Source organism: Micromonospora sonneratiae, assembly GCF_042679305.1.
Lineage (GTDB): Bacteria > Actinomycetota > Actinomycetes > Mycobacteriales > Micromonosporaceae > Micromonospora_H > Micromonospora_H sonneratiae.
This window is the reverse complement of the sequence record NZ_JBHTMP010000019.1, coordinates 57,672-115,342: the sequence shown is the minus strand read 5'-3', so window position 1 is coordinate 115,342 and position 57,671 is coordinate 57,672. Positions and strand designations below refer to the sequence as shown.

34 protein-coding genes (2 of these 34 cut by a window edge) are annotated in these 57,671 nt (G+C 69.2%); 19 read left to right on the top strand and 15 right to left on the bottom strand.

Going from position 1 to position 57,671, the window contains the following annotated elements; genetic code table 11:
* The 3 genes from ACFQ4H_RS14750 to ACFQ4H_RS14740 all read left to right on the top strand — a co-directional run.
* Positions 1-453: the 3' portion of a sensor histidine kinase gene (locus ACFQ4H_RS14750; RefSeq protein ID WP_377571233.1), read on the top strand. The gene continues 771 nt to the left of window position 1, outside the view; 453 of the gene's 1,224 nt are visible here — the last part of the coding sequence; its start codon lies off the left edge, out of view; the stop codon is at positions 451-453.
* Entirely contained in the window at positions 441-1,085 is a 645-nt protein-coding gene (locus tag ACFQ4H_RS14745; RefSeq protein WP_377571231.1) for a response regulator transcription factor, read from the top strand. Before ACFQ4H_RS14750 ends, ACFQ4H_RS14745 begins: the two co-directional genes overlap by 13 nt.
* Before the next feature lie 91 nt (positions 1,086-1,176).
* Positions 1,177-2,367, top strand: a complete 1,191-nt coding sequence (locus tag ACFQ4H_RS14740; protein WP_377571228.1) for an asparaginase — start codon at positions 1,177-1,179, stop codon at positions 2,365-2,367.
* 163 nt (positions 2,368-2,530) lie between these two features.
* Here the strand turns inward: ACFQ4H_RS14740 and ACFQ4H_RS14735 are convergent, their stop codons facing one another.
* From ACFQ4H_RS14735 to eccCa, 6 genes are all read right to left on the bottom strand, one after another.
* Positions 2,531-3,352, bottom strand: coding sequence for a peptidase (locus ACFQ4H_RS14735; protein ID WP_377571258.1), 822 nt, complete (start codon positions 3,350-3,352; stop codon positions 2,531-2,533).
* 8 nt (positions 3,353-3,360) lie between these two features.
* A complete protein-coding gene (locus tag ACFQ4H_RS14730; protein ID WP_377571226.1) occupies positions 3,361-4,668 on the bottom strand; it encodes a VWA domain-containing protein in 1,308 nt (435 codons plus the stop codon).
* A 60-nt stretch (positions 4,669-4,728) separates the two neighbouring features.
* On the bottom strand, positions 4,729-5,775 hold the full coding sequence (locus tag ACFQ4H_RS14725; RefSeq protein WP_377571223.1) for a hypothetical protein: 1,047 nt from the start codon (positions 5,773-5,775) through the stop codon (positions 4,729-4,731).
* 161 nt (positions 5,776-5,936) lie between these two features.
* Positions 5,937-7,697 carry a hypothetical protein gene (locus ACFQ4H_RS14720; protein ID WP_377571220.1) on the bottom strand — a complete coding sequence of 587 codons (1,761 nt, stop codon included), beginning with the start codon at positions 7,695-7,697 and terminating at the stop codon, positions 5,937-5,939.
* A gap of 87 nt (positions 7,698-7,784) precedes the next feature.
* On the bottom strand, positions 7,785-8,699 hold the full coding sequence (locus ACFQ4H_RS14715) for a hypothetical protein (RefSeq protein WP_377571218.1): 915 nt from the start codon (positions 8,697-8,699) through the stop codon (positions 7,785-7,787).
* Positions 8,700-8,809: 110 nt separating this feature from the next.
* Positions 8,810-12,775 carry a type VII secretion protein EccCa gene (eccCa, locus tag ACFQ4H_RS14710; protein WP_377571215.1) on the bottom strand — a complete coding sequence of 1,322 codons (3,966 nt, stop codon included), beginning with the start codon at positions 12,773-12,775 and terminating at the stop codon, positions 8,810-8,812.
* 249 nt (positions 12,776-13,024) lie between these two features.
* Between eccCa and eccD the strand changes: the two genes are divergently transcribed.
* The 4 genes from eccD to ACFQ4H_RS14690 all read left to right on the top strand — a co-directional run bounded on the left by eccD (position 13,025) and on the right by ACFQ4H_RS14690 (position 16,642).
* Positions 13,025-14,398, top strand: coding sequence for a type VII secretion integral membrane protein EccD (gene eccD, locus ACFQ4H_RS14705; RefSeq protein ID WP_377571212.1), 1,374 nt, complete (start codon positions 13,025-13,027; stop codon positions 14,396-14,398).
* A gap of 33 nt (positions 14,399-14,431) precedes the next feature.
* Positions 14,432-15,853, top strand: a complete 1,422-nt coding sequence (eccB, locus tag ACFQ4H_RS14700; protein WP_377571209.1) for a type VII secretion protein EccB — start codon at positions 14,432-14,434, stop codon at positions 15,851-15,853.
* Between the two features lie 137 nt (positions 15,854-15,990).
* Positions 15,991-16,326 carry a WXG100 family type VII secretion target gene (locus tag ACFQ4H_RS14695; RefSeq protein WP_377571206.1) on the top strand — a complete coding sequence of 112 codons (336 nt, stop codon included), beginning with the start codon at positions 15,991-15,993 and terminating at the stop codon, positions 16,324-16,326.
* A gap of 28 nt (positions 16,327-16,354) precedes the next feature.
* On the top strand, positions 16,355-16,642 hold the full coding sequence (locus tag ACFQ4H_RS14690) for a WXG100 family type VII secretion target (RefSeq protein ID WP_377571203.1): 288 nt from the start codon (positions 16,355-16,357) through the stop codon (positions 16,640-16,642).
* Between the two features lie 12 nt (positions 16,643-16,654).
* Here the strand turns inward: ACFQ4H_RS14690 and mycP are convergent, their stop codons facing one another.
* Positions 16,655-17,902, bottom strand: coding sequence for a type VII secretion-associated serine protease mycosin (gene mycP, locus ACFQ4H_RS14685; RefSeq protein WP_377571200.1), 1,248 nt, complete (start codon positions 17,900-17,902; stop codon positions 16,655-16,657).
* A 220-nt stretch (positions 17,903-18,122) separates the two neighbouring features.
* Here mycP and ACFQ4H_RS14680 point away from each other — a divergent pair, with 220 nt between their 5' ends.
* From ACFQ4H_RS14680 to ACFQ4H_RS14670, 3 genes are read left to right on the top strand one after another with little or no spacing between them, the layout of a single operon-like run.
* Positions 18,123-18,524 (top strand): YbaB/EbfC family nucleoid-associated protein, encoded by a 402-nt coding sequence (locus ACFQ4H_RS14680; protein ID WP_377571197.1) that lies wholly within the window; start codon positions 18,123-18,125, stop codon positions 18,522-18,524.
* Positions 18,521-18,877, top strand: coding sequence for a hypothetical protein (locus tag ACFQ4H_RS14675; RefSeq protein WP_377571194.1), 357 nt, complete (start codon positions 18,521-18,523; stop codon positions 18,875-18,877). The genes ACFQ4H_RS14680 and ACFQ4H_RS14675 overlap by 4 nt, the downstream gene beginning before the upstream one ends.
* 33 nt (positions 18,878-18,910) lie before the next feature.
* Positions 18,911-37,798, top strand: a complete 18,888-nt coding sequence (locus ACFQ4H_RS14670) for a C2 family cysteine protease (protein ID WP_377571191.1) — start codon at positions 18,911-18,913, stop codon at positions 37,796-37,798.
* Positions 37,799-37,885: 87 nt separating this feature from the next.
* On the opposite strand, the gene ACFQ4H_RS14665 is transcribed toward ACFQ4H_RS14670, so the two are convergent.
* Positions 37,886-39,547: a right-handed parallel beta-helix repeat-containing protein gene (locus ACFQ4H_RS14665; RefSeq protein WP_377571188.1), complete on the bottom strand. Its 1,662-nt coding sequence runs from the start codon at positions 39,545-39,547 to the stop codon at positions 37,886-37,888.
* Positions 39,548-39,808: 261 nt separating this feature from the next.
* Between ACFQ4H_RS14665 and ACFQ4H_RS14660 the strand changes: the two genes are divergently transcribed.
* Genes ACFQ4H_RS14660 through ACFQ4H_RS14650 form a run of 3 tightly spaced genes read left to right on the top strand, consistent with a single transcriptional unit; the run spans position 39,809 to position 42,957 of the window.
* Positions 39,809-41,665 carry a type VII secretion protein EccE gene (locus ACFQ4H_RS14660; RefSeq protein WP_377571185.1) on the top strand — a complete coding sequence of 619 codons (1,857 nt, stop codon included), beginning with the start codon at positions 39,809-39,811 and terminating at the stop codon, positions 41,663-41,665.
* Complete coding sequence (locus ACFQ4H_RS14655; RefSeq protein ID WP_377571182.1) at positions 41,662-42,576, top strand: hypothetical protein; 915 nt, start codon at positions 41,662-41,664, stop codon at positions 42,574-42,576. Before ACFQ4H_RS14660 ends, ACFQ4H_RS14655 begins: the two co-directional genes overlap by 4 nt.
* Positions 42,577-42,957 carry a hypothetical protein gene (locus ACFQ4H_RS14650; RefSeq protein WP_377571179.1) on the top strand — a complete coding sequence of 127 codons (381 nt, stop codon included), beginning with the start codon at positions 42,577-42,579 and terminating at the stop codon, positions 42,955-42,957.
* A 103-nt stretch (positions 42,958-43,060) separates the two neighbouring features.
* On the opposite strand, the gene ACFQ4H_RS14645 is transcribed toward ACFQ4H_RS14650, so the two are convergent.
* Complete coding sequence (locus tag ACFQ4H_RS14645; protein WP_377571176.1) at positions 43,061-44,269, bottom strand: helix-turn-helix domain-containing protein; 1,209 nt, start codon at positions 44,267-44,269, stop codon at positions 43,061-43,063.
* Between the two features lie 41 nt (positions 44,270-44,310).
* Between ACFQ4H_RS14645 and ACFQ4H_RS14640 the strand changes: the two genes are divergently transcribed.
* The gene (locus ACFQ4H_RS14640) at positions 44,311-44,679 is read left to right on the top strand and encodes a hypothetical protein (RefSeq protein WP_377571173.1); all 369 of its coding nucleotides are present in this window, start codon (positions 44,311-44,313) and stop codon (positions 44,677-44,679) included.
* A gap of 83 nt (positions 44,680-44,762) precedes the next feature.
* On the opposite strand, the gene abc-f is transcribed toward ACFQ4H_RS14640, so the two are convergent.
* Positions 44,763-46,364: a ribosomal protection-like ABC-F family protein gene (gene abc-f, locus ACFQ4H_RS14635; RefSeq protein ID WP_377571255.1), complete on the bottom strand. Its 1,602-nt coding sequence runs from the start codon at positions 46,362-46,364 to the stop codon at positions 44,763-44,765.
* 165 nt (positions 46,365-46,529) lie between these two features.
* Here abc-f and ACFQ4H_RS14630 point away from each other — a divergent pair, with 165 nt between their 5' ends.
* Both ACFQ4H_RS14630 and ACFQ4H_RS14625 read left to right on the top strand, forming a co-directional pair.
* Complete coding sequence (locus ACFQ4H_RS14630) at positions 46,530-47,156, top strand: TetR/AcrR family transcriptional regulator (RefSeq protein ID WP_377571170.1); 627 nt, start codon at positions 46,530-46,532, stop codon at positions 47,154-47,156.
* 132 nt (positions 47,157-47,288) lie between these two features.
* Complete coding sequence (locus ACFQ4H_RS14625) at positions 47,289-48,929, top strand: ABC-F family ATP-binding cassette domain-containing protein (RefSeq protein ID WP_377571167.1); 1,641 nt, start codon at positions 47,289-47,291, stop codon at positions 48,927-48,929.
* A gap of 45 nt (positions 48,930-48,974) precedes the next feature.
* Here ACFQ4H_RS14625 and ACFQ4H_RS14620 read toward each other — a convergent pair whose 3' ends face one another.
* Positions 48,975-50,231: an erythromycin esterase family protein gene (locus tag ACFQ4H_RS14620; RefSeq protein ID WP_377571164.1), complete on the bottom strand. Its 1,257-nt coding sequence runs from the start codon at positions 50,229-50,231 to the stop codon at positions 48,975-48,977.
* Positions 50,232-50,469: 238 nt separating this feature from the next.
* Between ACFQ4H_RS14620 and ACFQ4H_RS14615 the strand changes: the two genes are divergently transcribed.
* Entirely contained in the window at positions 50,470-50,661 is a 192-nt protein-coding gene (locus ACFQ4H_RS14615; RefSeq protein WP_377571161.1) for a DUF2795 domain-containing protein, read from the top strand.
* Between the two features lie 159 nt (positions 50,662-50,820).
* On the top strand, positions 50,821-51,627 hold the full coding sequence (locus tag ACFQ4H_RS14610) for an isocitrate lyase/PEP mutase family protein (RefSeq protein WP_377571159.1): 807 nt from the start codon (positions 50,821-50,823) through the stop codon (positions 51,625-51,627).
* 25 nt (positions 51,628-51,652) lie between these two features.
* Here ACFQ4H_RS14610 and ACFQ4H_RS14605 read toward each other — a convergent pair whose 3' ends face one another.
* The 4 genes from ACFQ4H_RS14605 to erm all read right to left on the bottom strand — a co-directional run bounded on the left by ACFQ4H_RS14605 (position 51,653) and on the right by erm (position 55,702).
* Positions 51,653-52,099 carry a MarR family winged helix-turn-helix transcriptional regulator gene (locus ACFQ4H_RS14605; RefSeq protein ID WP_377571158.1) on the bottom strand — a complete coding sequence of 149 codons (447 nt, stop codon included), beginning with the start codon at positions 52,097-52,099 and terminating at the stop codon, positions 51,653-51,655.
* A 69-nt stretch (positions 52,100-52,168) separates the two neighbouring features.
* Positions 52,169-52,825 carry a LuxR C-terminal-related transcriptional regulator gene (locus ACFQ4H_RS14600; protein WP_377571155.1) on the bottom strand — a complete coding sequence of 219 codons (657 nt, stop codon included), beginning with the start codon at positions 52,823-52,825 and terminating at the stop codon, positions 52,169-52,171.
* Positions 52,789-54,765, bottom strand: coding sequence for a sensor histidine kinase (locus ACFQ4H_RS14595; protein ID WP_377571153.1), 1,977 nt, complete (start codon positions 54,763-54,765; stop codon positions 52,789-52,791). Before ACFQ4H_RS14595 ends, ACFQ4H_RS14600 begins: the two co-directional genes overlap by 37 nt.
* A gap of 139 nt (positions 54,766-54,904) precedes the next feature.
* On the bottom strand, positions 54,905-55,702 hold the full coding sequence (gene erm, locus ACFQ4H_RS14590) for an ErmE/ErmH/ErmO/ErmR family 23S rRNA (adenine(2058)-N(6))-methyltransferase (RefSeq protein WP_377571151.1): 798 nt from the start codon (positions 55,700-55,702) through the stop codon (positions 54,905-54,907).
* A 534-nt stretch (positions 55,703-56,236) separates the two neighbouring features.
* On the opposite strand from erm, the gene ACFQ4H_RS14585 reads away from it, so the two are divergent.
* Positions 56,237-57,671: the 5' portion of an acylase gene (locus ACFQ4H_RS14585; RefSeq protein WP_377571149.1), read on the top strand. Its footprint extends 1,130 nt past the window's final position; 1,435 of the gene's 2,565 nt are visible here — the first part of the coding sequence; the start codon lies at positions 56,237-56,239; its stop codon lies off the right edge, out of view.

Below are 57,671 nucleotides of genomic sequence, written 5' to 3'. Positions count from 1 at the left end.
GACGTCGACCTCGCCCGCCGGCAGCTCGACGACGCGCTGGCCGAGCTGCGTCGGCTGGTCCGGGGAATCCATCCCCCGATCCTCACCGACCGGGGGCTGCACGCCGCCCTGGCCGCCCTGGCCGCCGACAGCCCGCTCGGCGTGGAACTGCGCGGTGATCCGGCCGAACGATATCCGGCCGCGGTCGAGTCGGCGGCGTACTTCGTGGTGGCCGAAGGGCTCGCCAATGCCGGCAAGCACGCCGAGGCGGCCAGCTGCACGATCGAACTGGTCCGTACCGCCACCACCCTTTCGGTGACGCTCACCGACGACGGCCGGGGCGGTGCCGACCCGGCCGGTTCCGGGCTCGCCGGGCTACGCCGGCGGGTCGAAGCGCTCGACGGCACCCTCACCCTGACCAGTCCGGTCGGTGGCCCGACCATCCTCTACGCGGAGATCCCATGCGAATCGTGATCGCCGAAGACCTGCTCCTGCTGCGCGAGGGCATGGTGCGACTACTCACCGACACCGGTTACACCGTGGTGGCGGCGGTGGACAACGCTGACGCGTTGGCCGATGCGGTCACCGACCACCACCCCGATCTGTGCATTGTCGACGTACGGTTGCCGCCCGGGTTCCGTGACGAAGGCTTGCGGGCGGCCCTGCGGCTGCGCGCCGCCGACCCGGACACCCGGGTGCTGATCGTCTCCCAGTACGTCGAACGGGCGTACGCCGCCGACCTGCTCGCCGACGGCCGAGGCGGTGTCGGCTACCTGCTGAAGGACCGCGTCACCGACCTCGACGACTTCCTCGACGCGATCGAGCGGGTCGCCGCCGGGGGCACCGCGATGGACCCTGAGGTGGTACGCCAACTCTTCGCCCGCAACAGCCGCAACCACGGCATCAACGCCCTCACCCCACGGGAACGGGAGGTGCTGGGTCTGATGGCACAGGGGCTGTCCAACTCCGCCATCTGCGCCACCCTCGTCCTGGCACCGGTATCAGTGGAGAAGCACATCACCAACATCTTCACCAAGCTCGACCTGCCACCGGCCGACGACTCACACCGTCGGGTCCGGGCCGTATTGGCCTACCTCAACCACTGACGTCGTCTCGACCAAGGTAGGGCTGGCCATAGGGGTAAAGAGCCGGGCTGACCTGGTCGAGCCGGAGTCGAAGAATCGGCAGGCTAAGGACATGACAAAGCCACGCCTCAGCAGCATAGGAACCGCGCTACTACTCGCCGCCGGGCTCCTGACGGTCGCCTCCGTACCCGGGTCTGCCAACGTGGCCACCAGTGTGGCCGCCGCGCCCCTGACCGGTATGACCGCCGCGCCCGGCTTCGTCAGTGTGGCGGCCAGCGCGCCGAAACGGGATGCACTCGCGAAGGTCGCCGTGATCGGTACGGGCGGCACGATCGCCGGCAAGTCCGAGAGCCGGGTCGGATTCCAGAGCTATCAGCCCGGTCGGACGCCAACGGCTGAGCTGGTCCAGTACCTGCAACCCGAGGTCGGGCAGATCGCGGACGTGTCCGCTGTGGACTTCGGCGGCAAGGGGTCGGGCGAGTACACCATCGCCGAATACCACGACCTGACCCGCCTGGTCGACGAGCAGCTGGCCCGGGCCGACGCTGTCGTCGTCGCCACCGGCACCCAGACGATGGAGGAACTGGCGTACTGGCTCGACCTCACCGTACGCAGCCCGAAACCGGTCGTCGTCACCGGCTCGATGCGCCCCTGGACGGTCATCGGCAGCGACGGGGCGCCCAACCTCTACAACGCCATCGTGCTGGCCGCCAGCCGGCGTACCCACTGCTTCGGCGCTGTGATCATGATGAACGACGAGATCCTCGCCGCCCGGGACGCCACGAAGACCAGCACCACCCGACTGGACACCATCCAGTCCCCCGAACTCGGCATCCTCGGCACGGTCGACGAGAAGCGCGTACGGCTGCTGCGCGCCCCCGCCCGTACCCGTGACTGCGCCCAGCCGCAGCAGTGGCGTACACCGTTCGACCTGGCCACGATGCCGCGCGACCGGCTGGTGCGTACGGAGGTCGTCTACACGTACGCCGATGCCGGTGGTGAACCGATCACCGCGCTGGCGACCGCGGGGGTCAAGGGTCTGGTGGCCGCCGGCACCCCGTCCCCGCAGCAGACCACGGCCCTGATGGCGGCCATGCAGTCGGGCGTGGTGGTCGTCGCGGCGAACCGCAACAACTCCGGTGCCGTGTACGACACCCCCGGTCCGGTCATCCCGGCAGAGGATCTGCTGCCGCAGAAGGCCCGGCTGCTGCTCCTGCTGGCGTTGAGCCGTAGCAGCGACCCGGCTCAGGTCCGCAGCCTGTTCCAGCGGTACGGCGTCACGGAGTTCGACCCGATCCGCTGAAGCCCCACCCCACCCCACCCAACCCACTCACCCGCTCACCCGCTCACCCGGTCGATCATGAAGTTATCGCCACCGAAAGCAGGCTTTCGGGGCGATAACTTCATGATCAACGCGGAAGGCGGAAGGCGGAAAGGTGGAAAGCGGGAGGGCGGGAGGGGTGGGGTCAGTTGACGCGCGGGCGGGGGCGGGTCAGGGCGAACCCGACGACACCCGCGACGGCGGCGAGGATGCCACCGCCGATGGTCCAGTACCAGCGGGACGACAGGTCGGGCCAGCGCAGCCAGTCGAACCAGCCGTCGTCGCCCTCCTCCGTTCCGGCGGCGGTCGGGTCGGGAACACCCGGTTCGCCGGCCAGCACCTTGCCCGGGTCGACCGGCGGCACCAGCGGTGCCTTCAGGTCGCCGCCCTCGGGCTTGGTGTCTCCGTCGGTCTCGACCCCGACCAGCAGGCTCACCTCGATCGGCAGGCCCAGGTCCTGCTCCGGCAGGTCGGTCACGGAGAGCCGGATGTAGTAGGTGCCCGGCAACGGGTCACCCGACCACGGCTCGGCCCACGAACGCACCTGCCGCAGCTCGCAGTCGAGTTCCACGGTGGTGGCGTTCGCCGCCGCGACGGGGGTCTGTGCCCCGGCGACGCAGGCCTGGCGACGCCGCAACCCGTCGAAGACCTCCACCGCCCAGGTGGAGCCACCACTACGGCCCGCCGAGGGCAGCGACACGGTGGCCGCCACGTGGTGGGTGTCCCCCGCCGAGGCGTTGAACGACCAGTACAGGTACTCACCGGTGGAGGCACCGACCCGTACCGGCTGCCCGGCGGCGATCCCGGCCGCCGTGATGAACGAGGTGCCGGCCTTGTTGATGGTCGCCGCGCCCGGTGACGGGGTGGGCGTGTCCGCACTGGCCGAAGCGGCCAGCAGGGCGGCGGAGACGCCGGTGGCGATACCGGCGGCGGCCAGCAGCACAGCGGCCCGGCGGACCGGAGTCATCGTGGACATCAGCGGGTCCTCCAGACGGCCACCCACCAGCGGGTCAGCCAACCGACGATCAGCCCGCTGAGCAGGCCCGCGAGGGTCAGTACGAGCAGCAGCACCCAGCCCCGACCCAGCCCCGGGCTGTTCGGCGCGGGGGACGCGTCGACCAGGTCGATGGTCAACTCCAGCGGCATACCGGGCGACTGCGCGGAAGCCGTCTTCGACGAGAACGAGTTGCTGATCACCAGGCAGACCGTCGTGGGTTCGACGCCCGCCTCGGTCGAGCCCGGTTTCGGGGTCTCGTACGCCTCCTCGTCCGCGTCGTCGTCATCCGCCGCCGCCGACCAGCGCAGACCCGTCGACAACACATCCGTACGACCACTGCCCGCGTCCGTGCCGCGGACGAGCTCCCGCCCGTCGGTGGCGGTGGCCCGCATCAGTACGCCGTAGTCCCGGTTCAACTGTCGGTCCAGGGAGATGCTGACCGAGGCCCGAAGCTCCTGCCCCGGCTTCACCGCGATCCGGTACCACCGGTGCTCCTCGAACCGCTCACGGTCGGTGTACACACCGGCGGTGAGCACCGGCGCCTTGGCGCAGACGTCGGTGCCGACCACCTTCGCCGGAGCCTTGGCGTGGGTGTCCTTGGCACGTTCGACGATCTGTTTGATCCGCCGGGTCAGGTCCTCCTTGCTCTGCGCGGAGGTGTACGTACCACCGGTCGCCGAGGCGATGCAGACCAGCTGCTTGCGTACCTTCTCGTCGGGGATCAGGCCGAGGGTGTCGACCACCAGGTGGGTGCCCTGGGCGGCCAGTTCACGCGCGACGTCGCACGGGTCCGGCGGGGCGCAGGTGTCCTCGCCGTCGGTGATGAGGATGATGCGACGGGTCGTCTCGCCGGTACCGAGGTCCTTCGCCGCCTCCCGCAGCGCCAGCCCGACCGGGGTGAAGCCGGTGGGGCGCAGGCTGGCGATGGCGTTCTTGGCCTTCACCCGGTCGACCGGTCCGACCGGTACGACCTGCTGGGTGTCCTGGCAGCCGACCTTCTTGTCGTCGCCGCCGTAGGTGGCACCGAGGACGCGGATGCCGAGATCTGTCCCCTCGGGCAGGGCGTCCACGACATCGTTGAACGCTTCCTGGGCGACCGCGATCCGGGTACGGCCGCCGACGTCCTTGGCCCGCATCGAGCCGCTGACGTCGAGCACCAACTCCACTTTGGTCGCTTCGACAGGTTCGGTTTCTGGTTCTGCGGCGTACGCGGGGGGCACGCCCAGTGCCGGGAGAACTGCCAGTAGTCCTAAGAGGACTACCGGGAGCCGTCGTTTGGTGATCACGGCGCAGATCCTAGTGATGCGTGCATCGATCGCCGCTCGTGCCCCGTTTGTGCTGTTCGTTCAGCCGAACACCCAGGCGGCTTCCTCGTCGACCGGGCGCCGCAACACCTCCATGGCCCGGTGGATGGTCGCGCCGTCCAGCGCGTCGACGTCGAAGACGTGGTTCCGGCGACGGATGTGCCCCAGGAGCGACGGATCCGGTGCCAGGCCGTACCGCTCCAGGTAGTAGGTGGTGGCTTCGTTCCAGATCCAGAACCCATCCGTACGGAAGCCGAGCGGCACCGCCCGACCGAGCGCCGGATTCCTGACGTCCTCCACAAGAGACGTCGACTGCATCAACAGCTCGCCCCGGTACAGGTAGGCCAGCAGGCGCTGCCGTTCCTCGTCGTCGACGGTCGGATGGTCCGGCAGGAACATCGGCCCGGTCTGCGGGTGGACGCCGTCGAAGACGGTCGCCATCCGAATCTCCCGATCCGCCGCGCGCAGCCAGAGCAGACCGGCGGCTGCCCGCGCGGCCTGTTGGTAGATCGGCAGCTCAGCGTGCACCGGGTACACCTCGACCTGGGGATCAGGTTCTCCGGCTATGTCGAGCGCCCGCTGGAGACGGGCGGTAACCCGTACGACGTCCGCGGACGCGTCGGTCTCGGCCAGGAACACCCGGCGCGGCGGGGGCCAGTGTGCACCACCGGCCGGGGTGCGCCACGCCAGCCACAATCCGCGTACGGTGGGCTCGGCCTCGGCCATGTCGATCGCGGTCTGCGTCACCCGGTCGCCGTCGCTGCCGCTGCCGACCGTGGCCGACCCGTCCGCTGGCGGTACGGCCGAGAACTGGTACATCGGGATCGGCTCGAGCGTCTGCACCTCGACCTCACGCAGGGACGTGACCTCCGCGCCCGCCTCCTGGCACAGTTCGGTGAGGAGTTCCAGGTCCAGGTCGACGAGACGGACCCGTCCGGTGCGGACGGCATGCGACGCAGCCAGCCCGACGTCGGCCAGTCGTCCCTGCATCAGCCAGTCCCGGCAGGTCGTCAGCAGGCCATCAGCGACCCAGCCGGCCAGGCGTAGCAGCATCCAGTGGCAAGCCTGCGTCCGATCGTCCACCTGCACCTGTCGTTCCTTTCTGGATTACTCCGACAAGAGTCGGCAATCGCACAGGTCTGGCGGTCGCACCCCAGTGTCGGCGACTACACGTAACCACGCGCGGCATTACCCGGACAACTGTCCAGACGGCACCGGGTACCCGAGCATCCGGCAACCAATCCGCCTAGCTATGCCGGACGGACCGGTGCCCCTGGCAGGGTAGCCGCGCGGGGCGGGGTTTGGGCCGGAGCGGGAGCGTCGAGGATCCCGTCGCCGGCCACGGGCACCTGCCATGGCTGGTCGACAGTCGGCTCCAGTTCGGACCGTTGTCCCGACCGGTCGGCTTGGCCGGCGGTCGAAGCACTGCTCCGGGTTCCGGGTGCCTGCCGTCGGGGTTCCGGAGGACGGGGCCCGACAGCGGGTTCCTTCCGGGCCCCAGGCAGGGCCGGCATGGGCGAGGACTCAGCGCCACGGTTAGTCGTCCGTTGTGTCCGACCGGTGAGGTCCGGCCGGAACGGGATGCCGGGAGACCACGGATCGTCGGCGGACGCGGCAGTGGGGATGTCCCGGGGTGGCGTGCCACTGGCCGATTGCCTACGGTCCTGCCGGGCATTGATCGTCGGTGCCGGACCCCGGGGTGACATCGGCGGCGGCATCGGACCGCGCTGCCCGCTGAGTTCCGGTGCGACCGGTCGTGGCGGTAGGGTGCCGAGTTCTTCCGACATGCTCCCTGGTGGGTGTCCGCCGAGCCCGGGCGCCGTGCGCCGATCCCGTTGGCGGGACGAGCCGTTCGGAGGTACGCCCGGCGGCCGTCCCGTCGATGGAGGTGCTCCGGTACCGGGGCGGCGGCCCATCGGCGGGGGCGCTCCGGAGCTGGGCCGCATTGGTGGGGAATCAGCATCCGCTCCCGGTGTCATCGGGAGACGGCCCGGCCGCTGCTCCACATCCGGTGCCCCGGCGAGCTTGGGGGTGGTCGACTGCCCGGGCAGCCGCAGACCCGGTTGTCCCAGGGCGGGAAGCGCCGGACGGACAGCTGGCATGCGTGGTAGCCCGAGTGCGGGAACTCGCGGCGGTTGCACCGACTGGCCAGGCTGCCCGGGACTCGTTCGGTTCGGAACGTTCGGCACGTTCGGCACGTTCGGGCGGCCTGGTACCGCCACCTGAGGCGGCACCACCAGGGGCGGGGACACCGTGGGCACGACGGGCGGATTGATTCCTGACAGGGCGCTGACACCGGGGACCGTCGGGATGACCGGTGGCGTCGGCATCGCACCGCCGGCTCCGGGGACGGCCGGTGCCCCCGGCGCCCCGGGCACTCCCGGAGCACCGGGAACACCCGGCATCTGGTTCAACATGTCCTGGAAGATGTCCTCGAACAGGTCGAACAGGACCGCCGCGTTGATGCCCTTGGGGCCACGGAATTCGGGCGGACTCGTCATTGTCGTTTCCTGGGCAAGTCTCAGCAGTGGCGCGACAATCTCCCGAGCCTTGATGGTGTACTGGTCCTTGATCTTCTTGATCTCAAGCGCATTCGAAGTAGTTGCAGATGTATTTTGCTGCGGAAACGCGTTCGTAGTCGTGTCGACGAATCCGCCCGAGTAGAACGCGGTCTTGAGCGCATATTCCTCGACCAGCGCCTGCATCTGCCGCTGCACTTCGCCGATCTTGGAAGCGACCAGAGTCAGTTTACCGGCGTTGTCGTGCGCAGTCGCAGCGCTGTCGTACATGGAGTTCACAGTCTCGCTGGAATGACGCAGATAGGCGTCGGCCGCCGCACCCTGCCACGATTTGGCGAGCTCGGTGCCGCGTAGCGACAGGATTTCTCCCGCGTGTAGCAGTTGGTCACCCAGTTTCCGCCACAACAGCGAGGAGTGGTGGAGGTTCTCATCGTTGAGCTGTTTGACGAGCATCCAGAGGATATCTATTTCGGCCTGGCCCGCGTCAGTCATCCCGGCTCTCCCAGTAGAAGCTCATTACAGCCGACGAGATGACGGCCGGAGACGGCTGCGCTGTCCACCCACCGAACCACCTGCTGGTCAGGGACGCTCTCCGGTGGCGACCGGCGTCGGTCGGCCCCCTGAGGCAGCCGGCGTCGGCTGCTCCGTCGACTTTGGTGACGGGTTGGGTTCTGGGCTCGCGCGATCCGCAGCCGGCTTTGGCGGATTCCGGAGGGCCTCCGCCTCACGCCGACGGGCCTCCTCGTCGAACGAACAGATCAACGGGCCGCCCTCGACCGGTATCCGATAGGTGACGGCCGGGGATTGACCAGTGACCCGGATACCGATCTGCTGCGTCTTCCCACCGTTAGGGTCGGGCCGGCACACGTCAGGCCGAATGTCGTCCTCGGGCGCGGAGGTGTAGGTGGTTGGCAAAGACAACGCCAGGTTCGGGTCGACCTGCGGGACAGTGATCGTCGTTGAACCGTTTGGATTCAGCACCGGCTTTGGCAGCGACCCCCCATTTCCTGGCCCCTCCGACCCCGGTTCCGGTTCCGATTTCTCAAACTGAGCCTGGATCTTCAGAAACTCCTCATTGAGCCCTGGGGTCTCGTACTTCGGCTGTTCGGCATTGGGCGGCGGAGGGGAAAACAGGTTGTCGATCAGGTTTCCGTCGATACGCTCGAACAGATCCCCGGTAATACTGTCCGACTTCTGGTAGTCACCGATCATCAGTTTGGCAACGAATGACAGCCGGATCAGACCCTGGTTGATATCCCCGACCCGCTGCTGGAAGTTCATCAACTTTTCCTGGCATTGGCTCGAAAGAGTGGAAAGCTCATTCAGCACCGGCAGCAGGCCTAGACTCAGGAACTGTTGCGTGCCTGCCAGCGAATTTCGCGTCTCGGCCTGGAATACGCTCGTCTGCTTGTCGAGCTGTTGCACGTAGGAGTCGAATTCGGTGAGAGTGACCCGGATGTCCGGACCCGATGCCGCCGCACTGTCACTGGACATCCACGCACTTCCCCTCACCAGGGCGGATGAGCCGACCACGTCGCAGCCGGGGAACGGCCACGGATAAGAAGATGGTAGTCGCTGTTGGCGTACCGACAAGACTCAATCGGTCAGTATTGCGGCGGTGACCAGGCCAACTGCACCAACCTGGTGCCGTACCTGCGGTCCACCAGCCAACCCCGGCCGGGCGGCTGCTGCGACGGCCGCACATTGCCCAGCAACACGCCCTCGTCCCGCTCCCCCGACATGACGATCCCGGGAGAGCCCAGCTCGCGCAGGCGCAGCAACACGGCTTCGAAGGCGCTGCGTCCCGCACCACCGCTTCGGCGCGCCACCACCAGGTGGAGACCGATGTCGTTGGCCTGGGGAAGGAACTCGACCAGGGGTGTCAACGGGTTGTCCTGTGCACCGGAGACGAGATCGTAGTCGTCGACCAGGACGTAGAGCTGTGGGCCGCGCCACCAGCTTCGGTCACGGAGCTGTTCGGCGGTCACATCCGGGCCGGGCAGCCGGTCGCGCATCACCCCGGCGACCTCGTCGAGCATCGTACGGGTCACGGCCGCCGAGGTGCCGTAGCCGATCAGGTGCTCCTCGCTCACCGTACCGAGCAGGCCACGGCGGTAGTCGACGATGATCAGCCGCGCCTGACGTGGAGTGTTGTTATCCACGATGGATCGCGCGAGGGTGCGCAGGAAGTTGGTCTTACCGGAGCCGGAGTCGCCGTAGACGATGAAGTGCGGGTCGGCGGTGAAGTCGACGGTGACCGTACCCAGGTCGACCTCGGCGATGCCGATCGGCACCCCGGGGCGGTCGGCACTGGGCGGCAGATCCTCGACGGGCAGCAACGCCGGCAGGAGACGTACGGGTGGGGCGGCCGGGCCGGACCAGCCGTCCCGGATGGCCCCGACCAGCGCTGCCAGGCCGTCGCTGACGGTGTCGGCGTCCGGCTGGCCGTCGACCCGGGGCAGCGCGGTGAGGAAGTGCAGCTTCTCCGGGGTGATGCCCCGACCGGGAATGTTCTCCGGCACGTTCATCGCGGTACGCCGGTCCAACGCCGAGTCACCCGGCTCCCCCAGTCGCAGCTCCAGCCGGGTGCCAAAGATGTCCCGAACCGCCGGGCGCAGGTCCATCCACCGGTTGGCGGCGGCCACCACGTGGATGCCGTACGACAGGCCCCGGTTGCCGAGGTCGGTGAGGGCCGCCTCGAGGTCGTCGAACTCGGTACGCAGCGTGCCCCAGCCGTCTATGACGACGAAGACGTCGCCGAACCGGTCCTCGGCGAACCGTCCAGCGGCCCTGGCCCGGCGGTAGCTGGCCATCGAGTCCACGCCGTGTGCTGCGAAGGCCCGTTCCCGCTGGCTGAGCAGCGCCGCCATCTCCGCCACCGTACGCCGGACCTGACTGGTTTCCAGCCGGGTCGCCACCCCGCCCACATGTGGGAGGTCGCGCAGGCTCAACAGGCCGCCACCGCCGAAGTCCAGGCAGTAGAACTGCACCTCGCGGGGTGTGTGGCACAGGGCCATGCTCACGACGAACGTCCGCAGCGCCAGGCTCTTGCCGCTGTGCGGCCCACCCACGATCACCGCATGGCCGGCTGCCCCGGCCAACTCCAGTCTGAGGGGATCACGGCGCTGGTGCAGGGGTCGGTCCACCAGCCCCAACTGCGCCCGCAGCGAACCATGCAAGCGGTCGTCGTCGACGGACAGCCCCCGCCCCGGGATCACGCGCAGCGGGGGGAGCAGTGCGTCCAGCGTCGGCGGTTCGGTCAGCGGTGGTAGCCACACCTGGTGCGCCGGGGTGCCGCGTCCCCGCATCCGGTCGACGAGCACGTCCAGCAGGCTGTCCCCGTCAACGACGTCCGGAGGGCCCGCCGGATCGGCCTCGGGCGTCGCCAGGTTCGGCGCGAGATAGTCGGTGCTGTAGACGCGCACCTGCTCAGGGGTGGCGGCCGTCGACACCGTGCTGTCCAGGCTGGGCAGGGCACCGGACACGTAGGCTGCCCGGAACCGGGCCAGTGGCTCGGTGGCGAAGCGCAGGAAGCCGTGCCCCGGAGAGCGGGGCAACTCGTACGCCGCCACGTCGCCGAGCACGATCCGGCTCTCCGCCGCCGAGAACGTACGCAACCCGATCCGGTACGACAGATGGGTGTCCAGCCCACGCAGCCGGCCCTCCTCCAGGCGCTGCGAGGCCAGCAGCAGGTGGATGCCGAGCGACCGACCGACCCGACCGATCTGGACGAACATGTCGACGAAGTCGGGCTTGGCGCTGAGCAGCTCGGAGAACTCGTCACAGATGATCAGCAGGCTCGGCAGCGGTGCGAGTGCGGCACCGCTGGCGCGGGCCCGCTCGTAGTCCCGTTGGGAGACGAAGTTGCCGGCCGCCCGCAGCAGTTCCTGACGTCGGGTCAGCTCGCCGTTGATGGCCTCGGCCATCCGGTCGACCAGGGGCAGTTCGTCGGCCAGGTTGGTGATCACCGCACTGGTGTGTGGCAGCGCCTCCAGCCGGGTGAAGGTCGCCCCGCCCTTGAAGTCGATGAGCACGAAGTTGAGCAGTTCCGGGTCGTGGGAGGCGGCCAGGGCCAGCACCAACGTCCGCAACAACTCGGACTTGCCGGAGCCGGTGGCCCCGATCAGCAGCCCGTGCGGACCCATGCCGTCCTGCGCCGACTCCTTGAGGTCCAGCTCCACCCGGTTCCCGTCCGGGCCGACCCCGATCGGCACCCGCAGCCGCTCCCGTTGGGAACGGGCCAGCCAGGTGGTGTCCGGGTCGAACTCGCGGGGGTCGCCGAGGTCGAGCAGGTCGGCCAGGCCAACGTCACTGCTCATCCGCCGCTCGCTGCGCGCCCCGCTGGGCAGCCGGACCGGCGACAGTTGCAACGCCAGTGCCAACGCTACCGCCGGGCGCATAGCGTCGGCCTGCCCCGCCTCCGCCTCGCCTTCGAAGGTGGTGGTCCGTAGTTTGCCCTGATCGTCGATGTCGAGCACCAGGGTGTGCCGGTCCACGATCCGGGGCGGTGCCGTGTCGAGGTCGAGTACGGTCACCCCGGCCAGGCCGCCCTCCGTCAGCAGGTGGTCCGATCCGTTGGTGCTGCCACCGTCGAGCACGACCAGGATGTGCGGGCCGACCGTACCGGCCGGGCCCCGGGGGTCCGACGATCGGCTGTCGAACCGCGTCCGTCCGGTCACCACGTCGTCGAGCATCGCCTCCAGCCCGGGGATGGTGGCCGAGGACAGGCGCAGCGCGCCGAGCGCGTCACTGCGCCTGGGATGCAGGGCGTGTGGCAGCCACTTGGTCCAGGACCACTGCGACCGGTGCTCGTCCGCGGTGCAGACCGCGACCAGCAGGTCGTCCGGGGCGTGGAAGGTCGCGGACTGGGCAATCAGCGCGCGGGTCAGCGCCCGGGTCAGCTCGGCCGGGCCGCGTAGGTGGACCCGGCTGAATCCGTCCAGCGCCATGACGATGGGCAGCTCCGGCACGATCGCGTAGGTGTGCAGGAAGCGTCGGAGCCCGGCGGCACAGATGGGGTCGAGGTCCTCGACCGACCGGGTCTCCGGCGGTACGAGTGGAGTGGCCAACTCGGCGGGCCCCAGGCCGATCCGTACGGTCGCGAAGTCCGGTTCACCGGAACGACGTTCCCACAGCCGGGGGCTTGCCGCGACCGACCACAGGCTGTCCGGATCCGGGTGGTGGTGCAGTTGCGCGGCCCGTTGCCGGATCACGGTCTGCCGCACCGTACGACGACGCTGGGCGAGGTGCCGGATGAACTGCCGACGGGCGGTGACCATCTGCTGTCGGGTCTGCCCACCGCCGGACATGCTCAACTGCGAAAAGATCATGCCGAGGGCGGAGACGCCGAAGAGACCGCCGGTGACGTACGCGAGGGAACTGCCACCCTGCCCGGCGAACATCAACGCCATTGCGCACGAGCCGGCCAGCATCGGCAGCATCATCATCATCTGCGCCCAGCGCTGGCCGGTTGGTGCCGGGATCTCCGGTGGCGGGTCCAGGACCACCTCACCGGTGGGATACTCCGGCCCCGTCGTCCGGGGCGGTCTACGGTGGACGGTGAAACCCATTCGGCAGCTCACCCTCCTGGCACCCGCATCGGGGTATGCCCGAGCCCGGCGACGCCCGCTTCGGCGCCGGTAGCGGGCACATGATAGACCGCCGATGACCACTGGCGAGCCACCATCCATCATGGTTTCCTTGATCGGCCGCGCGGCGTACGGCGGTCACCCCTGCCCGGACAGCCCGAGGCAAGGCTGGATAGTACGGTCGGCCCGACTTCGGCCAGCGGGACGCATCCGGGAGGCGGTGGGACCGGCATGGTGACGGACTCTGAGATCGGCCTGGCACGGGTGGTGGTCGTCGCTCCACAGCGCCGTCTCGAACTCGCCCTACCCGAGCAGATGACACTGGCGATGTTGCTGCCGGCGGTGCTGTCGCACGCGGGTGAGGACGCCGTGCACCGGGCCGGCGAGCGGGGCGGTTGGGTACTGCGGCGCAGCGACGGCACCCCGCTGGACGTCGGGCGCGGGCTGGCCGTCCAGGGGGTACGCGACGGTGAGGTGCTGCACCTGGTCCAGGCACACGTCGACTGGCCGGAGCCGGCGTACGACGACGTGGTGGAGGTGATCGCCGCCAGCGCCCGGCTGGGTGGTGCGCTGTGGGACGCCCGGTTCAGCCGCTGGGCCGGTACGGCGTCCGCCGGCCTCCTCGTGGCGGCCACGCTGACCATCTGTCTGCTGGCCGGCCCGGACTGGCAGCCGGGCATCTGGTGCGCCTTCGGCCTCGCGATCGGCTGCCTTGGGGGCGGCATCCTGCTGGCCAGGCTGTACGGCGAACCGGAGATCGGCCGGGCGGTCGGCGGCTACGGCCTGCCGGCCGCGTTCGTCGGCGGCTTGCTGGCGCTGGGCGACACCGCTGCGGACCAGCGTTTCGGCACCCCGCACCTGCTGGTCGGCTGTGCCTCGCTACTGGTGGCCGGGGTCGTCGGCTACCTGGGGACGGTCGGCAGACGTTGGCTCTTCGTCGCCGCGATCGTCGCCGCACTCGCCGGCGGTGGTACCGCGCTGGTCGCGCTGACCTCGCTGGGGCCAGCCGAAACCACCGCCATCATGATCTCGGCGCTGCTGCTGCTCTCCCCGGCCTGGCCGGGGATCGCCGCGCGGCTGGGACGGCTGCCGTTGCCCACCTTTCCCCGCTCCGCCGCGGACCTGCTCCGGGACGAACAGACCGGCCCTGCTGCGGTCACCTTCGGCACCATCGCCCGAGCCGACGACCTGTTGACCGGACTGATGGTCGGCTTCAGCGTCGCCATCGCACCCGGGCTGGTCGTACTCAGCCGGGCCGACGGGTCGGCCGGTCTGGTGCTGACCGGCGTCGTCACGGCCGTACTCCTGTTGCGGGCCCGTCTGTTCCCCACCGTGCGGCATCGACTCCCGCTGCTACTGAGCGCACTGGCCGGGCTCGTCGCCCTGTTCGTCCGGGCCAGCGGCGATCACACTCCGACGTGGTCGCCCCTGGCCCTCGCCACCGCCGCACTGGCCGCCCTGCTCCTGGGTCTACGTCGGGGTCGGCCATCGGTCTACCTGGGGCGGACGGCCGAACTGCTGGACATCCTGCTGTTGCTGGCGGTCGTACCGCTGGCGTGTGGTGTCCTCGGGCTCTACTCGGCGATGCGCGGGCTCGCGGGTTGACCGGCAGGCTGGCCCGGAGGATTCGGAGGAGTCATGCCCACACGCCGTGACCAGGTGCAGTCGTACCAGTTCATGATGCAGCGGGTGGTGTCCGCCTTCGCGCACCATGACACCGATCCGGTGCAACCGGCCGGCCGCCGGCTCTTCGGTGCCGGCCTCGCCGGCATCATGATCGCGGTGCTGGGCCTCGCCGGAATGGGCGTCTACGGAATGCTCCGGCCGGGTGGGAACACGACCTGGCGGGATGGCAGCTCCATCATCATGGAGAAGGAGACCGGCACCCGGTACATCTACCGGGAAGGCCAGCTCCATCCCATGGCGAACTTCACCTCCGCCGTGCTGGCTCTGGACGGCCAGTTGAAGACGATCAACGTGGCGGCCTCGTCCCTGCTCGGCGTGCCTCGCGGCCCGCTGCTGGGCATCGCGAACGCCCCGGAGGCGCTCCCGCCTGCCGCCCGGCTGGCCGGCGGTCCGTGGACGATGTGCGGCCGGCCGCGCCAGAACGGCGACGTAGCCACGACGGCATCGACCGTACTGCGGGTCGGTCAGCGGTCGGCGGGCCGGGATCTGGGAGACGACGCGTTGCTGGTCGAGGAGACCAACGGTCGGCGGCTCTTCCTGATCTGGCACGGACATCGGCACGAACTCGTGGACCGGCCCGTGGCGATGACCGCCCTGGGCCTGGACCGTCAGCCCATCCTCGTGGTGCCCACCGCCTGGGTCGACGCGTTGCCCGCCGGGCAGCGCCTGGTGACCCGGCCCGTGGTCGGGCGGGGCACCCCCTCCTCCGCCGTGCCGGGTGCCCTGGTCGGCCAGGTCTACGTCGTCGAAGGCGCGGGCACCGGACAGCAGCAGCACTATCTGGTGGTGGACACCCGCCGGGTGGCACCGGTGACCCCGGTCGAGGCTGGCCTACTGCTGGCCGATCCGGCCAGCCGGCCGGCCTACCCTGACGGCGTCGCTGAGGCCCTCCCCCTCAGCACGATGCAGGCCGCCGCGGCGGAGAAGCAGCCGCCGTCGACGCATGGACCGGGCGCGGCACCCGCTACACCGCCACTCATCGTCGTACCCGAATCGCCAGATTTCGCAATCTGCGCCGAGTTCAACGACGCGGTGAATCCACCGCGACTGGCGGTCGACACCACGACACAGCAGCCGTTGGGCACCACCACGAGACGGCGTTCGCCGGAGGGCGTGGCGTTGGCCGACCGGGTGGAGGTCACGCCCGGCTGGGCCGCCCTGGTGGAAGCCGTACCGACACCGGACGCGCCCGTGGGCACCCGTTACCTGGTCACGGACCTGGGTGTACGGCACGCGCTGGCCAACCAGGACGTGCAGCGGCTGCTTGGCTACGCGGGTGTCGAGCCGTTGCGGCTGCCGGCCAGCATGATCGCCCGGCTGCCGGAGGGACCAGCGCTCGACCCGGTCGCCGCCCGACGCCCGATGGTGCCCTGACCACGACTGTCTTCGGTACGCCGTTGTTCGTTTCGTTCGATCTTCCGGCTGACCAGTGGGTTAGGTACCGTCACCCCCAACGCCGTACGGGCGTGCGTCCGTCCGGAATGGTCTGAGCACAAGGGAGATGGTCGACCATGGGAGCCGGGATAGAAACCGATGTCCAGGTCATGGCGAAGGCCGCGCAGGATGCGATACGCATCAGTGCGGAACTCCGAGCCACGGCCAGCAGCATGGGCACCCAGTTGAGCGTGCTGCACACGGCCTGGGTCGGTGCCGGCGGCACCGCATTCACTGGGGCGCAGGAACGGGTGCAGGCCGACATGGGCAGCATCAACGCGGCGCTGGCCCGGCTTGGCGGGCTGCTCAGCGATGCCGGCCAGCAGTACGTGTCCGGCGACGACGAGAGCAGCCAGCAGGTCACCCGAGCCGGTGCCGAAGCCGGATCCATCACGACCGCGCTGAAGTTCTGACGGACACAAGGCCAGGGGGATCACGACAATGAGCCAGATCACCGTCCAGTTCGGCGCACTCCAGCAGGGTGCCGACACCTTGAAGCTCACCCACGCCAAGCTGGAAAGCCAGTTCCGGGACCTGGAGGCGGCGATGGCACCGCTGCTGGGAACCTGGAGCGGCGACGCCAAAGAGCAGTACTACGGATGCCAGAAGCAGTGGACCGAAGCCGCCACCAGAATCGGCGAGGTGGTGAACCAGCTCAGGGGCGCGGTCGAGCGTTCCGGCGAGATGATGCGGGCAACCGAGCAGAGCAACGTCAACCTCTTCGGCTGACGGCACGGGTTTTCAGCGGCCTGTCAGTTTGGGCACCGCGAAGTAGGACTCCTCAAGTGGAGGCAGGTCCGGCGACTGCGTCGGGCCTGCCGACGACGTCGCCGCAGCCGGTCGGACCGCCCCGGTCGCCCGCCGGCGGTTCACCACGACCGTCAGGGCCAGGATGACGACCACGATCACGGCACCGATGCCGATGGTGGTAGCGGTACGCACCATCGAACGGTGCCGCACCTCGGCCCGTACCAGAGCCGGATCCGTCGTACGAGGTGGCATCTCGGGCAGAACCTGCACGCCACCGGCAACGACCTTCTCAGTCACCGCTCGATAGGGGTCCACCATTCCGTGGGTGTAGCCTGCCGTCCCCGGTCCACCGGCAACCCGGTTGGCGGTCGCCAGCAGCCGACGTTCGACCTCGGCGGCGGTCAGCTTCGGTTCGGCGGCCCGTACGAGCGCAGCGACCCCGCTGACCAGTCCTGTTGCGAAGCTCGTGCCGGACCAGGCCCCGTGGCCGCGTACCCGGGTGGCGGCCAGCACCGGTCCGCCGGGTGCCGCTATGTCTACATAGGATGCGACCGGTGAACTGGCCAGTCGGGCCCCGGCGCCGTCCACCGCGCCCACCCCCAGTACGCCCGGATAGGCGGCCGGATAGTAGGGCGGATCCGTTCCGTCGGCCGGATCGGGCAGCTCGGTGTTGCTCGGCCTCGTGCCAGCCGCCGCGACCAGGAGCACATCATGCTCGTTCGCGTACCGGACCGCGGCCCGCAGGTCAGCGGTGTCCTCCGCAGTGACAAGGGAGATGTTGACCACCCGAGCACCGTGGTCGACGGCCCATCGGATCGCCCGGGCCAAAACCGCAGGCTCCCCGAGACCGCTGTCAGTCCGCTCCACGACCCGGACCGGCAGAATCGAGGCCTCGGGAGCCACCCCGACGAACCCGATGCCGGGCACCGGTCGCGCAGCGATGAGGCTGGCCACCGCCGTACCGTGTGAGACACAGTCGGTGCCGCCGCTGGGCGCGGAATCCACGAAGTCCCAGCCCTGGCCGACCGCGCCGCGCAACTGTGGGTGGCTGCCATCGACGCCGGTGTCGATCACCGCAACGGTGACCCCCCGTCCCATGGTCGTGGGCCAGACCCGTTTGAATCCGAGAGTCGCCTGTTCCGGTGGCGCCTCGGCCACGACACTGCCCGGCTCGGCCGGGCCGGAACAGTCGGCGGCAGCGACGGCCGGCGCGGAGCCGGATCCGGCCACGGTGGTCATCACTCCCAACGCCGACATTACGATCAGTGATCCCAGCACTCGGCCTGGTCGCCCGGGGCACCGCATCCAGAGCCTCCAAAGTGTTGGGTGGTCCTCGCCGGCCTGCTGATCCATTGTGGTGGCGCTCACCGTTCAGTATCGTGATTTCACCGTATCGCTGAACAACGCCCTGGCTGACCACCGCGACTCGGTGTCCGTCGTAAGAGTTCAGGAGCGCCCCATGGACCTCGCCGCGATGCGTGCGTACGCCGACGAGCTGACCGCTCGCTTCGAGAAGCTACGTGCCGGTGCCACGGAGATGCGCGCTCGGATCACCGCTGTGGAGGCCACCGCAACCTCCGACGACGGGTTCGTCACGGTGGTCGTGGACTACCGGGGTCACGTGAAGCGGGTGGACATCGATCCTCGGATCTACCGCCGCCCCGACTCGAAACGGCTGGCCGAGACCCTCACCAGCACCATCCGGCGGGCGATCGCCGAGTCGAACCGGCTGATGACAGAGGTCGCCAGCGAGCATGTTCCGGCCGAAGAATTCCAGACCTACCACAACCTCGAACTCGACACGATCTTCGGAAAGCTTGACGAGCAGTTCGATGCGGTATCGAAGGGTGAGTTGAGATGAGCGACGTCACGAGCACGGTACTCAACAGCGACGCAGCAGGGTCCGGTGTCAAGAAGCTGGTCGACGCCACCGACTCCAAGACCGTCTCGAACATCACTCAGCTGGTTGATCGGATCCGGACGATCGGAGAGGGCAGGCCATGGGGTGGCGACCGGGCCGGGGACGCGTTCGACGGGAAGTACCGCCCGGCCAACACTGCCCTGGACGCGACCATGCCCCTCATGCAGCACCTTGAGTCGATGGCGACGAACCTTGAGGCCGCCTTCAACCGGACCATCACCGAAGACCAGGTCACCCAAGCTCTGATAGACCGGGCCGCTCCGATCCACGACCTGCCCGATCTGAAGTTCTGATCGTCCGGTCGACAGAGCGAATGCGTACGTCCCGTGCCCACGCCACCACTACCCGACTTCGGCAGTTCCTTCTACAACGGGATCCGTGACGCGATCCTCGGTACCGGAGAGTTCGGCGGGAACGCTCTTCTCTATGCCTTCGGCGGGTCCTGTTGGCCCGAGGGTGACGAGGGACAGCTCTCGGAACTGGCTGAAGCCTGGAACGAGTTGGTCGAGCTACTCGGCACGCTACAGCAGGATTTCGGTGCCGGTGTCAGCGAAGTGTTGGCCGCTTGGGGCGGCGATGTCGGCCCGGCAGTCCTCAAGCGCTGGCAGGAACTCAGCAGCAAGGAGGGCGGGCTAGCCGATCTGACCTCCATAGCTGCACAGGCCGGTGGGGCGGCAAGTTCCGCTGCTCTCAACATCGCATTCGCCAGGGTGAGCCTGGTACTGATGGTCATCGTCAGCGTCCTGACCATCTTCTTCCTGATGTTCGGCTTTCCGCCGGGTATCTCGGAGGCTGCGAAGGTCGGGGTGATAGCCGGGGCCCGGGCCGCCGCCGTCCGGACGATGGAAACTCTGGTCACGAAGCTGGGTGGTAAGGCGATCGCCCAGACCACAGCCAAGGCCGCCGTGCCGGCAGCCACCCGCGCCGCCGCACCGACAGCAGGCCGGGCCGCCGTACCGGCAGCCACCCGCGCCGCCGCACCAACAGCAGGCCGGGCTGGTGCGCCAGTGGCGACGGCACCAACTCTCGGCGCGGGGACCGGCAGCAGCACGCCTACTTTGCGACAGATCGCAGCCCAGTACATCACCGTGCCAACTCTCATCAAATCGGTCGCCATGCAGGCCGGCTTGATGGGCGGCGTCAACCTGACCGCTCAACTCATCACCGGACAGCAGTTCGATCTCATGGGCTTCGCGACCGCCACAGCTACTGGCATAGCGGCCGGCACCCTGATGGTGCCGCTGCGTGCGCCAGCGGTCTGGGCAACCAGTCGCGTACCGGCGCTTCCCGCCAGACTGCAGGCGTTCGCACCCGCTGTCCGGTACGCCTCGGCAGGCGTGGAGGAGGCCGCGATAATGGTCGCCTCCATGCCCACCGCCGCGATGCTCACCAACGGCTTCATGCTCCACCAGTGGCACCTACCCACAGGCGAGGAATTCAAGGCCGCAGCCATCCAGGGCGCAGCCATGCGGGTGGCCAGCGAAAAGGCCATCTCGTTCCGGAAGGGCCGAATGGGTTCGGTCATGGAGCCGGACGCCATAGGCATCACTTCCACCATGGTCACCCCCTACGCACACACCGGTCCGATCGGAACGACAAAGCTCACCCCCATCGATCAACCGACTCCGATCAGTCAGCTCCGGGCCGGCCTGGATGGGACGATCAAGTCTGGCTACGTCGACAAGCCCGAATTCAAGAGCCCGAAGTTGATCTCTCCGCCGGCGCAGTCGCATGGCACGGCTGAGCGCTTCACCGTCACCACAAAGGTGGTACAGCCCGCAGTCGAGAGCACTCCGCCCACTGCTGGTACCCCTGTGCGTTCGGCGGTCGAGCCGGCAGGAGCTGGTGGCCGGGTCGCTCCCGTGCCCGCTGAGCCGGGTGCCGCTCCGCCAGCCAAGGGTGGCCAACAGCCAACACCAGCCTCGCCGCAGCCGGGTGGCAGGACCGGTGGGGTAGCCGCCCATCCCGGTGAGGGCCTGCCCGAAGCGACCAGTAGGTCGACCACCCCCGTTCCCACCGAGCCCCGCACCAACGGCACACCGGCACCGGTCAGAGGCGAGCCGGCACCGCCGTCAGAAGGTCGCCCCAGCAGCCCGCCGTCGTCCGCCCGTGGCCTCGACAATCCGGCAGGTCATTCCCGCGACACGCTACCGACCGCTCCTGGTCACGGACGGTCTGCCGACCAGGCACCGCCGAGCGTCCCGGACGCACCGGTGACCGAACCGGTTGCCCCCCGAACCGGCGACCCGGCAGACGGCGTAACCGGACACGACGTGCCCCCGGCAACGGATGGCCCAGCGCCCACCGACGGTCACTCGACCCGGGACCTCTCCCAGGCTTCCGAGGTTGCAGCCGACCGTACGCCGCCACCCGCCGGCGTGTACCTGAGCGGCCCTGAACTCGCCGACCCGCAGGCGTCCCGGATGACCTCGGTCCGCCCGCCGGCCGGGGGCGAGGTGCTACTGCTGCACGCTCCCGGCAGACCTGACCCGTTCCTGTTGGCTGCGGCCAAGCAGATGCAGGTGCCCGCCGGACAACTGTTGGTGGTCACCCACGGTGTCAAGGGGCAGGTCCACATCAGCGACGGCTGGATCCAGCCGGAAGTCCTGTTGGCGGCGATGGCCGAACGCGGGATCGCCGTTCCCCGGGACGGCTTCGTGCTGGCGATCTGCGAGGCGATGGCGGACCCACCGGGAGCAAGACCGGGCAGCTCGTTCGCCGGTCGGCTGGCCGAGTTGTCCGGCCGTCCGGTGCTGGCCAGCCGCGACCGTGTGCAGATCTGGGGTGATGGTCACATCACTGCCAGCCTGGCCCGGGTGTCCGACTCTGGCGGCGTCATCCCTCCGGACAGCCGGGTCGCCACCTTGGCCTTCGTCGGAAAGGCCAGCCCGGAAAGTCCCAGCGGGGATACGGTGATCTGGCGCTCGGCAGTAGCCGAGGAGGCGCCCGCCTCACCTACGAGCACCGCTCGGGAGATGGGCGGGCAGGGCGCTGCCCGTACCCCCGAGCAGCTCACCGAGTTGGGCAGGGGGCGGCTGGCCGAACTGGACCCGTTGCTGAAGAAGCTCAAGCTGTCAGTCGATGAACTCGTCCCGCCGGACCGGCAGCACCCCCTTGATCCTGGCTGGGTACGGCTGGCCGAGGTGCTGACCGACACGCCGGGCGGACGTACCCATACGCCCGAGGAGAGCGCCGCGATGCTGGCGGCAGCCGCCGACTTCCTCAAGAGCACAGGTCACGAGAAGGACGGCGTCCTCGAACTCGAACGGCTGGCGCAGGCCTACGAGATCATCCGCAACCGTCTCGACGAATCGGGCCCGATCCCGCTCCAACCAACGGAGGTCCAACGCGAGGGAATGGTGGGCCCGCCTCGTCCACCGACGTACGTCGACCAGCTACCAGATCCCCTGCAACGCACTCTGGCGGTGGAACTGGCCCGGGAGTTCGGCCTGCTGCCGGCGCACCTCGATTCGGCACCTGCCGGCCTCAGTCCATCATGGGGGGTCAGCCTTCCCGACAACACGGGGCATACCCAAAAACTGTTGGAACTACACCGAAAGGCCACCGACCCGCCGGCCTCGGTGGATTCGTTCTCTGTGGAGGCCATCGGCGAGGTCCGGATCGCCGAGGGCAACACCGGCAAACTCGTCGACCTGGTCGTCAGCCACCTCCAGCCGAAGAATCTTGGCCGCGACCACGTCAGCGCCGCCGAGTGGGCACACATCGAACGACAGCTCCGAGACAACGCGACCGAGTTGGTCGAGGAGATCGGCACCCGGGAGGCGGTTCGCCGGCTGCGTAGCGAGCGGGGCATACAGCTCGACTTCACCGATGCGGGTGGGGTCGCATACCGCACCACCGTCCAACTGCACCTCGATACGGCCAACGCCCAGCAGTTGCCGGCGATGACGAATGGTCGGCCGCGGCCCGACAGCAGCCACGAGGCCCTGCACCAGGACCGGCTCGACAACGATCAGCAGGCGGTTACCCGGCAGGTCGAAGACCTGCACTCCGCGATGCATCGCGGCGATCCGGTCGACGGAAGTACGGCAACCCGACTACGGGACCCGATGGACCGGCTGGGCAAGGCACTCGACGAAAGCCGGGCGGCACTGGATCAACGGGTCGAGGCCCGAGTGAAGAAGGCCTACCATTCCTGGGCCGAGAGCCTCCTGAAGGAAGAGCAGGCCCGGGAGGCGCTGGACCCGCTGCAGAACACCGACCGTGGGGCCGAGCAACGCTCCCGGGGCCAGGCGGACGCAGCCGCCAGGCTCCGAGACCGGGCCGAACGCGACCTGCGCGTCGCCGACACCTACCAGAGGGCTGCCGAGCAGGCCAAGGCGGCTCAGGATGCGTACCAGAATCTTCGCCGCGCGGTGGACGATTTGCTGGCCCCCGACCTACCCGCGGCGGACCGGGCGGCCCGCCTGAACGAACTGACGGACCTCATAAGGGAAGCTGATACCAGTTACCAGGCCTACCACGCCGCGTTGAAGGCCACGACCCCACACGAGAGCGCCCTGCACACCGCCATCCTGGAGGGTCCGCTGCCCTTCGAGGCCGCCCTGGTCGAGCGGGTGAATGCCAAACTCAGCGACCAGGGAACCACGGTCTCACCGAAAACACTGTCCGAGATGCTGACGGCAGGCTGGGACAGGGTGATGAGCCAGGACGGCTTGGTACTGACGTTCGGCGACACCGAGATCCTCATCCGGTTCCACCCCAAGGACGTCGTCGAGATCCTCAATCCGCCGATCGAGACATCGACTACAGGCAGCACCAAGACCCCGCAACGAAACGCGACAGCCATCGCGACCGGAAATCAGCGTGGCATTGGCTCCAGCAGCGTGCCCTTCTCGGGTCGCTCACTGGCGGGGCTCATTCCGGAGTTCGGGCGAGAGACGATGACTGCGATCAAGGAGTTCGTGTCGCACGTAAACTTCCGGGGCAGTTTCGGGAAGAACCGCAGCGTACTATTGCAGAGCAGCGGCTTCGGTCATACCACCAGGGGTACGACGCTCACCAACGTTGGCGGCGACACACTCGTCGACGCGACGGGCGTCTGGGAGGTCGGGGTTCGGGCCGCGCCCGCCAAGGGACGCAGCGACCACTCCTGGCACGATGTCGAGTTGGTCGACAGCGTGCAACCCGGTGACCGGGACAGTATGCGGTTGTGGGTGGCCCACCCATACACCGAGCGGGCCCCGGACAACCTGGTACGCATCGACTTCGGAAAGCGGACGGAACAGATCCCGGACCACGACGCGTCCGGTCTTACCGGTCTCAACGAACTGACCGACCAGACGATTGCCCTACTGAAGCCACGGTTCGGAAATCTGGACAGCGTAACCCGTAAGCAGCTGCGCGCATTCATCACCGCGGAGCTGCCGGCGAATCTTCGGACGGCCATCAACGAGCCCAACGGCTTCCAGGCCCTGGTCACCCATAATGGCGAAACGCACGCTTTGGTACAGATCCGTACCCGGGTGAAGCAGACGGAAGGGCATTCGGCGTGGGACGCCGAGCCGGTTGGCACCGCGAGCCGCTGGCACCGGTTGGGGAAGGTCGAAACGTCGACTGTGAACGCGGCGGGATCGGTCAAGGAGGTCCACACCACCAGCCACGGTCTGGATGCGACGCGGAAGAAGTTCGGCATCCCGTCGATACGCAACGTGTTCGATTTTGTGTTCGGAGAAGGAACAGGGAATCGAGCTGAGTCGATAGAGAACAACGGTGACGCCGGTCTGGGATACTCCAGGAACCCGGGCAGGGACAACAAGCTGTCCGCAGGCCACTCCGCGATCAGGAGCGCAGAGGATCAACCCGGCCACACACAGGGCTACCGCATCGAACTGGTGCACGAGGTGTCCGTGCAAATGATCGGCCCGCACCTGACCAGCGTCGTCAGACCACGTGTCGGATCTCCGGTGGAGGGCTCCGCTCTGTTGCGTATGTCGGAGGTGGACGCATACCAGTTCGGGTTACCGGTGGACGCGGCTGCGGTACGGCTGGACAGGGACGGCCAGGTCAGGCTTCGTGATGATCTGACCCCGGGTCCACCGCCCGGCCGGCTCGACAAACCGCCGAGCTGGCTCGGCCCTGACGGGATCCCCGGCATCGGCCCTGGCAAGGTCGACAAACTGACCTGGGCACCGGAGAAGAACCTTCGCGCCGAACTGGAAGCCCTGCTCCGCAACGAGGGCCTACTGCCACGGGTGCACAACGGCACTTCCGTGTTCGCCCGGAACCCCATCACCGCCAGTCACCAGATCGCCAACCTGCGAGCGGTCGAGGCGCTCTTCGGCGCGGACCTGGCCGGGCGCTACAACCAGGCGACACAGGACGGTATTCCGCTGGTGCTGCACAAGCACCGACCCGGGCAGGTGCCGGAGCAGGTCACGTTCCGGGTCCGGCTGGAGCCTGACCACGGCCGAGCACAACTGGAGGGGTACCGGACGACAACGACGATGTCCAACGCGGAGATCAGCGTCAACCCCCTGAAACAAACTGCTGGCGAGTCGGTCGGGCATTCGCTCCGGGGAAAGCGGAACTACAAGACCGCAGATGCGACCGACCTTTTCAAGGGCAGCGGCGCAAAGGACGGTGGCAAGCACGCTCGAACCCACGGCAGCAGCTCGTCGATCGGTAAGACGGTCATCGAGAATGCCAACGCCGAATCCGTCGGCCCTACGGCGGTCTTCGAGGTACCGCATCGTGTGGTGGTGGAGCGGGTGACCGTCGAGCACGTCACCGAGGTGCTCGACGCCCCGGGTAGTGCCCGACTGTTGTTGCCGGCCGAACTGCTGCCCAGGACCGGAGCTGCCGAGTTCCCGTCGTCCCCCTGGCAGGGTTTCGTGGTAACCCATGCCGATGGATCCACGGCACCGGGCACAACCTGGCGAGCACTGCAGGAGGCTCGTCCCTTCCATCTGGACGCACGCCTCTGGGAAGTAGTCGAGAATGTGTTGCCCGTCGCCTCGAAACCTGGGTCGGCCGGATACGTGCACCTACGCAGCCTGCTGGACATCCAGAACCTCATCTCCCATCGGGAGTGGCTCTTCGCCAAGTACGGAACGGAATTCGTGGTGGAGCCGAGGGGGATCACGCCGCTGTACTCCGAACTGTCGATCTCCGCAAGGGCCGGCGTTTCCCACTTCGAAGGCGCGATTCCCTGGTCGACGGGAAGCACTGCCGCCGCCACGCACAGCTATGACACCACCACGACACGGGGTCGTAGCACCGTCGTCGACGGTGGCTCCGGGGTCAAGGGCGTCACTGAGGACGGAACCAACTGGAGTGCCGGCGGAAACATCGCCAAGACCCGGGGTTACAACGAAACTCACAGCTCCAGCCAGACCGGCTCCCGAAGTCGGAACGTCCTCGACGAAGGAGGCTATTCCTACATATACCGCGTGCCGGTTGAGTTCCGCCTCGACGGCATCGAATACCACCTACCCAGTCCGGAGGCCCGCACCCGTTTGGCAACCCGCGACCTGGTGTACACCCTTCCCGAACGTGTCGCGCTCGAGCTGTACGCGGCCGGCGAGCATCCGGTGCCCCTGGATCAGGTCGCCGACGCCCTGACCCGCTATGCAAACGGGCACTTGAACCTCAGCCGGAACCTCGTCGTCGACCTGCTGGTCCGCTACCGCCATGACATCGCCGGCCACGCCGACCTCGCCCGCCAGTACGGCCTACCGGATGGATCGTTCCACCGGTCGGACGGGTTGGCCGACAAACTGGGCGAGCGACTGGCCGGACAGTTCCCCGACGCGGAGGTGCCGCCGGAGTACGCCACCGGTTCACGACGGATCGACTACCTCCTCAGGGTCAGCGCACGGCGGCCACCGGTAGCCGACTTCATGATGCTGCCGGACTATCTCCAGCAGGGATTCGGCAACACCGGTCTCGAATTCCTGAACCTGGCCGACAGCACGGGCCGTCCCATCGACCTCGTCAAGCAGACGATGCAGTTGATCGAAGCGGTGTCACCCGAACTGGTGGCCAAGACCCCCGGCCTGGAGCAGGGCCTGTTCGGTCTCCTGGCTGGCCAGCGCTGGCGAGGTCTGATCGACACGATGACGCTCCCCGACGGCCTCCAGTTGAGCTTCAAAGTCGGGCCGAGTGAACGGGTCACCGTCCAGCTATCGGTAACCCGTGACACCGCGACACCGATCGGGCGGCTGGATGACACCAATATCATCGTCAATGACATGTCCGCGACGAGCAACGAAGTCTCCAGGTCGCCCTCAGGCAGCTCCGGCGCGAACTCGAACAATTCAAACAGGGGTGGTGCGGACTGGGCGCACCAGCCGACCAGCGGCACAGGTGCCGACCGTGGTCGTGGAAGCAGCGACAGCTATCTGGAAAAGGACACACAGCAATCCCGCTATGCCGCCTTCAACGGCGTCGACGCGTTCGATGTCGGATTCAGGATGCGCGTGGAGGTGGTGCGGGAACAGCTACCGGGAACCGGCCTCGTCGGCAAGGCAGCGGACGCCGGGACCCGGGCCCTGCGAGAGCACGTCAGCCCACGCCCCGCCGACGCCCCGTCCCGCGCGTCGGCGGAGTTCAACGGATCCGTCCGGATGCTGGTGCCGGACGGAACCGCCGCGACCAGGGCCTTCCGGGCCAGCGACCAGATGGCCAAGGCAGTGGCGACGGCTGTGGACCGGGAAGCAGTCACGGCAGCGGTCACCGCAGCGGCCAGAGCGAGGGCCGAAGGAGCAGCTCCTGAGGCCGTGGCCACGGCGGCGGTCATGGCGGATGCCAACGCCAGGGCAGCCAGGGCAGCTGCCAGGGCCGTAGTCAGGGCGGGCGTGGAGTTCGCCCCTGAAGTGGTCAACGGGCACGGGGCCGAGTCACAACCCCCTGTACCTTTCGATGCACTGCCCGAGCGGTTCCAGGTCGAGCTTGCCGACCGCGCTGCTCTACAGCAGACGATCCGGGAGCTGCTGGCCCGCAAGGGCATGCTGGACCAGGCCAAGATGACGATCCGGGACCCCGAGCTGAGAGCGATCCTGGACCTGCCTCCGGCAACGATAAGCAAGTTGTTCGGCCCGGACGGACACCAGATAGCAAGCCTGACCGAGCCGGGCAGCCCCAACGGAAGGTTCAACATCACAATCAAGGCTGTTCCGAAGACCGTTCAGGTCATCAGCGAGGGCCAGCCGGGTGTGCAGTTGGGCAAGACCATCCGGAGCGACCGTCTTCACGGCGAGAGTGCCCGCAACGACCTGTTCCAGCCGTTCAACCCGAGCTACTCCGGCGAGGCTGCTGCCCTGGCCGGGATGGACGGCAGGGTCGCGGCGGAGTTCGACAGCACCTACGGGCGGTCCTCCAAAGCTGGCATTCGCAGTGCTACGAGCAGTACCGCAAGGGGGTCGGCCACCAAGCTCCGGGTCGAGATCGAATACCAGGTCACCGTCGAGAAATTCGCAAAGGATGGTGGCAAGCTCAAGGACAGCCAGTCACTGAGTAGCACCGGCGAAGCAATCCTGATCGTGCATGATCAGGCGGTTGCCGAAATGCGGGCACGTGCTGCCGCACCGAAATCGCCGGAACCACCGAAACCACCCGATCCGCCACGGCCATCCGACCCGCCATATCCGCCGAAGCCGGCATATCCGCCGAGACCGACAGAACCGCCGGCGAACAGTGCTGGATCGTCGCCGCCGCATGGCACAAGGACCTTCCACCACGTCACGGACCCGACGGTCACGGTCACCATGCAGCGCGCCGACGGGACGGGGCCACAGGTGGTGACCACCCGGCCGCACGACTTCTCGGCGGTCGTCTCGCTGGCCGAGGGCGGGCCCTACGCCGACCCGGCCCCGCACCTCGGCATGGACGGGCTGCGCCCCGAGGGAACACCGCTGTCCCCCATCGCCGACCCGCTTCCGTACCGCCAGGTGAAGACCGGGGGAATCTACTTCCCGGCAGCGACCGACCACGTCGGTTCGCTTCAGAGCGCCCAGGCGATGCCCCGGTTCCCGAACACCTTCACCGTGGTGGGCCACTACGACGCGGCCGCCGACGCGATGCTGGTCGACGGCAGGCATCTGTCACCGAAGCAGTTCGCCGAGGAACTGGCCGCGAACCCCGACTTCATGGAGGTGGTGAAGGGCACCCCGGCCAGGGACGGCGCGGTGGTGGCGTTGGTCGCGGGTGGGGCCGGTGACGCGACCGTGTCGCCGACCGGTCGGGCATACACCAGCCGCCTCGCCGAGGAGTTGCAGAGCCACCTCGACGGTCGCAGTATCCGGGTGCTGGGCGCGGCGGACAGCATCGTCCACGCCGATGCGGGGGCGAACACCAGACCCGACCATGTCTACGCCGCCCGGGTCCATCCCAAGGAAGCCGGCCCACCGCAGGAAGCCAGCATGCAGGCCGGCCGGTGGAGCGTACACACCGCGGACGGGGTCAGCGGCGTGCGGGAACAACACATGCCCAACCCCGATCTGGTCGGGACGCTACAACGGCTGTTCGACTACCACTACGAGCCGGCCCCGCTGCCGTCCGGCGTCCGCACCCCAGTGGACGGGCACATCTGGGCCCCGACCAATCCACCTTCCAGCGGGCACCCCACCGCGGCCGGCGGGCCGACCTGGAGCGCCGCCGAGTTGGGCTCGTACGCCGAAGTGGTGGTCAACGGCAGCGGTCGGCAGGTCGTGTGGGTCCGGTCGCACGGTGATGCCGCAGACCCGGCGCTACGGAATGCGGTGTTCCAGGCGATGGTGCCACCGGGACAGGTGGCCATCGTCGCCCGTGGTTCGGGCGGCCGGGCGTTCGTCGACGGTGGCTGGATCGAGCCTGCACCGCTGGCCGAACTCCTGGCCAACCGGGGGTACGCCCCGGACGCGGGCCACACCCTGCTGATCAGCGAGGCGCTCAGTGGTGGAGACTCCTCGCTGGCCCGGCAGTTCCAGCGGGTCGTCGGCGGTCCGGTACGCGCCACCGAGCATCCGATCTGGATCAGTAGCGACGGCCCGATCATCACGGCGGTACGGGTCACCGGCCAGGGTCATCCGCAGCCGCTGATCAGCCGGGTAGGCCCGGACCACGCCTTCGTCGAGATCACCTCGTCCGGGGACTCCCCCGTACCAGCACCGCCCGCGCAGGACCTCGGCACCGATCCCGGCAAGCAGCAGTACATGAGCATGGGTGGCGAGGAGCCGGCAGCGGGCACGCCGGCGGCCGGGCCGGACGCAACCCCGGGTCGGGAGACGCTACGCGAGGTCAGCCACCCGGAGGAGATCCGCCGCGGTCGGACTCCGTTCGGTGGTCCGCTGGGAATCAAGGGAAGCACGCTCTCCGGTGGATTCATGCCCCGTCCCGACCCGGTCCGGGTACTGGAGCAGAGCATGGCCGCCGCCCGTGGTGAACTGCTCCAGCGTGTGCTGCCCGGTGCAGACGTCATTTCCGCGTCGGAAAAGATGCTGGTCATCGAGCATGCCGGGCGGACCGCCGAGATCGAGGTGGCCGTTGCCGACCTGGGTAGGGAGGCGGACACTCCACCAGCGATCAGCAATGTCCGGCTCCGGACCGAGGCCCGGGATCCCCTGGAGATCTACGACGACGGCGTCGGGCCACAGGCCGTGGAGGCCAACGTGGTGATCGCCTCTCGGCTACCGCTCGGACACGTTCCGGAGGTCGTCGTCGAGCGGATCGCGGACGTCTTCCAGCGTGCTACCGAACGGTCTGATCTGGCCGACCAGCAGGGCCCCGCCTGGGCAAGACGGAACGACCTGGCCGACAGATACGGCATTAACTGGGTCGAGGACGCCTACGCAGCAGACGGCCACCTGCCCTCAACCAACCACCTGACGGCCCGGTTGGGTTTCGCGGCGGACCGGCTGGCCCGATCCGGCTTCAGCCCGTTCGTCGTCGAGGTCGGACGGTCGATCTCCGATGGCGCCGTCCTACCGGAACTGGTCGCCCTGCACCATGCCGGAAGGGTGCTTGCCGAACAGGGCCTGCTACCGACGGACGGCCCCCTGACCGACGCCGCCCGGATGCGGACCGAGAACGCGATCCACGCCGACCCACGAATCGAATACCTGCTCTCCGCGTTCAGTGATCCGACGACGGTGTACGGCCCCGGCTGGCGGACCAACGCCATCCACCGGATCGTGGAGTTGGTCGGCCAGCCGCGGACCGAAACAAGCACCGACGTCCTGCTGACCCTGGTCGACCTCGCCCACACCGTAGCTCGCGAGCCGGCGCTCTCCACCGGCTCGCGAATCGCCCTTGTCCGCGACATCACCGGCTGGGCCGGGTCATTTGCCGAACATGCTCCGGTGGAGACCGCTCAGCGGTTGTCCCATATGGTGAACCGACTGCACGAACTCGTTCCCGAGGCTGATGCACGCAGCCACTGGGGATATCCGACGACGGCACGCACCCCGGAACCGCCCCGCCCGACCAACCCGGCGGATCTGGTGGTCGATCGCCCGCCGTTCCCGAGAAGGAGGAGCGGCCCAGCCTACGTCTGGCAGTCGATATCCGACTTTCCCCAGGCCATGCAGCTCTTCGACGGCCCACCGCAGCGTCACCAAGCTACCCAGACCAGGAATCTCGGGAACTGCGGATATGTCGCGACACTGGGTTCCCTGGCGGCGCACATGCCCGAGGCGATCAGGCAGGCGGTACGCCCCGGGCCTGACGGTGGCTACGTCGTGCGGATCTTCGAGCCGGTGTACGACTTCCGATCCGGCATCTGGCGACCGGGGCGTGAGTTCGAGGTCAACGTGTCGGGCGAGCTACCGGTACTTGCCACGGATCCCTCCCGCCCCGCCTTCATCAGTGACGGCGTGGGCAATGCGGTCTGGGCTCCGGTCCTGGAGAAGGCGATCGCCGGGGCGGAGAGCATCTTCGACCGAGCCAGCTCGGAGAAGCGTGGCCTGCACGGCTACCACCGGCTGGACGTGGGATCCGACATCCGCGACCGCGCCGCCATCCTCACCATGCTCACCGGCCGGCAGGCTCGCGACCATCTCATGCCGATCGACCCGGCTGACCTGGCCGCACAACTGAACGCCGTCCTTGCCGACGGCCGACCGCTCCTCGTGGGCAGTCGGGGCACCTACGACGGCATTCCGCTGCCGTACGACGTCGTGGCCGGGCACGCCTACGAGGTCGTACGGCCCACGGATCAGGGGTTCCTCCTGCGAAACCCGTGGGGTGAGCACCACGTCGTGTTGACCGCAGAACAGATCCGGGAAGTGATGGGGAGCCACTACACGACGCTTGTCGAGGCTCCGGCAACGTCTGAATCCCAGCAGTTCATGCAGATGGGTGGAGAGGCGACGCCGGCAGCGGACGGCCCGGTCCGGCCCGGGACAGATCCGACGATGTCCGCCGAGGCAAGTCGGGAGCTCTTCGACCAGCGCATCACTGACGATCTACGCGTCCGGCCCGCCGCCACCGACCGGCCCACCGCCGTCATCGCACTCAGCCACACCAGCATCGACCGCCCGGCCCTCGACACCCTGGCCAGGGACCGATTCGGCGACGCCGATCCGGCAACGGTGGTGAACACCGACCGGCTGCTAAGTCACCACCCTGCGTACGCCGAGATCGCCAGCCGTGAGGGACGGGCCGGGGCCGCCAACCGGCTGACCACCGACGGCGACCGCTGGCTACAGATGGCCGACGACCTCATCATCGGCAGGAACGCCAACACCGTACGACACGTCTCGGTAGCCGACCCCGAACAGGCCCTGGCCGTAATCGAGCGCTACCGGCAAGCCGGATACCAGATCGACGTCGTCGCCGTCTCCGTCCCCGAAGCCGTACACCGACTCGACGCCCTGAGACAGTCGTTGGACGCCGCCAGACGCGGACAACACGAGTTCGTAACCGAGCCACACAGCGGCGACGGCCTGTGGGACGTCCTCGACCTGCTGGACTACTCCCAGCGAGCCGAGCCGAACGGCGTCGACTCGATCCGGGTCCACACCAGCGACGGGGCCGAGGCGTTCCATAACGAACGAGCCGCTGACGGCACCTGGAACAGCCAGTCGACCGCCGCCGAAACGCTCGGCACCCACGAGCAGGGGCACTGGACCCCACAGGAGCAGCAGAGTTTCAAGGACGAGGTTGTCCGGCTGGCCGAGGAAGTCCGCGACCTCCCCGCCGCGCTCAGCGAACTCGCCGCCATCGTCCGAAGCCCCGACATTCCGATAGAGCAAGCGACCGGTAGTCGACCGGGTGGTGCCGGCGGGACGCCCTTCGGCGGCTTCATGCCACGCCCGGATCCGGTCCGGGTGCTGGAGACCGCCGTCGCCGCTGGCCGCGACGGAATCCTGCAACGCCTGCTACCGGGGGCGGAAGTCACGGTCGAGTCCGGAAGTGTGCTGGTCATCCGGCACGGCGATCGCATCGCGAGGATCGAGTTCTTCTCCGGCGATTTCGGCCGGGATGCCACGGCACCGGCAGCGACCAGCAAGGCCCTTACCGACCATCCGGAAGGGAGCGACTTCGCCGCTCACGTGGTGGTCTCCAGTCGGCTGCCACTCGGACGCGTGTCAGAAGTCGTTGCTGAACAGGTCGCCGACCTGTTCCGGCAGGACGCCGAATGGGGACGGCACCTCGACCAAGACGGCCAACCCGTAGGAACACTCCATGCCCGCGAGCGCTCCCCGCTCTCGCCCGCCGACCGAACTCTCGCAGCCCGGCTGGGCCTCGCAGTCGACCGGCTCAGCGACGCCGGCGGGTTCAACCCGTTCGTTCCCGCAACCGGACGACCAGCAGCCGAACCCGGCACCGCGCTGACCACGATCACCGCAATACACGACGCTGGCCGTGTGTTGGCCGACGCGGGCCTGCTCGCCGCCGACCCCTACCACGCCACCGTACGGCGGCTCCAACTCGAAGACGCTGGCGCAACCGAACACGTCCGCACCCTGCTCGACATCTTCACCAACCCCGAAGCAACCTACGGCGACACCTGGACCAGCGCAGTCATCCACCGTGCCAGGGAACTCCTCACCGCACCCCGGCCAGAAACTGCCCTCGACACCCTCCTGCAACTCGCCGACCTCACCCACACCGCCCTACGCCACCACGGCCTGCCCCAAGGAACCCGTACCCCACTCGTCGAAGACCTCAACGGGTGGATCCGCTCCTTCACCGAACATGCCCCAGCGGAGAGCACCCGACAACTCAACGAGGCGGTCAGTCAACTACACGAAGCAACGCCGGAAACAACCGGCTCAGTCCACACCGACACCCCCCGAACCCCGGGCCCCCCGGAACCCGCACCCGGTCCCACCTACCGCGCCGCCGAACGACCAGCGATGCCTGAAAAGTTGGCTGAGCAGGTCACCTACGCACACGTCAACGAGATACCCGAAGCCATTCACCTGTTCCTGGGAAAAGAACCACCGAGCCACTTCCAGGTCTTCCAGGGAGCACTGGGCGATTGCGGAACCGTGGTGGTGCTCGGTACGGCAGCCACGCATCTGCCCGACGTGATCAACAGCGCAATACGGCCGTTGCCGAACAAGCAGGGCTTCCTCGTCCGCCTGCACGAGCCGGTACCGGACTTCCAACCCTCGGATGCACGCCTCGCCTGGCTACCCGGACGAGAGTTCCACGTCGAGGTAACTCCCGAACTGCCGGTACTGGTCGAAAACAACCAGAAGCTGGCTTTCACCCACGACGAGGGCCACGACACCTACTGGGCTGCCCTTCTGGAGAAGGCAGTCACCGGAGCAGACATTTTCTTCGACCGCGCCGTGCCCGATCAGCACGGATACAACCGGCTCGAAGGACTCGACGTGGGAAAACTGGCCGGCGTACTCACCATGTTGACCGGAAGACCTGCCGAGTTGGGCTGGCTGACAAGATCTGGCGACGCCCTGGAAGCGGAAAGCACCATCCGTCGACTCCTCGACGACGGCCAACCGGTCCTGATCGGCGTACCAAAGACAGCAGACGGCTCTCCGTTGCCGTATCGCGTAGTCGCCGAACACGCCTACGAGATCATGGAATACCGGGAAAACGGCACCTTCTTCCTGCGGAACGCATGGGGAATCAAGCACGCCTACCTCACGGCGGAACAAATACTTGAGGTGGGCGTCAAGTACTACGTCAGTTTCGCGGAGGCCCCGACAGCACCCGAGTCCCAGCAGTTCATGCAGATGGGTGGGGATGCGACGCCGGCAGCGGACGGCCCGGTCCGGCAGGGTCCGGATCCGACGATGTCCGCCGAGACGGGTCGGGAGTTCTTCGAACAACGCATCGCCGACCACCTAAAGGTCGAGCCAGCCACCGACCGGCCCACCGCCGTCATCGCACTCAGCCACACCAGCATCGACCGACTGGGCCTCGAAGCCCTGGCCCGGGAACGCTTCGCCGACACCGACCCGGCAACGGTGATCAACACCGACCGCCTACTCCGCCACCACCCGGCCTATGCCGAGATCGCCAGCCGTGAGGGACGGGCCGGGGCCGCCAACCGGCTCACCACCGACGGCAACCGATGGCTGGAAATGGCCGACGACCTCATCATCGGCAAAAACGCCAACACCGTACGACACGTCTCGGTCACCGACCCCGAACAGGCCCTGGCCGTGATCGGGCGCTACCGGCAAGCCGGATACCAGATCGACATCGTCGCCGTATCCGTACCCGAAGCCGTACACCAGTTGGAGACCCTGCGCCAGAGCCTCGACGCCGCCGACCGGGGCCGGCCATCCCCCGTTGCCGAACCCCACGCCGGGGACGGTCTACGGCTGGTCCTCGACATGCTGGACGCAGCCGCGCCGACCGCCCCCCACGCTGTCGACTCGATCCGGATCCACGGCACCGACGGCACGCAGCTCTACCACAACCAGCGGCTCCCGGACGGAGTCTGGGAGAGCCAGCCATCGGCCATGCACAGCCTCGGTGCCCACGAGCGAGGTGCATGGTCCCAATCCGAACAACAGAGCTTCAAGGACGAGGTGCTCCACCTCGCCGACCGGGCCGCCGGTTCCCCCGACGCCCTCGGCGAACTCGCCACGATCGTGCGCACGCCGGAACTGCCGGCGGATTCCAGCGGTACGACCAGCCGAGCTGTGGTCCCCGAGGACACGTCCAACGGCGGGCTCATGCCGTACCCGGACCCGGTCGCGGTGCTCGAAGCAGCTACCGCCACCGCCCGTGACGGCCACCTCCAACAGGCGCTCCCCGGCGCCGAGGTCACGGTCGGACCGTACGACGTACTGGTCGTCCGCTACGGCGACCGCGCGGCGGAGGTCAAGCTCTACGCCGCCGACCTGGGCAGCGATGCGGCGACACCACGGGCAACCAGCAGGTTCGAGGCCAACATCCCAGCCGGTATGGCCTTCTCCTCCCGGCTGGTGCTCTCCAGCAGACTGCCTCTCGGGCACGTGCCGGAGACAGTGGTCGCCCGGATCGCCGACCTGGTCCGGGAGGATGCCGAACTCAAGGCACGGTGGACCTCGACCGGGGACCCTCGGACGGCCAGCCCGGAAAGGCTGCACGAATCACCGTTCCCCGCAGACCGCGCCCTCGCCGTCCGGTTGGGCTTCGCCGAACAACGGCTCAACGATCCCAACGGGTTCAGCCCGTTCGCCCCGGGGACGACCCGACCAACCACCGAGCCCGGCAGCGTCCTGCCCACCCTGGCCGCCATCCAGCACGCCGGCCGTACGCTGGCCGACGCCGGCCTGCTCACCGCCGACCCCTACCAGACCACGGTACGCAGACTGCAACTCGAAGACCTCGACGCCGGCGCAGCCGTACGCGAACTCCTCTCCGTCTTCACCACCCCCGAAGCGAGATACGGCGACACCTGGGCCACCGAGGTCATCCACCGGGCGAAGGAACTCCTCGCCGGCCCCCGGCCGGAAACCGCCGCCGAGGCCCTCCTGGAACTGGCTGACCTCGCCCACACCGCACTACGCCAACCGCAGCTCTCCCCCGAAGCCCGAACCGCGCTCCTGGACGACGTCACCGGACTGCTCCGCTCCTTCATCGAGCACACCCCGCCAGAGGCCACCCGGCGGCTCCACGACGCGATCACCGAGCTGCACCGGACAGCGAACGAAACAAACACCCCGGTGACCAGCCACGACACGAGTACGGCCCGGGGCCTGGCACTACCCGAACCCGCGCCCGGCCCCACCTTCCACACCAAGCGGCCGAAGTTGCCCAGTGAGTCACACGAAGGGTCGGCCACCTACCGTCCCATCAAGGTCCTTTCGAAGGTTGGCGAGTTGTTCGACGGCCCGCCGAACCATCACCAGGTCACGCAGGGCAGGTTGGGTGACTGCGGTTCCATCGCGGTGGTCGGCGCGGTCGCGCACCGCCTTCCCGACGTGATCAACAACGCCATCCAGCGGCAGGAGAATGGCAGCAGCTACCTTGTCCACCTCCACGAACCGGTCCTGGCACCCACGCCGTCGGGGAGCGGCGAGGCCTGGCTGCCCGGACGCCGGTTCACCGTCGAGGTGACCCCGGAACTACCGGTACGGGCAAGACTCTCGAAATCACTGATCTACGCCTCGGACCCGAGCGGGGCCACCCACTGGGCCGCCATATTGGAGAAGGCACTCGCCGGTGCCGACATCTTCTTCGGCCGACCCGACAACACCAACCAGCAGGGATACGGGCGGCTCGTCGCCCTCTCCTACGAACACCGCACCGCCGTCCTCACCATGCTCACCGGTCGGGCCGCCACGTTGGACCTGTTGCCAGCCAGCGCACCGGAGGTGGCCGCGACGCTGCGCCGACTCGTCGACGAGAACCGCCCGACCGTGATCGGCATTCCTCCGGCTCGCAATGGTGGGCCGTTGCCGTACGGCGTCGTCGGACTGCACGCCTACGAGGTCGTCGGCTATCGGGCGGACGGCACCTTCCAGCTCCGTAACCCCTGGGGTCAGCAGCACGTCTCCCTGACCGCGCAGCAACTCCTCGAAGTGGGTGTACGGAGGTACACGAGCCTCGTCGAGGCCCCGCCAGCGGCGCAGCCGCAGCAGTTCATGCAGATGGGTGGCGACCCGGTCAACACCGCGGACCCGGTCAACGCTGCGGACCCGGTCAACGATGCGGACCCGGTCAACGCTGCGGACCCGGGCCTCCGGGCATCGGACGACTCCGCCCGGCGACAAACTCCCGCGCCGGTCACGCCGGTCACCACGCTACCCGCGCCAGCCATCAGCGCCATCCGGCAGGCGCTCCAGCCGAACGAGGACTACGACTGAGCAGACGAGAACGACGACCGCGCAGACGACGACCGAACGCAGCAGGCCGACGTACCGCAACGCCCCGCTCGGCCGCGTACCAGCCGGTCAGCTGATCGCGAGGGTCAGATCGGCGGCGGCCAGCCGACGCAGATCGTCGATGCTGGGACGCTGGGTCAGCCCCCGTAGCCGCTGTGCCTGCGCCTTGCGTACCGCTTCGAAGAGCCGGCGGGCCTCGCGGGCGTTGCCGAAGTTCGCGTCGCGCTGGATCCGGCCGAAATGCTCGCGCAGCAGCGGTTCCACGTCCGGGCTGAACTCGTAGTCGGCCCCACGTGCCATCCGGTTGATGATGAGCACCAACTCGTCGGGCTGGTAGTTCTCGAACTCGATCGTCTTGGAGAACCGGGACGCCAGACCGGGGTTGGTGGAGAGGAAGTCCTCCATCTCGTCGGTGTATCCGGCGGCGATGACCGCGACGCTGTCCCGGTGGTCCTCCATCAGCTTGACCAGCGTGTCGATCGACTCTTGGCCGAAGTCGCTACGGGAGCCGGCCCGGGACAGGGTGTACGCCTCGTCGATGAACAGCACGCCGCCAGCGGCCTTCTCGAACGCCTCGGCCGTCTTCTCCGCCGTGTGCCCCAGGTACTGACCGACGAGATCCCGCCGGGACACCTCGCGGAAGACTCCACTGGGCAGCACCCCCAGCGCGGCCAGCAGCCGGCCGTAGATCCGGGCGACCGTGGTCTTACCGGTACCCGGTGCCCCGGCGAAGATGAGGTGGTGGCTGGCCTGCTCCACGGCCAGCCCGGCCCCCCGCCGCCACTCGTTGACCTGGATCTCGTCGATCAGCCCCCGGACCTGGTCCTTGACCCCGGCCAGCCCCACCATGGCGTCGAGTTCCGCCAGCAGCGACTCCACCGCCTTCTCGTCGTGCTTGCCCGCCTCGGGGCCCCGTACGGCGTGACTGGACCGGCTGGCGGCCTTGGTGACCTTCACGTCGGCACCGTCGGCGATCTCGATTCCCGGTGGCTGGTTGTTCTCCAGCCGACAGGCGTCGACCTCGCCCCCGCAGCCCCGGCCGAACTGGATCCCGACGCCCTGGGTGTCGTGGATCGAGCAGTGCCGCAGGACCGGCGTGCTCTTGTGGGCGACCGCCACACCGACGTCACCGGTGTAGGAGATCTCGCAGCCCTCGACCGTCGGCTTGCCGAACTGGTAGACGTAGATGCCCCGGCGGCACCGGCTGATCGTGGTCGCCCGGATCTCCGGGTCCGCCCCGAGCCGTACGATGATCCCGTCGTCGACGATGTCGGTCAGTTCGCAGTCCTGCACGAGGCCGCCGGAGTCCTCGAAGACGAAACCGAACTGCCCCCCGGTGACCTTCGCCCGGTGGGCGTCACACCGGCTCCGATCCCGGATGTCCAGCGCCGCACCGTAGTTGGTGCTCAACTCGCACTGTTTGACGGAGACGTTCGACCGCTGCGAGACGATGGCGGAGTGGTCACCGGCCCGGATGGTCAGCCCCTCGACCGCAAGCTCTCCACTTCGGACGCTGAGCGCCGGATACGGCAGTCCCCGGGCGTCCAGTTCCACCGGCCCGGAGTCGTCGGTGACGGCAACGCGCAGCGAGATGTCCACGACGAAGAGCGCCTCGTGGTAGGTGCCCGGTGTGACCAGGACGGTCGAGCCGGCTGTCGCGGCGGCGAACGCATCGCTGAGTGTGGCGTACGCGCCACGTTGCTGCGGCGCGACAAGCAGGGTCCGGGTCATCGCTCCTGGCCGGCATCGTCGGGGGCGGGCAGTGAGCACCATGGAGGGTGCAACGGGCGCTCTTCGCGCCAGCATAGTGGCGCTGCCCGGGGACACACCATGTCCGGCGGTCCGGCCTGACGAATCGAGAGGGCAGGTACGACGGCACACGGTCGACCATTGGTCCGACGACGCCGGCCACGAAGGACGATCTTCAGAGCCGATCCGAGAGTACGCTGTTGCGGAAGTCTGACATCGCCGGACGTGGTGAGGTGTGCTGACGTGACTGGCCCGGCGTTCCACGACACCTCACTACGGTCAACGACGATCCGGGGCCGGCGAATCGCGGCGCTGTTGGCGGCGGAGGTCGTCCTGGCCGTGGTGCTGCTGGTGGTGGCCCAGCCCGGCACCTGGTGGCCCTGGGCCGCCCTGGGGCTGGCCCTGCCGTGCGTGGGGGTTCTCGTCGCCCAGCCCAGCTACCGCTCACGTACGCGGTTCCGAAGCGGACCGACGGGTGCGGCGCGACCGGTCGGGGCCGGTCCCGCCCCGACCGACGGTCAGCAGACACTGGACGGACCGGTACGTACCCGCGTGGTGGAACGTGGCAGCGGCAAGGTCGGCGTCGCCGAGGACGGTGGCGGATGGTTCGCCCTGGCCGAACTGGGATCCCCCACCGACCTCCGCCCGGACGCCGCCCGCCGCCCGCCGGTTGCCGTACTGGCCCGGATCTTCCAGGGCCAGGCGGATCCGTCCGCCGTACAGGTGGTCGTCCACACGCTGCCCGGACCGGATGCCCTCCTGGCGGACGATGCCCCGGCGGTCGACTCGTACCGGCACCTCACGGCCGGGATGCCCACGGCGGCCCAACAGATCTCCTGGGTCTGCGTCCGGGTCGACGCCTGCGAGGGGACGGTGGCCGCCGGGCAGCGGGGGGACGATCCCGAGCAACCCGCGCGGATGGCGGCAGCGGCGATGCTGCGGGCCAGCCGACTGCTCCGCCAGGCGGGCTTCGGCTGTCGGATCCTCGACGACCGGGAGTTGGCCGTGGCGCTGGCCACGACCGGTCTCGTCCCCCGGTCACCCACACCGCCGCGGGAGCAACGCACCGCGCTGGTGGTCGACGGGTTGCGACAGGTCGGATACTCGGTCGAGCCGGGTTCCGCCGCCGGGCCGGACCAGTCGGCCTTCGACAGCACCGCACTGCCGGCCGTCGCGGTGACGACCTCGACGACGGTGGTCGACACCCCGGACGGTCCGGCTGTCCGGCACCTGCTGCGGATCGTCGCCCCGGCGCACCGGATCGGTGCCTGTGACACGAGCGTTCGCGCCCACGCCCGCCGGACCGGATGGACCGTACGACGGCTGGACGGCCGGCACGCCGTCACCGCGTACGCCGCCGGCCCCACTGCGGCCTCCCTGCCACCGTCCGGCAGCTACGCAACGGCAGCCACGGCAGCCGGGCTCGACCCGGTCGGGGTGCCCTGGCTGGCGATGGCCGATCCGTCCACCCCGGTGCCGGTCGAGTCGTACCCGGCGGTCGGGCTGTGTCTGGGACACGACGTCGACCAGCGGCCGAGCGTCGTACGCCTCTTCCGGCGCCGTCCGACCGAGGTCGCGATGGTCGGTGGGGCCACCGCCGCGCGGGTGGTGGCGGCACGCGCGGTCGCCTCCGGTGTCCGGGTGTACGTACGCACCGACCGTCCGGCGGACTGGCAGGCGCTCGCCTCGGCGACCGGGGTGCCGGACCGGTTGCAGGTGGGGGCGGACCGGTTACAGGTGGGGGCGGAGCCGCCGCCCGTCGACCCGCAGCAGCCCATCCTCATCGTGGACGAGTTGGCCGCCGACGTCATGGCGGTCAGTGACGGCCTCCGGCCGTGGCAGACCCGGCTCGTCGTACTACGTCGGTTGACTCCGCAGAACGCGCGCCGGGTGGCGGGGGCGCAACTGGCCATCCTGGGTCGCCTGACCGAGGAGGAGGCCGGAATCGCCGCCGGGGCACTCGGCATGACCGGGGACACGCCCCGGGCCCTGACCCGGCTCCCCGACGAGATGGTGGCGCTGGTCGGGGGCGGGGTGAACAGTTACGTCTGGCTGGCCCTGACCGACTGGGAACGCACCCTCGGCGGGGAGCGGCCGTGAACAACTGGCAGCCGGACACGCATCTGCTCGGCCTGCTCGACAGGGCCGTACGGCTTGGTGACTCCGAAACCTATCTGACCGCGCTGCTCGAAACCTGCGTCGTCATGCCGACCGATTCGACCGGTGGCTGGCCCACCGCATCGGTCGAGGACGGCACGATGCTGATGGTGTTCACGTCCATCGAACGGCTCGTCTCCAGCCCGGTCGGCGCGCAGGCCAGCAGCTCGATCCTCTGGCCGGTCCTCGACCTAGTGCACCACTGGCCGAATCCGGAGTGGTCACTGATCGTCGATCCGCTGCTGGAGAGCCAGGTCCTGCTGGAGCCGTCGGTGATCGAGGAGCTGGTCCGGCGGGCGACCGTCGGCTACCCGCTCGACGCGGCGCTGCGTACCGCTGGTGATGACCCGGCCGCGTACCTCAACGCGCTGCTGGCTGCCGAAGTGGTGGTGCCGACCGTCCCTGGTGGTTCACCGTCGCGTGACCTGTCCGACCCTGATTTCGCCTGGTGGCTGGACGGTCCGGGTACCTCGAACGAGGGCATCGCGATCTTCAGTTCGCAGGTACGGCTACAGGCCCGGCTGGGCGACGTGCCGTGGATGGTCGCGCCGTTCGTCGAGGTACTGGAGCACTGGCCCGCCGGCTGCGCGGCACTGGTCGATCCGGACCACCACCTCGGACGACGGATCCCCGGCCAGGTGTTGGATCGGTTCACCGCCCGGTTGGCCGAGGCCGCCCAGCTGGCCGAAGCCGCCGCTGTCAAGGTGCTGGAGGAATGTGCCGGCCAGGCCCCGGACGGGCAGGGCGTGACCGAGCCGACCGAGGAGATGATCGCCGCAGCCCGCGCGGCGGGCCAGCGGGCGATCGAGGAGTTCCTTACCGCCCCGGATCCACACCGCAACGGAGGAAGCTGAATGGGAACGCCGACCTGGATGCAGCACGCACGGGTGTACCGGCTGGCGGAGGCACGAGTGGCTCCGATGTACGCCAGTCTCGACGCCTCGACCGGACGCCCGACGATCGGTTTCGCCGTTGCCGTGGACGACCGGGAGACGGACTTCACCGCCCACCCGGGAGAGTCCTTCCTGCTGTGCGGAAGACACTGGGTGATCGGCACGGTGGAGGGTGCGGGCAGCTACGACTACAGCATCCGCATCGACGCTGTCGACGCCGACGGGCCGGACAGCGACCCGGCCAGCGGTGGTCCGACCAGCGCTGGACCGACCGGTCCGACGCACGATGTCGACCGGATGCTCCGCGAAGCCGAGCCCGGGCAGGATCTCGACTTCCGGTAGCCCACCCCCGCAGACCGGTAGCCCAGCCGCACAGACCGGTAGCCCAGCCGCACAGACCGGTAGCCCACCCCCGCAGACCGGTGCCACCGCGCCCGGTCAGCGCTCAGCCGCCGATGCCGAGTCGTTCACACAGGCCCCGCAGCTCGGTCCAGCCGGTGCCCCGGCGGGACCGGCCCAGCAGGTCCCGTACCGCATCGACGATCATCGGCGAGCGCATCCGCTGTGGGCCCAGCCGCTCGGCCGCCAGCAGCATCCGCAGTGCCTCCCGGTCGCTGCCGGTACGCACCAGGGCCCGGCCGGTGTCGGCGTAGAAGGCGAACTGTCGGGAGACCGACCGGACCAGCTGGGGTTGCGTCGTCCGGGCGATGTCGACGGCGTACGCCGGATTCTCGCCGTTTGCCGCCATCGCGATCCGCCAGAAGTTGGTGTTCGTCGGGCCGAACATCAACCGGAGTGCCCCGGACTCGCCGGTGCGATGCGCGATGGCCGTCGCCTCCGCCAGCGGCTCCGCCGCGTCCGCCGTACGTCCCTGGCTGGCCAGGGCGTACGCCAGGGTCAGCAGCAGTTGGCCGTGCATCTCCGGGCCGGCCGGCGCACCCACCCCGGCCCCGAGGTCGGACATCCCCCGCTCGACGAGTTGCCGGGCCCGGGGCGGCAACCCCATGCCCAGCGCGGCATGTGCCCGGGACCAGGCGGCCAGACCCAGCAGGACCGGATCGCCGCAGGCTTCGGCGGCCTGCTGTGCCCGGTCCGCCACGAGACAGGCGGAGCCGGGATGTCCGGCGTAGCGGACCACGAAGGAGGCGGTGTCCAGCACGACGACCAGTGCCCGTAGTGCCGGCTCGCGCTCCGGCCCGAAGGCGGCCCGGTGCAGCCCTCGGATCAGGGCCGGCAGACGGCTTGCGGCGGACACGTACTCGCATCGGGCCCGCAGGTCACGGACCAGGTCCAGCTCACGTCGCAGCCCGGCCAGCGGGTCACACCCGGCCGAACCGTCCGGTCGGCAGTCGAGGTCCGCCTCGATGGTCGCCCGCAGCGTCTCGTAGACGGCACCGCCGGTCTCGGCCCGGTCCCGGGTGACCGGGTCGGTCGGGAGCGCGGTCAGGTCGGCCGCCGGACACCGCAGGGCCTGGGCGATGGCCGCGAGGGTGGACCGGTTGTCGGCGGATATGCGGCCGTGCTCGATCCGGGACCAGGTGGAAGCCGCGATGCCGGCCCGGTCCGCAGCATGCCGGACGCTCCAGCCGGCCAGTTCACGGCGTTCCCGGATGCGCTGGCCGATGGCAGCGTCCACGCTGGTCCTACGAGACATGGCAACCCTCCCGAGATGCCGCAGATTGCCAGGTTAAGACAATGTTGCGGCAATGCAACATCCCAGGGATACCACCGCATTACGTTCTGTCAATCATCGTCGCGATCCGGTCCGGCCACGAGCCGCGACCACCGCACCGATGCCAGGTCGCCCTCCACGGCGCCACCAGCTTCGCCGCCAGCGTCGCCGGCCTGACCAACAGGAGACCGTACGGATCAGACGAGAAGGCGGCGATCACCATGCTCGACGAGCAGCACACCCTGGACCGGTACGAGGCCGCGCAGCAGGTCGTCCGCCTGCACCGCGACCGGGGTCATTGCTGGCAGTGCGACCACGCCGGTTGCTGGTGGCACGACTGGGCCCGCGCCTATCTCGCCGAATACCAGCGCGGGCGGCACGTCATGTCGTGACGTTGACGCTGCCCCACCTCGCGAACGTCCCCCGCTGCCGTCGCCTTCGACGGCAGCGGCAGCGGGGGCTACCCGGGAATGGGTTACGACCCGGGCCCCACCGACCGGCCGGCACGCAACTCCAGTTGACCGCCGACGAACCGGCGGCGGAACGCCCGGTCGTGCGAGACGACCACCAGCGCGCCCGGATAGTCGATCAACGCCTCCTCCAACTCCTCGACCAGGGTGAGCGACAGATGGTTGGTCGGCTCGTCCAGTAGCAGCAGATCCACCTCGCTGACCAGGAGCCGGGCCAGCGCCAGTCGACGCCGCTGGCCGATCGACAGCGCCCCGACCGGCAGTCGCAGGCTGTCCGGAGCGAACAGTCCCAGCGCCAACAGCCGGGCACGGTGCTCCTCGACGTCGCCCGGTCTGCCTTCGGCGAACGCCGCCAGCACCGTCTGCCGGGGACGGTGGACGGGCGACTCCTGGGGCAGGTGACCGATCCGTCCCTGTCGCCGTACCGTCCCGTGGTCGGGCACCAGTTCACCGGCCAGCACCCGCAGCAGGGTGGACTTGCCGGCCCCGTTGGGTCCATGGATCAGCAGCCGCTGACCGCCGACCACCGACAGCGTGTCGACCGCCAGCCGGTCGGCCACCCGTACGTCGGACAACTCGACCAACGGGCCGGTGATGTCGCCGCCGGTGAGGCGGCCGGTGAACCGCAGTGGCTCGGGTGGCACGGGAACCGGTTCCTCGGTCAGCCGACGCAGGCGCTCCTGCGCGTTACGTACCCGGCTGGAGATCGAACTCTGCACCCGCCCCTTGTCCCGGTCGTACGCCGGCTTGTTGCGGTCCTTCATCGGCCGGTCCGGCGCGACCCGGTGCGCGGTGGTGGTGGCGAACTCCGCCAGCCGGCGGATCTCCGCCCGCCAGTCGAGGTACGCCTGTTCCCAGCGTGCCCGGGCGGCGGCCTTCTCGGCCAGGTAGCCGTCGTAGCCGTTGCCGTAGCGGCTCACCGCACCGTCCGCCACCTCGACGATCGCGGTGGCCACCCGGTCCAGCAGCACCCGGTCGTGGGAGACGACCACGACGGTCCCCCGGTGGGCCCGCAACCGCTCCTCCAGCCAGGTCAACGCGGCCCCGTCCAGATGGTTGGTGGGCTCGTCGAGCAGCAGCACCTCCGGGTCGGCCGCCAGCAGACAGGCCAGGGCCAGCCGGGCCTGTTCACCGCCGGAGAGGCTGGCCAGCCGCCGATCCCGGCCGATGTGTGCCAGACCGAGGCCGTGCAGCGCCTTGTCCACCCGCGCGTCGGCCTCGTAGCCGCCGCGCGCCTCGTACGCGCTGAGCAGTTCGCCGTACGCGGACAGCCGCTCGGCGGTGGTCAGGTCGGTCTCCAGTTCGCGGAGCCGACGTTCGAGTTCGCGTAGTTCGACGAGCGCGACGTCGATCGCCTGCCCGACGGTGTGCTCCCCGGGCAGGTCCAGGGTCTGGGCCAGGTGCCCGACCCCACCGTCGGCGGTGACGGTGATCTCGCCGCCGTCCGGGCGCTCGACCCCGGCGATCAACCGGAGCAGGGTGGACTTGCCGGAGCCGTTCTCGCCGACGATGCCGACATGTTCACCGGGCGGTACGGTCAGCGAGATCCGGTCGAGGACGAGTCGTTCCCCGTACGACATGGTGACGTCGCGTAGGGCGAGTTGCATAGCCAAGGATGCCTCCGATCGAGGTGGTGAAACTGGCTGACGTCGACGTTCGACGGGTGCCCCATCGCTACTGCCCTCCCGGTCGGTGGCGCCATAATGCAACCACTGTTGCAATACCTCCTTGAGGATGCCAGCGATTGCCGCCTAATGCAACTGGAGTTGATTTTGACCACACATGGCACCGTACGACCCGGCGGGCGCACCGCCCGGACCCGCGCCGCCGTCCGCGAGGCGACCCTCGCCGAGTTGGTCGCACACGGCTATCAGGGGCTCACCGTGGAGGGCGTTGCGGCCCGCTCCGGCGTACACAAGACCACCCTCTACCGGCGCTGGGGCAACGTCGAAGGACTGATCGCCGACGCACTGGAGTTGGCCAGCGGCGAACCGTGGCCAATCCCCGACACCGGGACCATCGACGGTGACCTGCGCGCCCTGGCCCGCGAAGTGCTGATCGGCTTCACCGACCCGCAGGCCGGTCCGGTGGCCACCGCCTTCGTCGCCGCCGCCGTCCAGAACCCGGCGGCGGGTCGGGCGCTGCACACCTTCTTCCGGGCGCGACACGAGCAGTCGGCCCCGATCGTCGACCGCGCCATCGCCCGAGGTGAACTGCCCGCCGGCACCGACTCGGTCGAGGTCGTCCGGGTCGCCATCGCGCCGCTGTACTTCCGGCTCTTCGTCACCGGCGAGCCGATCGACGAAACCGTCGCCGACCGGGCCGCCACCGCCGCGCTCACCGCCGCCCGAGCCGGCGTCTTCGTGACCTCACCGCCGCCCGAGCCGGCGTCTTCGTGACCCCACCGCCGCCCGAGCCGACGTCTTCGTGCCCCACCCCGCAGCGACGACCGGTAATTCGGTGGTGATCAAACCGGCTCGCCGGGAAAGCTGACCTTCGGGGAGGTCTCGTCGCCGAACGCGGAGGACCCAGTGGGCCACATCGAGGTAAGCGAACTAACCCACCTGCTGCCGGACGGACGCCCGCTGCTCGACGCGGTCTCCTTCCGGATCGGTGAGGGCAGCAAGGCCGCGCTGGTCGGTCCGAACGGCGCCGGCAAGACCACCCTGCTCCGGCTGATCGCCGGTGACCTGCAACCGGCCTCCGGGCACATCCGGCACTCCGGCGGACTGGGCGTGATGCGCCAGTTCATCGGCGGGGTCCGCGACGGGAGTACCATCGCCGACCTGCTGCTCTCGGTCGCCCCGGACCGGATCCGCGCCAGCACCGCCGAGCTGCGCCGCGCCGAGCGGGCCATCGCGGAACGCGACGACGAGCCGAACCAACTGGCGTACGCGCAGGCGCTGACCGAGCACACCGACGCCGGCGGGTACGACATCGAGGTGGTCTGGGACAGCTGCACCACCGAGGCGCTCGGCATCGGCTACGACCAGGCCAGCAGCCGCCCGGTGAACACCCTCTCCGGCGGCGAGCAGAAACGCCTCGCGCTCGAGGCGCTGCTTCGCGGTCCCGACCGGCTGCTCCTGCTCGACGAGCCGGACAACTACCTCGACGTACCCGGCAAGCAGTGGCTCGAGGAGCAACTCCTGGCCAGCCGTAAGACGGTGCTGCTGGTCTCGCACGACCGGCAACTGATCGCCACCGCCGCCGACCGGATCGTCACCGTCGAGTCGCGTACGGTCTGGATCCACGGTGGCGGCTTCTCTACGTACGCCCAGGCCCGCACGGACCGCAACAGCCGGCTCCACGAGTTGCGTCGCCGGTGGGACGAGGAGCACGCCCGGCTCAGGCAACTCGTGCACGTCATGCGCCAGAACGCGACCAGCAGCGACGCGATGGCCCCCGCCTACCGCGCCGCCCAGTCGAGACTGAAGCGGTTCGAGGAGGCTGGACCACCCGAGCGGGCACCGAAGGAGCAGAACGTCCGGATGCGGCTACGCGGTGGCCGTACCGGAAAACGGGCGATCATCTGCACGGACCTGGAGCTGACCGGGTTGATGAAACCCTTCGACACCGAGATCTGGTACGGCGAACGGGTGGCGGTGCTGGGCTCCAACGGCTCCGGCAAGTCCACGTTCCTCAGCCTCCTCGCCGGACTGGCCGGATCCGGGTCGGCCGGGAACGTACCGTCTGCGGTGGCGTACCGGGGCGACGCCCGGCTCGGTGCCCGCGTGGTGCCCGGACACTTCGTCCAGACGCACACCCGGCCGGACCTGCACGGTCGTACCTCGGCTGAGATCGTGATGACCGAGCACGCCTGCACCCGCAACGACGCGATGTCGGCACTGGCCCGGTACGAGCTGGGTCCGGCCGGAAACCAGCCGTTCGAGACGCTCTCCGGCGGCCAGCAGGCACGGTTGCAGATCCTGCTGCTGGAACTTGCCGGGGTGACCCTGCTGCTGCTCGACGAGCCGACCGACAACCTCGACCTGGCCAGCGCGGAGGCACTGCAACAGGGCCTGGCCGCGTTCGAGGGGACGGTGCTGGCAGTGACCCACGACCGCTGGTTCGCCGCCGACTTCGACCGGTTCCTCGTCTTCGGCGCGGATGGTCGGGTGTACGAGAGCCCCGAGCCGGTCTGGGACGAGGGCCGGGTCACCCGGGACCGCTGAACCGGCCGGGTGGTCCTGCTGCCGGCGATGCTGTCTCCGGTACGGTCACACCCCGGCCGGGTAGGTCTCCAGTTCGCCGGGCATGGTCGTCGCCGGCAGCGGCTTCAGTGCGGTGGTCTCGTCACACCAGACGAACGCGTCGTACCGTTCCCCCAACCGGGTCGGCACGTAGTTGCCCCATTGCTCGAACGACGGGTCGTAGACCACCCCGATCGCCCGATGGTCGAGTGTTCCGGTCAACCAGTCCGGACGTTCGGCCGCGTCGAACACCAGCAGGGCCTGCTCGGGCAACGATTCGTGGAACCGGTGTTCCAGGGAACCGGGGCGGGCCGGTGGCACCGCCATGACCTCCAACGGCGCGCCCCAGCGCGACGCGGCGATCACGTTGCCCTGGTAGCAGCCGAACCCGACCAGCACCACGTTGTCGTCGCCGAGCCGCTCCCGGGCGAGCTGACCAATGTTGATCATCCCGTCGTCGGCCATGTCGGTGGCCCGGGCATCGCCGATGTGGGTGTTGTGTGCCCAGACGACCGCCTTCGACTCCGGGCCGTAGTGGTCCAGTAGCCGGTCCAGCGTGTCGGCCATGTGCGTGTCGCGCACGTTCCACGACTGGGGGCCGCCACCGACCATCGCCCGGTAGTAGCGCTCAGCTCGGGCGACCACCTCGGCGTTCTGCCACATCGAAAAGCTGTCCGGCCCGTCGGCCGCCGCATGTTCCCGCATCCGGGCCAGCAGCCGGACCACCTCCTCCTCACACCGCGCCGAGACGAACCGGCTGGCCACGCCGTACTCCTCGATCCGTCGGCCGTACGGCTCGAAGCAGCGGTACGCCTCCTGCGCGGCCTCCAGCGTGGCCGGCTCCTCCTCACCCAGGTAGTCGAAGATCGCCTGCATCGACTCCCACAGGCTGTAGACGTCGAGCCCGTGGAAGCCGGCCCGCCCGGACTCCGGTCGGTCCAGGTTCCAGGTCCGTAGCCACATGCAGAACTGGGCGACCTCGCCGTTGGCCCACATCCAGGTCGGCCACCGCTCGAACCGTTCCAGCGCCGCCAGCGGGTCCACGATGCCGCCCGGCATGGCGGTCACCGACCGGTGTACCCGGTCGCAGTCCGGCCAGTCCCCCTCGACCGCGACGAAGGAGAAGCCCTGCTCGGCGATGAGCCGTCGGGTCAGCTGCTCGCGCAGCCGGTAGTAGTCGTGCGTACCGTGGCTGGCCTCGCCCAACATGACCACCCGCGCCGAACCGATACGCTCGAGCAACGGGTCGAAGTCGCCCGGTCCCCCGAGCTGGTGAACCAACATGTCCGGGGCTACCCGGCCGGCTCGGGGACAAACGCCACCGACATACGGCCGGGCGGGCCGTCCGCGTTCGCAGTGCCGGGACGGCGGGCAGGGCCGGGACGGGTCTCAGGCCGGGCCGGGCCAGGTCTCAGGCCGGGCCGGGCCAGGTCTCAGGCCGGGCCGGGCCAGGTCTCAGGCCGGGCCGGGACGGCGGGCAACGTTGCGGTGTGCCGGCGCCGCTACCGGGTAGACCGGTCGCATGACGGTCAACGCGTTGCAGGTGCAGGAGTACATCGTCGGCCTGGACTATCCGCTCTCCAAGGAGGATCTGGTCCGTCGGGCGCAGGAGACCGGTGCCGGTACGGCGATCATCCAGCTCCTGCGTTCCCTGCCGGCCGACCAGTTCGACTCCCCGGCAGAGGTCGGCTCGGCCCTGAGCGAAGTAGCCTGACGGCCCGGTCCGCCGGGAGTACACGTCGGATCCGTACCGGTTACTTCCGTTCCGTCATCGCAATCGACTGGTCCGGTAGCCGCCGAACCCGAGGCGGTACTAACGTGGCCGGATGTCCGTCATCCGCCATCGCCCCTGTCTGACCGAGGGAGCACCACGATGACCGCCGATGCCGCCGAGGCGGCGGAGGTGTTCCGGTCGCTGCACCGGCCCGGTGAGCCACTACTGCTGCCCAATGCCTGGGACTACGCGTCAGCCGCAGCCCTGGTCGAGGCCGGATTCGCCGCCATCGGCACCACCAGCCTCGGCGTCGCCGCCGCACATGGCCTGACCGACGGGCAGGGCACGGCCCGGGCGGAGACAGTGGCACTCACCCACCGACTCAGCCGGCTGCCCACCCTGCTCACCGTCGACATCGAGGGCGGTTTCAGCGACGATCCGGACGAGGTGGCCCAACTGGCGTACGAGGTGGCGGCGGCCGGCGCGGTCGGAGTCAACCTGGAGGACGGCCGACCCGACGGCAGTCTCGGCCCGCTCGACCGGCAACAGGAACTGATCCGGGCGATCCGGTCACGGGTGCCGGGGCTGTTCGTCAACGCCCGTACCGACACACACTGGCTGGCCGGGCCGGATGGTCCGTCGGTCAGCGAAACCATCACCCGGATCCAGGCGTACGTCGAGGCGGGTGCGCAGGGCGTGTTCGTACCCGGCCTGGCCGACGACGGGAGCATCCGTACCGTGGTGTCCAACGTGGACGCCCCGCTCAACGTCCTGTTCCTGCCGGCCCGACACGACGTACGACGGCTCGCCGACCTCGGCGTCGCCCGGATCAGCTACGGTTCGCTGCTGTTCCGTGCCGCCCTCCACACCACGGTCACCACCGCACTCGCCGTCGCGAAGGGTGAGCCGGTGCCCGGCGACATCCCCAGCTACGCGGAGGCCAACTCGTTGACCATCCGCTACTGACCGGCCCGGCCAGCCACCGGGCGACTCAACTCGCTCCCTCCAGCTCCCGGGCGAGTCCCCGCAGGGTCCTGGTCGCGGCCCGCAACTCGTCGAGGGTCACCCGGTCGGCCAGCCGGTTCGCCCACTCGGCCTGACGCTGCTCCACGTAGTCCAGCGCTGCCCTGCCCCGGGCGGTCAGGGTGATCAGCTTCGCCCGCCGATGGCGTGGGTTGTCCTCGAAGGTGATCAGGCCGTCCCGGGCGAGGGCGTCGGCGGTCTGCTGGACACTCTGTCGGGTCAGTCCCATCACCCGGGCCACCTCCGACACCGTGCTCGGTTCGTGGTCGATCACGCCGAGCACCTGCCATCGGGCACTGGTCAGCCCGACCGGTCGGGCCAGGTCGTCACCGGCCGCCAACAGCAGACCGTTCGCGCGGAACACCTCGATGACCAGCTCGGACAGGGCCGAGCCGGACGGGGTGAGCTGAGCCATGCGGGCCTCCTGCCGCGTCACGGGCACCGGTCGGGACACCCTGGTCGAAACACGCTGGCCGAATCCCGATCAACCGCTCGTGGCGCTGTTCAGGTACGCCAGTACCGCTAACACCCGACGATTGTCGTCATCGGACGGTGCCAGGTCGAGTTTGCCGAAGATGCTGGCGGTGTGTTTGCTCACCGCGCTCTCGCTCAGGAACAGTCGCTGGGCGATGGCGTTGTTGGACCGCCCCTCGGCCATCAGCTCCAGCACCTCACGTTCCCGTGGGGTCAGTCTGCCGATCGGCTCGTCCCGCGCGGTCCGGACCAGCAGTTTCGCAACCACGTCCGGGTCCATCGCGGTGCCACCGGCCGCGACCCGGCGTACCGCGTCGAGGAACTGGTCGGCATTGAACACCCGGTCCTTGAGCAGGTAACCGATCCCACCCGAGCCGTCGGCCAGTAGTTCCCGGGCATAGAGCTGCTCGACGTGCTGGGACAGCACCAACACCGGCAGGCCGGGAACCGCCCGCCGGGCCGCCAACGCCGCCTGCAGCCCCTCGTCGGTCTGGGTCGGCGGCAGCCGTACGTCCACCACCGCGACGTCCGGGCGTAGCTCGACCAGGGCCCGCAGCAGCTCCGGGCCGGTCTCCACCGCGGCGACGATCTCGAACCCGTGTACGGAGAGCAGTCGGACCAAACCCTCCCTCAGGAGATAGAGGTCTTCGGCGACGACAACACGCACGGCAACTCCAGACTGACCGCCGTCGGTCCACCCGGCGGGCTGCTCACCGCGACGACGCCATCGAATGTACCCAGACGACGACCAACCCCCCGCAACCCGCTACCGGCGGTCGGATCGGCCCCGCCCCGACCGTCGTCGGTCACCACGGCCCGCAGCCGGCCGTCGGCGTACCGCAGGTCGACGGTGACCCGACTCGCCTTCGCGTGTTTCACCGCGTTGGTCAGCAGCTCGCTGACCGCGAAGTAGGCGGCCGACTCGATCGGCTCCGCCAGCCGGCCGGGCAGTTCGACGGTCACCTCGGTCGGCACCGGCAGGTCCAGCGCCAGCGCCCGGATCGCGTCGCCGAGCCCGCGCTCGGCCAGCACCGGCGGGTGGATGCCACGGACCAGGTCGCGCAGTTCGGCCAGGGCCTTCGCCGAGGTCTCCCGAGCCTCGGTGAGCAGTGCCCGCGCGGCGGCCGGATCCTGATCCATCAACTGCTCCACGGCACCCAGGGTCAGCCCCACGGCCACCAGCCGGGCCTGTGCCCCGTCGTGCAGGTCCCGTTCGATCCGGCGCAGCTCGACGGCCTGGGCCTCGGTCGCGTCGGCCCGGGTCTCGGTGAGCCGCTGTACCCGCAGGGCGAGTTGGGCCCGCCTGGTCGGGGCCAGCAGCAGCCTGGTCCAGCGGTGGTGCAGCCGCAGCATGGTCGGCGCGACCAGCACGCCCAGCAGAGCCAGTGCGATGCCGAGCGGGATCGCCAGCCCGGCCACCACGGTCGGGCCGTGCCCGGACAGCGCCGTCGGACCGAGCCCGGCGGAGGTCGAGAAGAGCCAACTCTGCGCTGCCGCGTCCACCCCGACCAGCCGCAGGATCCCGGGTACCGTCAGGCTGATCAGGCCGTACCAGATCAGCCCGAGGGGCAGCAGCAGCACCGCGCCGCCGACCAACGGGTCGGTCACCAGCCACAGTACGTCCCGCCAGGTGGCCGGGTCCCGGCTCAGCCACTTCAGCCGCTGGTTGTACGCCGCCCACCGCGCCGTCTCGTAGAGGTTGGCGTCGACCTCGTAGAGCCCGTCCGGCCGCGGTGCGGGCAGTTCCGGCTGGGGCCGGTACGGCGTCTCCACAACCACCCCGGACCACTTTCCCAGCAGTTCGCGGCGGTATCCAGCCAGCCAGCGGGTCAGCTCGATGGTCGGTGGGAGGAAGTAGACCTGACCGACGCCGAAGCCGAGCACCATCACCAACACGGTCAGTACGGCCAGCAGCACGCCGAGCAGGGCCAACGCGAGCAGGTAGAGCAGGCGCACCAGGACGAGCAGATGGCGACCGATCCACGCCTTCCGGCACTCGGACCGGGGCGTCGAGACGGTCGGTCGCAGCAACAACGCGGTCCACCGGGCGTGCACCGCCACCAGCACCGGAGCAATCGCCACCCCGACCAGCGCACCGACCAGTCCGGCCGGCACCGCCCACCAGTACACGCCGGCCCGGGTGGCCGCGAATCCGAGACCGCCGACGACCAGTCCCGCCGGCAGCGCCCCGAGCACCCCGCCCACCGCCGTGTTGAGCGCCATCCAGGTCAGGTCGCGGTAGGTGGCGTTGTCTCCGAGCAGCCAGTCCATACGCGCCGAGAACGCCGGGAACCGGGGCGACCGGTAGAGCTTGTTGAGGTGTCGGTACCGCCCGTCCGGTTCCGGTTGTGGGGGCGCCGGCCGGGGCCGGTACGGGTCGGCGATCACTAGCCCCGACCAGCGGTACGCCAGTCGGCGGGCCAGGTTGGGTATGTGCCGCCCCAGCTCGACCGGTCGGGGCAGCAGGAAGATCAGTCCCAACCCGAACCCGGGCGTGAAGACGGCCAGGTGCGCCACGAACCCGAGCGCCCCGGCCAGCGCCACCCCGGCCAGGGCCAGGCCACGTACGACGGCGATCAGGTGGCGCCGTACCCAGGTGCTCGTCATGTCGCAAGCATGCCCGCCCACCTCCCCGTACGGCATTGGCGCCGGGGCCCGAGTGGGGGTGTGGCTAGCTACACCCCCACTCCGTTGGTGCTCTCCCCCGCTCGGCACCCCTGCGGTTGCCGACGGAACACCGGTCGCCCTATCGCCGCAGCAGCCGGAACAGGGCCAGCCACTGCTCCGGCCAGACGTGACCGACCGGGGTGGTGGTGTCCAGTCGGCCGGCCCGGAACGCGGCGTCCAGCCGCCGCTGCGGATGACGTCGACGCAGCGACGCGTACAGTGAACCGCCCACCCCGCCGAAGCCGAGTTCGACCATCGCCCGGTAGTCCGGCAGATCGTCGTTCGGTAGCAGCGGAACCGGTCGGCGTTCCAACCGCAGGATGCCCGCATCCACCCGGGGCACCGGCCGGAATGCGCCACGCGGTATCCGGCCGGCCAGCCGCCAGTGGAAGTTCGGCCAGGTCAGCACGGTCAGTTGGCTCCACCGACCGAAGTCGCCGGTACGTTTGCGGGCGTACTCCAGTTGGGTGAGCAGGGTCGCCGAGGTCATCCGGGGCGCCCGTAGACACCAGTCGACGACCCGGGCGGTCAGCGCCCACGGGATGTTCCCGGCCACGGCGAACGGCTCCTGCGGCACCCGGGCGGTGAGGAAGTCGGCGTGCCGGCAGGTGACGTTGGGCAGCTGCGCACAGGCAGCCGTCAGCTCCGTCACCAGTTGCGGGTCGACCTCGTACGCCAGCACCCACCCGCTGCGGACGGCGAGTGCCCGGGTGAGTTGTCCGCGCCCGGCACCCACCTCCAGGACCAGGTCCTCCGGACCGGTCCGAGCGGCGCGGGCGAACCGGTCCACGGCCGAGGGATCGGTGAGAAAGTTCTGGGACAGTACGCGACGGGACCGGTCGCGTTCGGTTTTCCTACCTGCCTGGCGGTGTGCCACAGCCGACGTCCTGTCTGCCACCCGGACGGGGGCCGGGATGGCGGTACGGACAGGCAGCACGAATCGGGCCTGTCCGAGCGGATCTGGACTCGGAGGGCCCTGGGCGTACGCGTCAGACGCGGCGCACGACGAAAACGATCAACTGATGATGCGGAATCAGCGAATGACGGATCAGCAGATGAGAGTGATCAACTAGCGAGCGCGTCCTGGCCGACCAGGGCCGAACGCCGGACTCGCGGGCGGTAGATCGCGAGCATGCCCGGGGGAGCCGGCGTCGCAACCGCGTTGATCAATGTGATCGCTGCACACATGGCCGCCAGGCTAGCCGCAGGCTGGTCGGGCGACAACCGATTTGCCGGTAGCGGCGCGGACGCGACCCGAAGGATGCGCAACTGCGGACCGATCCGGCACGTGGCCGTCTGGAGTTCACCCGGAAGAGGCATCCATCGTCCCAGCGCACTACTGCCATACATCCATGGAATGACATCTCCGGGCTGATGTCGGGCCCGTCACGGTCTGCCTAGTTTGTTGCTCATGAGAGGTGAAGAAAGCATCCATGTCGTACGGCCACCCGGCGAACCCCGGACGCACCTCACCCGTACCGGCCCCGCCACGATCACCGTCGCCGGTCTGCTGGCCGCTGGTCTCGTCGCCACCGGTCTCGTCGCCGGCAGCGCGCCGGCCCACGCGGAGTCGACCGGTTCGACCGGCGGATACTCAGCCGAGATCCGCCGCACGTCCTACGGCGTACCGCACATCACCGCCAGGGACCATGCCAGCCTCGGCTTCGGGGCCGGCTACGTCCAGGCCGAGGACAACATCTGCACGATCGCCGAGAAGGTCGTCACCGTCGACGCCAACCGGTCCCGGTTCTTCGGCGCAAGTGACGCCAACGTCGCCAGCGACCTGTTCTTCCAGAAGGCGAAGGACGACCGAATCGCCGAACAACTGCTCGCCGGCCCACCCAACGGGGTGGCCGCACCGTCACAGGCCGCCCGCGACCTCGTCCGCGGCTTCGCCGCCGGCTACAACAACTATCTGCGCAGGACCGGGGCGGCGAAGCTGACCGATCCGCAGTGCCGCGACAAGCCCTGGGTACGGCAGATCAGCGCGCTCGACCTCTGGCGTACCAGCTGGGCGAACATGATCCGGTCCGGCACCCTGGAGTTGCTCCGCCCCCTCGTCGACACGGCACCGCCGGCACCGGGGGCCAGCAGCGGTGCTGCCGCAGGCGCCGGCGGGTCGGACACGAACGTCCACGGCTCGACTGGTGAAGCCGACGGCTCCGACGGCGCGCCTGACGGCTCGGAAGGCAGCACCGGCGGGCTGGGCAGCAACGCCTACGGGCTGGGCCGTGCGGCGACGGCCAGCGGTGGCGGGATGCTGCTGGCCAACCCGCACTTCCCCTGGGACGGACCCGACCGGTTCTACCGGATCCACCTGAGGATCCCGGGCGTCTACGACGTCGAAGGCGCGTCGCTGCTCGGCGATCCGGTCGTCCAGATCGGACACAACGCGACCCTGGGTTGGAGTCACACCGTCTCGACCGCCCGACGGTACGTGTGGCACGAACTCGAACTGGTACCCGGTGACCCGACGTCGTACCTGGTCGACGGGCGGCCGGAGCGGATGACCAGGCGCACCGTGACAGTCCAGGTGCCGACGTCGACCGGCGGTACGGAGCCCGTGACCCGGACCTTCTACGACACCCGCTACGGCCCGGTCGTCGCCACCCGCGACCTTCCGTGGACGACCGGCACCGCGTACGCGGTCACCGACGTCAACGCCCGCAACGCCCGGGCGCTGGACGGCTGGTTGCAGCTCGGTCGGGCCAGGACGGTCCGGGCGGCGAGGGCGGTCCTCGACCGGTACCAGTTCCTGCCCTGGGTCAACATCGTCGCGGCCGACTCGGCCGGTGAGGCGCTGTACGGGGACCACTCGGTCGTCCCCCGGGTCACCGACGCACTCG

What these genes read in the sequence shown, in the direction of transcription:
- eccB (WP_377571209.1), top strand. Translation starts at nt 14,432, where the DNA reads ATGCCCACACGCCGTGACCAGGTGCAGTCGTACCAGTTCATGATGCAG.
- ACFQ4H_RS14665 (WP_377571188.1), bottom strand. Translation starts at nt 39,547, where the DNA reads ATGACCCGGACCCTGCTTGTCGCGCCGCAGCAACGTGGCGCGTACGCC.
- ACFQ4H_RS14645 (WP_377571176.1), bottom strand. Translation starts at nt 44,269, where the DNA reads ATGTCTCGTAGGACCAGCGTGGACGCTGCCATCGGCCAGCGCATCCGG.
- eccCa (WP_377571215.1), bottom strand. Translation starts at nt 12,775, where the DNA reads ATGGGTTTCACCGTCCACCGTAGACCGCCCCGGACGACGGGGCCGGAG.
- ACFQ4H_RS14615 (WP_377571161.1), top strand. Translation starts at nt 50,470, where the DNA reads ATGACGGTCAACGCGTTGCAGGTGCAGGAGTACATCGTCGGCCTGGAC.
- ACFQ4H_RS14745 (WP_377571231.1), top strand. Translation starts at nt 441, where the DNA reads ATGCGAATCGTGATCGCCGAAGACCTGCTCCTGCTGCGCGAGGGCATG.
- ACFQ4H_RS14715 (WP_377571218.1), bottom strand. Translation starts at nt 8,699, where the DNA reads ATGTCCAGTGACAGTGCGGCGGCATCGGGTCCGGACATCCGGGTCACT.
- mycP (WP_377571200.1), bottom strand. Translation starts at nt 17,902, where the DNA reads ATGACCACCGTGGCCGGATCCGGCTCCGCGCCGGCCGTCGCTGCCGCC.
- eccD (WP_377571212.1), top strand. Translation starts at nt 13,025, where the DNA reads ATGGTGACGGACTCTGAGATCGGCCTGGCACGGGTGGTGGTCGTCGCT.
- ACFQ4H_RS14650 (WP_377571179.1), top strand. Translation starts at nt 42,577, where the DNA reads ATGGGAACGCCGACCTGGATGCAGCACGCACGGGTGTACCGGCTGGCG.
- ACFQ4H_RS14690 (WP_377571203.1), top strand. Translation starts at nt 16,355, where the DNA reads ATGAGCCAGATCACCGTCCAGTTCGGCGCACTCCAGCAGGGTGCCGAC.
- ACFQ4H_RS14695 (WP_377571206.1), top strand. Translation starts at nt 15,991, where the DNA reads ATGGGAGCCGGGATAGAAACCGATGTCCAGGTCATGGCGAAGGCCGCG.
- ACFQ4H_RS14620 (WP_377571164.1), bottom strand. Translation starts at nt 50,231, where the DNA reads ATGTTGGTTCACCAGCTCGGGGGACCGGGCGACTTCGACCCGTTGCTC.
- ACFQ4H_RS14680 (WP_377571197.1), top strand. Translation starts at nt 18,123, where the DNA reads ATGGACCTCGCCGCGATGCGTGCGTACGCCGACGAGCTGACCGCTCGC.
- ACFQ4H_RS14675 (WP_377571194.1), top strand. Translation starts at nt 18,521, where the DNA reads ATGAGCGACGTCACGAGCACGGTACTCAACAGCGACGCAGCAGGGTCC.
- ACFQ4H_RS14595 (WP_377571153.1), bottom strand. Translation starts at nt 54,765, where the DNA reads ATGACGAGCACCTGGGTACGGCGCCACCTGATCGCCGTCGTACGTGGC.
- ACFQ4H_RS14735 (WP_377571258.1), bottom strand. Translation starts at nt 3,352, where the DNA reads ATGACTCCGGTCCGCCGGGCCGCTGTGCTGCTGGCCGCCGCCGGTATC.
- ACFQ4H_RS14720 (WP_377571220.1), bottom strand. Translation starts at nt 7,697, where the DNA reads ATGACTGACGCGGGCCAGGCCGAAATAGATATCCTCTGGATGCTCGTC.
- ACFQ4H_RS14640 (WP_377571173.1), top strand. Translation starts at nt 44,311, where the DNA reads ATGTTGCGGCAATGCAACATCCCAGGGATACCACCGCATTACGTTCTG.
- ACFQ4H_RS14610 (WP_377571159.1), top strand. Translation starts at nt 50,821, where the DNA reads ATGACCGCCGATGCCGCCGAGGCGGCGGAGGTGTTCCGGTCGCTGCAC.
- ACFQ4H_RS14605 (WP_377571158.1), bottom strand. Translation starts at nt 52,099, where the DNA reads ATGGCTCAGCTCACCCCGTCCGGCTCGGCCCTGTCCGAGCTGGTCATC.
- ACFQ4H_RS14740 (WP_377571228.1), top strand. Translation starts at nt 1,177, where the DNA reads ATGACAAAGCCACGCCTCAGCAGCATAGGAACCGCGCTACTACTCGCC.
- abc-f (WP_377571255.1), bottom strand. Translation starts at nt 46,364, where the DNA reads ATGCAACTCGCCCTACGCGACGTCACCATGTCGTACGGGGAACGACTC.